Annotated in this window: 47 protein-coding genes and 13 pseudogenes (2 of these 60 cut by a window edge); 15 read left to right on the forward strand and 45 right to left on the reverse strand. The window is 63.8% G+C overall.

Going from position 1 to position 56,141, the window contains the following annotated elements:
- Positions 1-879 carry the 3' portion of an ornithine cyclodeaminase family protein gene (locus CUR85_RS06455; RefSeq protein WP_067266040.1) on the forward strand. Its footprint begins 36 nt before the window's first position, so only the last 879 of its 915 coding nucleotides appear in the window; its start codon lies beyond the left edge, outside the window; its stop codon occupies positions 877-879.
- On the opposite strand, the gene CUR85_RS06460 is transcribed toward CUR85_RS06455, so the two are convergent.
- Complete coding sequence (locus CUR85_RS06460) at positions 876-2,117, reverse strand: MFS transporter (protein ID WP_136720256.1); 1,242 nt, start codon at positions 2,115-2,117, stop codon at positions 876-878. The two genes, CUR85_RS06455 and CUR85_RS06460, sit on opposite strands and share 4 nt — an antisense overlap.
- A gap of 123 nt (positions 2,118-2,240) precedes the next feature.
- Between CUR85_RS06460 and CUR85_RS06465 the strand changes: the two genes are divergently transcribed.
- Positions 2,241-2,672, forward strand: a complete 432-nt coding sequence (locus CUR85_RS06465; RefSeq protein WP_067262523.1) for an Lrp/AsnC family transcriptional regulator — start codon at positions 2,241-2,243, stop codon at positions 2,670-2,672.
- A 1-nt stretch (position 2,673) separates the two neighbouring features.
- On the opposite strand, the gene CUR85_RS06470 is transcribed toward CUR85_RS06465, so the two are convergent.
- The 5 genes and pseudogenes from CUR85_RS06470 to CUR85_RS06490 all read right to left on the reverse strand — a co-directional run bounded on the left by CUR85_RS06470 (position 2,674) and on the right by CUR85_RS06490 (position 5,635).
- Positions 2,674-3,072 carry an OmpA family protein gene (locus CUR85_RS06470; protein WP_280322275.1) on the reverse strand — a complete coding sequence of 133 codons (399 nt, stop codon included), beginning with the start codon at positions 3,070-3,072 and terminating at the stop codon, positions 2,674-2,676.
- On the reverse strand, positions 3,030-3,626 hold the full coding sequence (locus CUR85_RS06475) for a hypothetical protein (RefSeq protein ID WP_280322277.1): 597 nt from the start codon (positions 3,624-3,626) through the stop codon (positions 3,030-3,032). The genes CUR85_RS06470 and CUR85_RS06475 overlap by 43 nt, the downstream gene beginning before the upstream one ends.
- Positions 3,623-4,192, reverse strand: coding sequence for a peroxidase-related enzyme (locus CUR85_RS06480; protein ID WP_067262510.1), 570 nt, complete (start codon positions 4,190-4,192; stop codon positions 3,623-3,625). The genes CUR85_RS06475 and CUR85_RS06480 overlap by 4 nt, the downstream gene beginning before the upstream one ends.
- A gap of 11 nt (positions 4,193-4,203) precedes the next feature.
- Positions 4,204-4,920, reverse strand: coding sequence for a GNAT family N-acetyltransferase (locus tag CUR85_RS06485; RefSeq protein WP_067262508.1), 717 nt, complete (start codon positions 4,918-4,920; stop codon positions 4,204-4,206).
- A pseudogene (locus CUR85_RS06490) lies at positions 4,917-5,635 on the reverse strand (competence/damage-inducible protein A). The gene CUR85_RS06485 and the pseudogene CUR85_RS06490 overlap by 4 nt, the downstream one beginning before the upstream one ends.
- A gap of 47 nt (positions 5,636-5,682) precedes the next feature.
- Between CUR85_RS06490 and sfsA the strand changes: the two are divergent.
- Entirely contained in the window at positions 5,683-6,390 is a 708-nt protein-coding gene (sfsA, locus tag CUR85_RS06495; protein WP_067262505.1) for a DNA/RNA nuclease SfsA, read from the forward strand.
- A 51-nt stretch (positions 6,391-6,441) separates the two neighbouring features.
- The gene (gene map / locus CUR85_RS06500) at positions 6,442-7,272 is read left to right on the forward strand and encodes a type I methionyl aminopeptidase (protein ID WP_067262503.1); all 831 of its coding nucleotides are present in this window, start codon (positions 6,442-6,444) and stop codon (positions 7,270-7,272) included.
- A 29-nt stretch (positions 7,273-7,301) separates the two neighbouring features.
- On the opposite strand, the gene CUR85_RS06505 is transcribed toward map, so the two are convergent.
- The 9 genes from CUR85_RS06505 to CUR85_RS06540 all read right to left on the reverse strand — a co-directional run bounded on the left by CUR85_RS06505 (position 7,302) and on the right by CUR85_RS06540 (position 14,901).
- The gene (locus CUR85_RS06505) at positions 7,302-8,378 is read right to left on the reverse strand and encodes a DUF1513 domain-containing protein (protein WP_067262501.1); all 1,077 of its coding nucleotides are present in this window, start codon (positions 8,376-8,378) and stop codon (positions 7,302-7,304) included.
- Entirely contained in the window at positions 8,378-8,554 is a 177-nt protein-coding gene (locus tag CUR85_RS20095) for a hypothetical protein (protein ID WP_343245413.1), read from the reverse strand. The genes CUR85_RS06505 and CUR85_RS20095 overlap by 1 nt, the downstream gene beginning before the upstream one ends.
- Positions 8,551-9,363: an imelysin family protein gene (locus CUR85_RS06510; RefSeq protein WP_343245414.1), complete on the reverse strand. Its 813-nt coding sequence runs from the start codon at positions 9,361-9,363 to the stop codon at positions 8,551-8,553. The genes CUR85_RS20095 and CUR85_RS06510 overlap by 4 nt, the downstream gene beginning before the upstream one ends.
- Positions 9,363-10,904, reverse strand: coding sequence for a di-heme oxidoreductase family protein (locus CUR85_RS06515; protein WP_082851988.1), 1,542 nt, complete (start codon positions 10,902-10,904; stop codon positions 9,363-9,365). Before CUR85_RS06515 ends, CUR85_RS06510 begins: the two co-directional genes overlap by 1 nt.
- 52 nt (positions 10,905-10,956) lie before the next feature.
- Positions 10,957-11,442: a bacterioferritin gene (gene bfr / locus CUR85_RS06520; protein ID WP_136720255.1), complete on the reverse strand. Its 486-nt coding sequence runs from the start codon at positions 11,440-11,442 to the stop codon at positions 10,957-10,959.
- Positions 11,439-11,687, reverse strand: a complete 249-nt coding sequence (locus CUR85_RS06525; protein WP_067266845.1) for a (2Fe-2S)-binding protein — start codon at positions 11,685-11,687, stop codon at positions 11,439-11,441. The genes bfr and CUR85_RS06525 overlap by 4 nt, the downstream gene beginning before the upstream one ends.
- A gap of 63 nt (positions 11,688-11,750) precedes the next feature.
- Positions 11,751-13,013 carry an imelysin family protein gene (locus CUR85_RS06530; RefSeq protein ID WP_067266843.1) on the reverse strand — a complete coding sequence of 421 codons (1,263 nt, stop codon included), beginning with the start codon at positions 13,011-13,013 and terminating at the stop codon, positions 11,751-11,753.
- A gap of 128 nt (positions 13,014-13,141) precedes the next feature.
- The gene (rsmD, locus tag CUR85_RS06535; protein ID WP_067266842.1) at positions 13,142-13,699 is read right to left on the reverse strand and encodes a 16S rRNA (guanine(966)-N(2))-methyltransferase RsmD; all 558 of its coding nucleotides are present in this window, start codon (positions 13,697-13,699) and stop codon (positions 13,142-13,144) included.
- Positions 13,696-14,901: an NAD(P)/FAD-dependent oxidoreductase gene (locus tag CUR85_RS06540; RefSeq protein WP_067266840.1), complete on the reverse strand. Its 1,206-nt coding sequence runs from the start codon at positions 14,899-14,901 to the stop codon at positions 13,696-13,698. The genes rsmD and CUR85_RS06540 overlap by 4 nt, the downstream gene beginning before the upstream one ends.
- A gap of 88 nt (positions 14,902-14,989) precedes the next feature.
- Between CUR85_RS06540 and CUR85_RS06545 the strand changes: the two genes are divergently transcribed.
- Positions 14,990-15,478, forward strand: a complete 489-nt coding sequence (locus tag CUR85_RS06545; RefSeq protein WP_067266838.1) for a peroxiredoxin — start codon at positions 14,990-14,992, stop codon at positions 15,476-15,478.
- Between the two features lie 86 nt (positions 15,479-15,564).
- Here the strand turns inward: CUR85_RS06545 and CUR85_RS06550 are convergent, their stop codons facing one another.
- The 8 genes and pseudogenes from CUR85_RS06550 to CUR85_RS06585 form a co-directional block, all read right to left on the reverse strand.
- Positions 15,565-16,410 (reverse strand): mechanosensitive ion channel family protein, encoded by an 846-nt coding sequence (locus CUR85_RS06550; RefSeq protein ID WP_067266837.1) that lies wholly within the window; start codon positions 16,408-16,410, stop codon positions 15,565-15,567.
- A gap of 12 nt (positions 16,411-16,422) precedes the next feature.
- Positions 16,423-16,731 carry a 4a-hydroxytetrahydrobiopterin dehydratase gene (locus CUR85_RS06555; protein ID WP_067266835.1) on the reverse strand — a complete coding sequence of 103 codons (309 nt, stop codon included), beginning with the start codon at positions 16,729-16,731 and terminating at the stop codon, positions 16,423-16,425.
- The gene (locus CUR85_RS06560; RefSeq protein ID WP_067266833.1) at positions 16,728-17,915 is read right to left on the reverse strand and encodes a GNAT family N-acetyltransferase; all 1,188 of its coding nucleotides are present in this window, start codon (positions 17,913-17,915) and stop codon (positions 16,728-16,730) included. The genes CUR85_RS06555 and CUR85_RS06560 overlap by 4 nt, the downstream gene beginning before the upstream one ends.
- Before the next feature lie 48 nt (positions 17,916-17,963).
- A complete protein-coding gene (locus CUR85_RS06565; RefSeq protein WP_067266832.1) occupies positions 17,964-18,725 on the reverse strand; it encodes a glycerophosphodiester phosphodiesterase family protein in 762 nt (253 codons plus the stop codon).
- On the reverse strand, positions 18,722-19,180 hold the full coding sequence (locus CUR85_RS06570) for a RidA family protein (RefSeq protein WP_067266830.1): 459 nt from the start codon (positions 19,178-19,180) through the stop codon (positions 18,722-18,724). The genes CUR85_RS06565 and CUR85_RS06570 overlap by 4 nt, the downstream gene beginning before the upstream one ends.
- 84 nt (positions 19,181-19,264) lie before the next feature.
- Positions 19,265-20,575 (reverse strand): HlyD family type I secretion periplasmic adaptor subunit, encoded by a 1,311-nt coding sequence (locus tag CUR85_RS06575; RefSeq protein ID WP_067266828.1) that lies wholly within the window; start codon positions 20,573-20,575, stop codon positions 19,265-19,267.
- Positions 20,562-22,306: pseudogene (locus CUR85_RS06580) on the reverse strand (type I secretion system permease/ATPase). Before CUR85_RS06580 ends, CUR85_RS06575 begins: the two are co-directional and overlap by 14 nt.
- Positions 22,307-22,418: 112 nt before the next feature.
- A pseudogene (locus tag CUR85_RS06585) lies at positions 22,419-24,667 on the reverse strand (transglycosylase domain-containing protein).
- 271 nt (positions 24,668-24,938) lie between these two features.
- On the opposite strand from CUR85_RS06585, the gene CUR85_RS06590 reads away from it, so the two are divergent.
- Positions 24,939-26,246, forward strand: a complete 1,308-nt coding sequence (locus CUR85_RS06590) for an ammonium transporter (RefSeq protein WP_067266825.1) — start codon at positions 24,939-24,941, stop codon at positions 26,244-26,246.
- 59 nt (positions 26,247-26,305) lie between these two features.
- Here the strand turns inward: CUR85_RS06590 and CUR85_RS06595 are convergent.
- From CUR85_RS06595 to CUR85_RS06620, 6 genes and pseudogenes are all read right to left on the reverse strand, one after another.
- A pseudogene (locus CUR85_RS06595) lies at positions 26,306-27,471 on the reverse strand (sensor histidine kinase).
- Complete coding sequence (locus CUR85_RS06600; RefSeq protein WP_280322296.1) at positions 27,387-28,004, reverse strand: histidine kinase N-terminal 7TM domain-containing protein; 618 nt, start codon at positions 28,002-28,004, stop codon at positions 27,387-27,389. Before CUR85_RS06600 ends, CUR85_RS06595 begins: the two are co-directional and overlap by 85 nt.
- A 215-nt stretch (positions 28,005-28,219) precedes the next feature.
- Positions 28,220-29,401, reverse strand: a complete 1,182-nt coding sequence (locus tag CUR85_RS06605) for an amino acid aminotransferase (RefSeq protein ID WP_067266822.1) — start codon at positions 29,399-29,401, stop codon at positions 28,220-28,222.
- Between the two features lie 33 nt (positions 29,402-29,434).
- A complete protein-coding gene (gene sseA / locus CUR85_RS06610; RefSeq protein ID WP_067266820.1) occupies positions 29,435-30,289 on the reverse strand; it encodes a 3-mercaptopyruvate sulfurtransferase in 855 nt (284 codons plus the stop codon).
- 307 nt (positions 30,290-30,596) lie between these two features.
- Positions 30,597-31,085: an SsrA-binding protein SmpB gene (gene smpB / locus CUR85_RS06615; protein WP_067266812.1), complete on the reverse strand. Its 489-nt coding sequence runs from the start codon at positions 31,083-31,085 to the stop codon at positions 30,597-30,599.
- Between the two features lie 47 nt (positions 31,086-31,132).
- Positions 31,133-31,951 (reverse strand): sulfotransferase family protein, encoded by an 819-nt coding sequence (locus CUR85_RS06620; RefSeq protein ID WP_067266810.1) that lies wholly within the window; start codon positions 31,949-31,951, stop codon positions 31,133-31,135.
- Between the two features lie 170 nt (positions 31,952-32,121).
- Between CUR85_RS06620 and CUR85_RS06625 the strand changes: the two are divergent.
- A pseudogene (locus tag CUR85_RS06625) lies at positions 32,122-33,698 on the forward strand (DUF5928 domain-containing protein).
- A 99-nt stretch (positions 33,699-33,797) separates the two neighbouring features.
- Positions 33,798-34,310, forward strand: a complete 513-nt coding sequence (locus CUR85_RS06630; protein WP_067266806.1) for a PepSY domain-containing protein — start codon at positions 33,798-33,800, stop codon at positions 34,308-34,310.
- A gap of 46 nt (positions 34,311-34,356) precedes the next feature.
- Here the strand turns inward: CUR85_RS06630 and CUR85_RS06635 are convergent.
- The 3 genes and pseudogenes from CUR85_RS06635 to CUR85_RS06645 form a co-directional block, all read right to left on the reverse strand.
- Positions 34,357-36,929 (reverse strand): annotated as a pseudogene (locus CUR85_RS06635) (cation:proton antiporter).
- A 76-nt stretch (positions 36,930-37,005) separates the two neighbouring features.
- A complete protein-coding gene (locus CUR85_RS06640) occupies positions 37,006-37,635 on the reverse strand; it encodes a DUF1523 family protein (RefSeq protein ID WP_067266803.1) in 630 nt (209 codons plus the stop codon).
- A 128-nt stretch (positions 37,636-37,763) separates the two neighbouring features.
- Positions 37,764-38,552 carry an alpha/beta hydrolase gene (locus CUR85_RS06645; protein ID WP_067266801.1) on the reverse strand — a complete coding sequence of 263 codons (789 nt, stop codon included), beginning with the start codon at positions 38,550-38,552 and terminating at the stop codon, positions 37,764-37,766.
- 91 nt (positions 38,553-38,643) lie between these two features.
- Here CUR85_RS06645 and CUR85_RS06650 point away from each other — a divergent pair, with 91 nt between their 5' ends.
- The gene (locus tag CUR85_RS06650) at positions 38,644-40,119 is read left to right on the forward strand and encodes an NAD-dependent succinate-semialdehyde dehydrogenase (protein WP_067266799.1); all 1,476 of its coding nucleotides are present in this window, start codon (positions 38,644-38,646) and stop codon (positions 40,117-40,119) included.
- Positions 40,120-40,177: 58 nt separating this feature from the next.
- On the opposite strand, the gene CUR85_RS06655 is transcribed toward CUR85_RS06650, so the two are convergent.
- The 9 genes and pseudogenes from CUR85_RS06655 to CUR85_RS06695 all read right to left on the reverse strand — a co-directional run bounded on the left by CUR85_RS06655 (position 40,178) and on the right by CUR85_RS06695 (position 47,818).
- Positions 40,178-40,435, reverse strand: coding sequence for a DUF6525 family protein (locus tag CUR85_RS06655; protein WP_067266797.1), 258 nt, complete (start codon positions 40,433-40,435; stop codon positions 40,178-40,180).
- 14 nt (positions 40,436-40,449) lie between these two features.
- Positions 40,450-41,124 carry a metal-binding protein ZinT gene (locus CUR85_RS06660; protein WP_067266795.1) on the reverse strand — a complete coding sequence of 225 codons (675 nt, stop codon included), beginning with the start codon at positions 41,122-41,124 and terminating at the stop codon, positions 40,450-40,452.
- Positions 41,125-41,305: 181 nt separating this feature from the next.
- The gene (locus CUR85_RS06665; RefSeq protein ID WP_067266794.1) at positions 41,306-41,812 is read right to left on the reverse strand and encodes a hypothetical protein; all 507 of its coding nucleotides are present in this window, start codon (positions 41,810-41,812) and stop codon (positions 41,306-41,308) included.
- Between the two features lie 245 nt (positions 41,813-42,057).
- Positions 42,058-42,527: pseudogene (locus tag CUR85_RS06670) on the reverse strand (Hsp20 family protein).
- 149 nt (positions 42,528-42,676) lie between these two features.
- A pseudogene (locus CUR85_RS06675) lies at positions 42,677-43,506 on the reverse strand (trypsin-like serine peptidase).
- Between the two features lie 48 nt (positions 43,507-43,554).
- A pseudogene (gene glcF, locus CUR85_RS06680) lies at positions 43,555-44,881 on the reverse strand (glycolate oxidase subunit GlcF).
- 13 nt (positions 44,882-44,894) lie between these two features.
- Positions 44,895-45,263, reverse strand: coding sequence for a hypothetical protein (locus tag CUR85_RS06685; protein WP_067268525.1), 369 nt, complete (start codon positions 45,261-45,263; stop codon positions 44,895-44,897).
- Positions 45,260-46,371: pseudogene (locus CUR85_RS06690) on the reverse strand (FAD-binding protein). The gene CUR85_RS06685 and the pseudogene CUR85_RS06690 overlap by 4 nt, the downstream one beginning before the upstream one ends.
- Positions 46,368-47,818 (reverse strand): annotated as a pseudogene (locus tag CUR85_RS06695) (FAD-linked oxidase C-terminal domain-containing protein). Before CUR85_RS06695 ends, CUR85_RS06690 begins: the two co-directional pseudogenes overlap by 4 nt.
- A 185-nt stretch (positions 47,819-48,003) precedes the next feature.
- Between CUR85_RS06695 and CUR85_RS06700 the strand changes: the two are divergent.
- Positions 48,004-48,360 carry a hypothetical protein gene (locus CUR85_RS06700; RefSeq protein WP_067268520.1) on the forward strand — a complete coding sequence of 119 codons (357 nt, stop codon included), beginning with the start codon at positions 48,004-48,006 and terminating at the stop codon, positions 48,358-48,360.
- 11 nt (positions 48,361-48,371) lie between these two features.
- Here the strand turns inward: CUR85_RS06700 and rlmH are convergent.
- The 3 genes and pseudogenes from rlmH to CUR85_RS06715 form a co-directional block, all read right to left on the reverse strand.
- Positions 48,372-48,840: pseudogene (gene rlmH, locus CUR85_RS06705) on the reverse strand (23S rRNA (pseudouridine(1915)-N(3))-methyltransferase RlmH).
- 22 nt (positions 48,841-48,862) lie between these two features.
- The gene (rsfS, locus tag CUR85_RS06710) at positions 48,863-49,234 is read right to left on the reverse strand and encodes a ribosome silencing factor (RefSeq protein ID WP_067268516.1); all 372 of its coding nucleotides are present in this window, start codon (positions 49,232-49,234) and stop codon (positions 48,863-48,865) included.
- Between the two features lie 186 nt (positions 49,235-49,420).
- A complete protein-coding gene (locus tag CUR85_RS06715; protein ID WP_067268515.1) occupies positions 49,421-50,776 on the reverse strand; it encodes a mechanosensitive ion channel family protein in 1,356 nt (451 codons plus the stop codon).
- 278 nt (positions 50,777-51,054) lie between these two features.
- Between CUR85_RS06715 and leuC the strand changes: the two genes are divergently transcribed.
- Entirely contained in the window at positions 51,055-52,461 is a 1,407-nt protein-coding gene (gene leuC / locus CUR85_RS06720) for a 3-isopropylmalate dehydratase large subunit (protein ID WP_067268511.1), read from the forward strand.
- Positions 52,462-52,499: 38 nt separating this feature from the next.
- On the opposite strand, the gene CUR85_RS06725 is transcribed toward leuC, so the two are convergent.
- Positions 52,500-52,715, reverse strand: coding sequence for a hypervirulence associated TUDOR domain-containing protein (locus tag CUR85_RS06725; RefSeq protein ID WP_067268510.1), 216 nt, complete (start codon positions 52,713-52,715; stop codon positions 52,500-52,502).
- An 80-nt stretch (positions 52,716-52,795) separates the two neighbouring features.
- On the opposite strand from CUR85_RS06725, the gene leuD reads away from it, so the two are divergent.
- The 4 genes and pseudogenes from leuD to leuB form a co-directional block, all read left to right on the forward strand.
- Entirely contained in the window at positions 52,796-53,401 is a 606-nt protein-coding gene (leuD, locus tag CUR85_RS06730) for a 3-isopropylmalate dehydratase small subunit (RefSeq protein WP_067268508.1), read from the forward strand.
- A 277-nt stretch (positions 53,402-53,678) separates the two neighbouring features.
- Positions 53,679-54,509, forward strand: coding sequence for a hypothetical protein (locus CUR85_RS06735; protein WP_067268506.1), 831 nt, complete (start codon positions 53,679-53,681; stop codon positions 54,507-54,509).
- Positions 54,506-55,496, forward strand: a pseudogene (locus CUR85_RS06740) (endonuclease/exonuclease/phosphatase family protein). The gene CUR85_RS06735 and the pseudogene CUR85_RS06740 overlap by 4 nt, the downstream one beginning before the upstream one ends.
- A gap of 69 nt (positions 55,497-55,565) precedes the next feature.
- A protein-coding gene (leuB, locus tag CUR85_RS06745) for a 3-isopropylmalate dehydrogenase (protein ID WP_067268505.1) crosses the window boundary here: on the forward strand, positions 55,566-56,141 show its 5' portion. The gene runs 531 nt beyond the window's last position; only the first 576 of its 1,107 coding nucleotides appear in the window; it begins with the start codon at positions 55,566-55,568; its stop codon lies beyond the right edge, outside the window.

A 56,141-nucleotide genomic window follows, 5' to 3' on the forward strand; every position in this document is an offset into this window, starting at 1 on the left:
GAGGCGCTCTTGGACTGGATCGCGCTCACCGACGCGCTGGCCGCGGGCCATGACCTGCCGAAGGCCGAGATCGGAGACACCTTCCTCTACCGTGGCAAGGACACACTCTTGAGCCGGGCGGCATGGATCGACGGGCTGGGCATCGCGGTGAAATCCGCCACGATCTTCCCCGGCAACCCGGACCGCGAGGTGCCGATGGTCAACGGCGGCGTCTCGCTTTTCGATGATGTCACAGGCACGCTCTCCGCCATCGTGGACTTCCACCTCGTCACCAAGTGGAAGACCGCGGGCGACAGCCTATTGGCCGCGCGTCGGCTGGCCCGACCGGACAGTGAGAACATCCTGATCGTCGGCGCGGGCACCCAAGGCCGGGCGCTGCACGCCGCCTATTCCGCAGCCTTCCCAAAGGCCCGTTTCACGGTCTGGAACCGGACGCCCAAGAACGCCGAGGCGATGGCCGCAGAGCTCAAGATCAACGTGGCGACCGATCTGGAGCAAGCCGTGCGCGCCGCCGATATCGTCACCTCTGCCACCATGTCGACCGACCCGCTGATCGAGGGCGATTGGTTGCAACCCGGCCAGCACGTTGATCTCATCGGGGCCTACCGCCCCGACATGCGCGAGGTGGACGACACGGCGCTGCTGCGTGCCCGCGTCTTCGTCGACAGTTTCGACACCACCATCGGCCATATCGGAGAGATCAACATCCCGCTTGAGGGGGGCACCATCACCCGCGACCATCTGGTTGCGGATTACTACGACCTTTCGGCCTTCACCCGGCAGAGCGATGACGAAATCACCCTATTCAAGAACGGCGGCGGCGCGCATCTCGACCTGATGACCGCCAACCACATCCTCGAACGCTGGCGCGCGGGTTAAGCGGTCACCAGCCCCTCGAGCCGTTTCTCGCGGATCGGCAGATGCACTACAGCGCTAAAGGCGCCCACGGCCACGCCAACCCACCAGACCGCAGTGTAGCTGCCGTAGATGTCGTACATCCGCCCGCCCAGCCAGACGCCGAGGAAACTGCCCAACTGGTGGCTGAAGAACACGATGCCGTAAAGCGTGCCCATGTAGCGCAGCCCGTAGATATGCGCGACGAGGCCGGAGGTCAGCGGCACCGTGGCGAGCCAGAGCGCGCCCATGCCCACAGAAAACAGGATCACCGTCATCGGCGTGATCGGGAACATGATGAAGGCCGCGGCGATCACCGTGCGCCCGACATAGATCCCCGCCAGCAGGTATTTCTTGGAATAGCGCTTGCCAGCCCAGCCCGCCAGCAGCGTGCCCGCGATATTGGCCAGACCAATGAGCGAGATCGCCACCGCGCCAAGCGCCGAGGTGGTGGTGATGCCGATGTTGTGCAGCACGCCGCCCGCAAGGATCGGGCCGCACATCTCGGTCACGAAGGCCGGGAAATGGGCGGTGATGAAGGCAAGCTGGTAGCCGCAGGAGAAAAAGCCGAGGAAGATCAGCGTATAGGACGGATCGCGGAAGGCCTTGCCGAGGTTCTGGCCCATCGACTCTTCCAGTTCCGCCCGGCTCGCCATCGCAGGCGCGCGCATCATCGGCAGCGTCAGCAGCATCAGCAGGATCACGCCCGCGAAGCTCACGAAGGTCATTTGCCAGGACATGAAGCCCAGCATCCATTCCGCCACCGGCGCGCCGAAGACCTGCCCCGCACTGCCCGCCGCCGTGGCGATGGCCAGCGCCATCGAGCGGTTCTCGTCCGAGGCCGCCCGCCCCACCACGGCGAGGATCACGCCAAAGCCAGTGCCCGCGATGCCGAAGCCCACGAGCCAGGCATAGGTCTGGTGCTCGATCGGCGTCGCGGAATTGGCCGACAAGAGCAGCCCCACGGCATAGACCACCGCCCCGATGATAATCGCCCGCCTATCGCCAATCTTCTCGGCCAGCGCGCCAAAGATCGGCTGCCCAATGCCCCAAGCGAGGTTTTGGATCGCGATGGCGAGGGAGAACTCGCTGCGCGCCCATGCGAATTCCTCGGCAATGGGAATCTGGAACACGCCGAAGGAGGCCCGCACGGCGAAGCTGACCATGATGATGATACATCCGACCATCAGGACCGGGGTGAACAGGGGCGCGCGGCTTTGCATGGAAGTGTTCCTTTCCGCGGCAGATTATGGGTTTCACGGGCGTCGTCAATTGCGCATCTGCGAAGACTGGCCAGCCCGCCCGCGCTGCCGTAAACATGGCCCCGTGCAAAAGACGGGAAGCTGATGGACGAGATCGACAACAAGATCATCGCGGAACTGCGCCGCGACGCGCGCATGTCCTATTCCGCGCTGGCCGCCACCACCGGCCTGTCGCGGGTGACGGTGCGGGCGCGGGTGGAACGTCTGGTCAGCTCGGGCGCGATTTTGGGCTTCACGCTGATCCTGAAAGAAGACATGCGCCACAGCCCGATCCGGGGCCATACGCTCTTGGCCATCGAAGGGGCGGGCACCGACCGGATCAAACGCATTCTTGCAGGCATGCCCGCGGTGCAGGCAATCCATGCGACCAATGGCAAATGGGATTTGATTGTCGAGACGGGGACGGAGACCGTCGAAGAACTCGACAGCGTGTTAGGCCAAATTCGCCGCATTCAGGGGGTAAGCTCAAGCGAGACGAACCTGCTGCTGGCCACCCAGATGACGGTCACGACCTAGGCTATTGCACCGAGAGGACGACCACCTCGACCCGCCGGTTCTGTTCGCGCCCCGCTTCGGTCAGGTTGCTGTCGCGCGGCGCGAGATAGCCCGCGCCCTGCGCCTCCAGCCGGTCGGGGGCCACGTCATAGCGCTCAACCAACCGATCCCGCACCGCTTCTGCCCGTCTGCGTGACAGGGCGGTATTGGCCTCCAAACTGCCCACCGCATCGGTATGACCCACCAGCGCCACCCGCAGACCCGGCTCTGCCTTAAGCAATTCGGCAAGCCGCGCGAGGGTCGCAAAGGGGCCGGGGCCAAGCGCGGAGGTACCGGTCTCGAACTCCAAACGGTTGAGCACCAGATGCCCCTCGGCCTTCAGCACCGCCGCGAAATCCTCCGTGGCGGCGGCAAGGGGCACCGCGCCGGTTGGGGCGGGCGTGACGGGGGGCTGTCGCCCTCCGGCGCATCGCCGCTGCGGGCTTGGATGATCTGCACATAGGCCGAGGTCGCCGCCGTGCTGGCAAGGATGCTGATCGCCTCGGTCGGTGTGCCATCCTCATCTCGCCGCAGGGCGGTGATGAAATGGAAGGCGCGCAGGTTCACATACATGTTCGGCCCCGGCAGCACCTCTATCGCAAAGCGGAAATCGAACCCGCCGCAGTCCCGCGCCGCGCAGTCGAGCACGATGTCCAACCCCGCCTCTTCAAGCTGCCGCCGCAGCGGGCGCATCACTTGCAAGGCGGTCAGCCCCGGCGTGTCCATCCGCCAAGCGGCGCGGCGCACGTCGCCATCGACATTGACCCGCGCCACCTGCCCTTCGGCATAGACACCCACGGGCGCGGCGTAGCGATCCGGCGCGGTGTTGCGTTCCGCCGTCAGCCGCGCGGTGCTGGGCAGCGCCAGTTCAAGCGCCGCCGCCGGGGCCGCCAGCAGCACCCCGGCCAGAGCCGCAGCGACGCGCGCCCGGATCATCGCGCCTGCGCGTGGTAATCGTCGTTGGGGCGCATGTCGGTGGCGCTGGCCACCCGGTTGGTCATGTTAAAGAAACCCGCCACGCAGGCGATGTCAAAGATGTCACGGTCGGTGAAGCCTACGTCGCGCAGCGCCTGACGGTCGGCCTCCTCAACCTTGGCGCTCGCCTCGGTCAGCTTGACCGCGAAATCCAGCATAGCGCGTTGTTTGGCGCTGATCTTGGCCACGCGGTAGTTCATCACCAGCGCCTCGCCCAATTGCGGATCGCCCGACATTTCGCGCACCGCCGCCCCATGGGCCACAAGGCAATAGTAGCATTTGTTGACCGAAGACACCGCCACCGCGATCATCTCACGCTCAAGCTTGCTGAGCGCGCTGTCGCCCAGCATCAGATCGTTATACATGCCGGTAAAGGCATTCAGCTTGTCGATGTCAAAGGCATAGGCGCGCAGCACATTGGGTACCATCCCGAGCTTTTCCTGACAGACAGCGAAATACTTCTGCGTCGCCTCGGGCAGCGGATCGACCATCGGCAGATCAAGGGCGGTGGGCATGTCGTTGGCCATGGTCTTATCCTTCACTCGGTGCTTTGACGGTAATGATAGTGCCCGACCGGGGCAAAGCCCAGCTTGGCATAGAGCGCCTGCGCGCGGGTGTTCGTATCTACGCAGAGCACCGACAGGCGCGCGGCCCCCTGCGCCTGCCCCCAATGGGCGGCGGCCCGCATCAGCCAAGTCGCCACGCCTTGGCGTTGTTGATGGGGCAGCACCTCGACCGCGTGGGCCATACAGATATCATTGTGCACCCCGGCAAAGGCCACGCCCGCGGGTTTCTCGTTCCAGCGGGCAAGGATGCCGGTCTTGGTTGCGGCACGGTCCATCACGGCAAGGCGCGCGGGGCCGACCCCGCCGGCGGCCCAGACCTCGGCCATGATCGCCAGCGGCTCCCAAATGCAAAAGGCGGTGACCGGGGGCATCGGCAAATCCGTCAGTCGGGTGATCGGCAGGCTCAGCACCGTGACCGGATCGACCACGTCGTAACCCCGCGCGGCCAGCAGCGCGTCGAGGTCATCTTCCCCCGCGCGGACCATGAACAGCGGGCGCTGGTCCATCTCGCGCATCGCCGCTTCGGCAGCCGGAATGTCGGCACCTGTTATCGCTCCGCGTGCCGTCGCCGCCGAGACGCGTTTGCCGCCACCCTGCCCTTCGCGCAGTATCCATGGGCCGTGCTCAAAGCGCCGCGCAGCGGGCCATGTCGCGTCGCCCGCGTCGAAAAACGTCTGCGCCTCGCTCATGCGAAAGCAGCCTTGAGCTTGGCCATCGCGGCTTCGACCATCCCCGGATCGCTGCCCCGGATCACCACATGCGCGCCAAAGACGCCGTCCTTTTGGAACGGGTAGCTGCCCATGGACAGATGCGGATATTCCTCGGCCAACGCGCCCAGTGGTCCGGCGATATCGCCCTCGCCCCGGTCGATGCGCAGCGTCTCACTGATCAGCGGCTGCCCCCGGTCAGCCCCGGCAGGACGCTGGCAACCATCGCCTGAAAGACCGTCGGCACCCCGGCCATGACATGCACGTTCTCAACCACAAAGCCCGGCGCGGCAGAGACCGGGTTCTCGATCAGCGCGGCGCCTTCAGGGATGCGCGCCATGCGCAGGCGCGCCGCGTTCATCTCGGTCCCGGCGCGGGCGTAATGTTCCGCCAAAATCTCGCGCGCATCGTCGCGCACGTCGATGTCGCGGTTAAAGGCGGCGGCGATGCAATCGGCGGTGATGTCGTCATGGGTCGGCCCGATCCCACCCGAGGTGAAGACATGGCTATAGGCCGACGACAGCGCCTGCACGGCGGCGATGATCGCCCCGTGATCGTCCGAGACCACGCGCACTTCGCGCAGGTCGATCCCCACTTTCGTCAACTCCCCCGCAAGGTGATGCATATTGCTGTCGCGGGTCCGGCCCGAGAGGATTTCGTCGCCGATCACGATCATCGCGGCGGTGGGGTTTGACATGGGGCGGCTCCTTGAGGATGGCGTCCCTTCGGTATAGGCCGCGCCCCATGCGCTTTCAAACCCAACTTGTCCCCGCCCGGCTGATCCGCCGCTACAAACGCTTTCTGGCCGATTGCAGGCTTGAGGAGACGGGCGAAGAGGTAGTGGCCCATTGCGCCAACCCCGGCTCGATGATGGGACTGGCGGAACCGGGCAGCCGCATCTGGCTGGAGCCGAACGACGATCCGAAGAAGAAGCTGAACTACGGCTGGCGGTTGGTGGACCATGAGAACGGCCATTTCACCGGCGTCGACACCGCCCTGCCCAACCGCGCGATGAAGGCGGCGCTGATCGCGGGTGAGGTCGCCCCGCTCGCCGCCTATACCGAGGTGCGGCCCGAGGTGAAATACGGCGAAAACTCCCGCATCGACTTCCTGCTCAACGGCGATGGCCTGCCCGCTGCCTATGTCGAGGTGAAATCCGTCACCCTGTCACGCGAAACCGGGCTGGCCGAGTTTCCCGACAGCGTGACCGCGCGCGGGGCGAAACATCTGGGCGAATTGGCGCGGATGGCGCAGGCCGGGCACCGCGCCGTGCTGCTCTATCTGGTGCAGCGCACAGATTGCACGCGGATGCGCCTCGCCACCGATATCGACCCGACCTATGCCGCCGCCTCCCATGCCGCGCGGGCGGCGGGGCTGGAAATCTACGCCATCGGCACCCATATCACGCCCCAAGCCGTCACACTGGCGCAACCGATCCCCTTCGCGGGCTGAGCCGCTCTGGCCCTCGCCCGAAAGCCACGTTAAGTAGGAGCGAACACAAGCATGGAGAGAGCGGTGAACAACGCACACCGAGGCCGCCAGACGCGCGACGGCATTCGCATTTACGAGCCTTCCGATCATGCCGGGATGCAGGCAGCGGGCCGTCTCGCCGCCACCATCCTCGACGAGATCGCAGAGCATGTCTTCCCCGGTCAAACCACCGGAGAGTTGGACCGCCTGATCGAAGAGAAGGTCAACGCCGCCGGGGCGAAATCCGCCACCATCGGCTACAAGGGCTACAAACACGCCAGCTGCATCTCGGTGAACCATGTGGTCTGCCACGGGATCCCCAGCGACAAGAAGCTGAAAGACGGCGACATCCTGAACATCGACGTGACCGTCATCGTCGATGGCTGGTTCGGCGACACCAGCCGCATGTATGTGGCGGGCAAACTGTCGCGCAAGGCCGAGCGGCTGATCAACGTGACCCACGACAGCCTGATGCGCGGGATCGACGCGGTGAAGCCGGGCAATACCTTTGGCGACATCGGCCATGCGATCCAGACATTTGTCGAAGGCCACCGCATGTCGGTCGTGACCGACTTCTGCGGTCACGGCCTGGGGCAGGTCTTTCACGCGCCGCCCAACGTGCTGCACTATGGCCGCCCCGGAACCGGTGCTGTGCTTGAGCCGGGCATGTTCTTTACCATCGAGCCGATGGTGAACCTTGGCCGGGCCGAGACCAAGACCCTCGCCGACGATTGGACCGCCGTCACCCGCGACAAATCCCTCTCGGCGCAGTTCGAACATTCGGTTGGCGTGACTGAAGACGGGGTCGAGATCTTCACCCTTTCGCCCGGCGGTCTGTTCCACCCGACCTACAAGACCGACTAAAGCGCGGTGGGGGCACGGCCCCCGCCCGCCTATGCGTCGATGGCAACCAAATGGTTGTCCCACGCCCGTTTGGCCGTGGTCAGCCGCGACAGCGTCGCCTCTTGCAGCGACAGGATACCGCCCAGCCCATCCGTTGCCACGAAACCGCCCCGGCCCGGTGCCAACCCGCAGACATCGGCGCGGCGATGGCTGGCGAGGAATGCGCCACGGTTGTCAAAGACATGCAACCGCCCGCCGCGCGGTGACGTGATCCCGACCGCCCCGCCATCCGCCGCAAATGCCACGCTGCCCGCGTAGCCCTGCATCGCGATTTGCTCGGCCAGATCGGCCTCGGCCAAGATCGGGTCTTCCCCGCGACGATGCAGCCCCAGCAGCGGCACGCCGTCGCCCGGCTCCCCCTGCCATTGCATCGCAAAGGCCACCTGCCCGTCCGGTGCCAAGGCCAGATGACGGATCGAATTCTTATGCAGGTCATCAGGCAGCGAAACCTGCTCCAGCACCTCACCCGCGAGGCTGACATAAGACAGATTGGGCCGCATGACATCGATGTTCAACTTCTCCCGCCCGCTGTCGGGATGAGTGCGGATGCCGCCATTGGCCACCACCAGCACATCCTCGGCCCAGCGGCGGATTTCATGGGGCCCGACCCCGCCCGAGGCAATCTCTCCGATCCGGGCATAGCCCTTGGCGCGGGACCACAGGCCGATGCGCCCTTCGCCGCTGTCGATGTCATTTTCGCTGGTGGCGAGGATGGCCCCGCCCTGCAAAAACGCCCCATGCCCGTAGAAATGTCGCCCCTCCGGCGCGTCGAGCCTGTGGGCCACACGGCCCTTCACACAGTCGATCACCAGCGCGAACCGGCCCGGACGGCGGGCAAAGGCGACCGCCTCGGCCGCGGTAGGATGGGCGGCGGCGGCATGGCCCCGGTCGGGCAGCGGGATGCGGAAAATGTCGTGGCCCGTCCCATCCAGTCCGAAAAGCGCATAGGCCCCCGATGGGTCACGCGCGGCGGCAAGGTAGACGGGGCTTCCGGCGGCGGCCCAGCCCATCGCCGGTAGGCTCGACGCGGCGGCGAGACCGGCAAGGAAATGGCGGCGCGAGGGCATCAATCCCCATCCGCCGAGTTGAACCCAACCGAGACGCCAAGCGCCGGGGCGATCTCTGCCCCCACCGCCTCGGAAATGGCGCGCACATCGTTTTGCAGCGCCTCGACCCGGATACGGCTGATCGGATCGGCCACCCCGGCAAAAACGGGGTCTTCCAATGCACGCGCGGCGCTCAATGCGCGGTCGAATGCGGCATCGGTCTTGGGGTGGGCGCGTCCGACAGCGTGTCGGCCAGACTGTGCAATGCTTCGAGCGACAGGACCACATTGCGCAGGCTGCGGCCCGAACGGCGCGCCTCGGCCACCTGCGGTTTGGGGGCGTCGAAACGGCCCATCGGGCGGCCCAGACGTTGGTCGGCGACGAAGTCCAGCCCTGTTGCCAAAGCCGTATAGAGCGCCTGAGACGCCTCGCGCGGGCTGAGGAAACGGTCGTTGCCCGCCTCCCCTGCGCTGCGGAGCGTGGTCGCGAAGTCCTCACGCCATGCGGTGTCGACCTCCCGCGCCAGTTCCGCCAGATCGGCCGCCATCGCGCGGGCGAGCGCGCAGCTATAGCTGTCAGCCTCGTAGCCCGCGAAATCATCGTCATAAAGCAGCCGTTCCAGCGCAAAGAGCCCGCGCGCGGCGATGGAGACTTCGGCGTAATCACCGCTTGTCGCGATCGGGTCTTCTTCGGCCACCATCCGCGCCACGCTGCGCCCCACCATGCCGCGCGTGTCGGGCCAAAAGGCGATGGCCAGCCCGCGCCCGTCTTCCTCTAGCGGTCCAAGGGTCAGATGCGCGATGCCCATCCATGCGTCGAAGGCCTGCTGATAGGCCGGGCGCAGGGCGGCATCGGTGCAATCGGCCTGCGCCGCCGTATCAAGCGCCGCCGTGGCCGAGGCGAAACGGGCGGTGCCGGGCAGCGCGTGATCTTGGATCACCTCTTCCACCCCGGCGAGGGCGGGGGCGGCGGTCAGAAGGAAGGTGGCGGTCAGCAGGCTGCGCATCAGAGGCTCTCCAGATAGCGGATCAGGGCGTCACGGTCGGCTTTGGGCATGTCGACCACGGCATCGCGGGCGGGCTGGGCTTCGCCGCCGTGCCAGAGCACCGCTTCGAGCAGCGACCGCGCCCGCCCATCGTGCAGGAATTGGGTATGGCCGTTGACCTGTTCGGTCAAGCCGATGCCCCAGAGCGGCGCGGTGCGCCATTCGCGCCCGTTCGCGCGGCCCTCAGGGCGGTTGTCGGCCAGCCCTTCGCCCATGTCATGCAGCAAAAGATCGGTCATCGGCCAGATCAGCTGAAAGCTCTGCTCGGGCTGGTCCTCCAACCGTTCGGTCACGAATTTCGGCTGGTGGCAGGAGGTGCAGCCGACCTCATGGAACACCGCCTTGCCGCGCAGCACCTCAGGCGCGCCGACATCACGTCGGGCGGGCACGGCAAGGTTGCGGCTGTAGAAAGTCACCAGATCCAGCCCTTCGGCGTCGATCTCGGTGCCACGGTCGTCACCATCCCCATGGGGTGCCGCGCGGCAGGCGGTCTGCTCTGCCGTGCAATCGCCCCATGCCGCGTCGAAAATGGGGGAGGAAATGCCAATGTCGCCTGCAAAGGCGCTGGCGGATTGCTCGCGGATCGTCGGTGCGCCGGCTTTCCAGCCGAAACGGCCCAGCATCGGACGCGCGTGTTCAAAGGACCAGACAATCTGCGCCCGGCCCGAAATGCCATCGCCATCGGCGTCCTCCGGGTCGGCCAGCGCCAGGATATCTGCCGCTGGGATCGCCTCCAACAGGCCCAAGCCGATCATCGGCGGTGCGACGCGGGGGCTGAGCATCGCACCCTCGGCCAAGGGGCCATAGCCGAGGTCTTCGGCGCTGTAGGTCGGGCGGCGCAGGCTGGCGGTCTCCCCATCCGACAGGGCGACCTCCACCTCTTCATAACGCACGCCGAGACGGTACTCCGCCGGATGTCCCGCCACCCCGAAATCCTGCAATTGCCCACCATAGACCGGATCGGGCCGCGTGCGCGGGGTCTCATCCCCCACCGAGAGCAGGAAGGCCTCGATCTCGCTCATCGCCTCTTCGGGGGGCGTGGGGACCGAGATGCGCAGGAACATCGACACCGCATCATCCTGAGGCCCCTCGGGCGGATGGCCGCGCCCGTCTTTCAGATGGCAGCGCTGGCAGGAACGCGCGTTGAAGAGCGGCCCCAGCCCGTCAGAGGCCAGCGTCGACGAGGGCGAAGAGACCCACAGTTTTTTGAACAGCCCGTTGCCGACCTTGAAGTCCAACTCACGCTCAAAGGGGATATTGCCCGAGGGCAGCGAAAACGCATCGGCATTGCCGCGCGGGCTGACCGTGGCGGCCCCTGCCGGGTTCGTTTCAAAGGGTTCGGGCTTGTCGAATTCGGTCGCGGGGGCGGTGACCTTGGCGATCCGGGCGGCCTCTTCCGCAGTGCGGGGGATCACCTTCAGATGCGGTTCCTCCAAGGCTTGCGGAGCGGCGGCGGCCATGCTCGCGGCGGCCACCGTGAGCATCGGAATGAGGAAACGCATGGGGAATGCCTTGGATAAGCGGCAGGCCCGAAACCGGGCCTGCCTGTCGTGGTTACTTGCTGTCGTCCGTCGGCTTGGCCTGAAGCTGGCCATAGACGGCCTCGCCCAGTTCCGCCTGAAGCGCCAGTTGGGTTTCGAGGAAGTCGATATGCCCTTCCTCATCGGCGATCAATTCTTCGAACAGGTTCTTCGAGACGTAATCGCCCACCTGATCGCAGTGATTGCGCGCCTCGATATAGAGGGTGCGGGCCTCATGTTCGGCGGCGAGATCGGCCTCCAGACATTCCTTGACCGTCTCACCGATGCGCAGCGCGTCCAGCTTTTGCAGGTTGGGGTGCCCTTCGAGGAAGATGATCCGTTCGATCAGCTTGTCGGCGTGGTTCATCTCTTCGATGCTTTCCTCGCGCGATTTATCGGCAAGCCGACCATAGCCCCAGTCTTCTTGCAGGCGGTAATGCAGCCAATACTGGCTGACCGCCGTCAATTCGCTGCGCAATGCCGCATTGAGATATTCGATGACCTTGTCGTCGCCCTTCATGAACCTGTCTCCTTGTTTGGTTTTGCCTGACATAGAGTGGTTGTCAGCACCGGCACGGAAAAGTTGCCATTTCCGCGCATGGTAGACAAGAACAGAGGCATGCAGCCCCCACAATCGGCCGCTTTGCCCAAGGCGCGGTAGACTTTACCGGCCGTGATGACCGTGCGTGCGTCAGAGGCGCGCATCCAGTCGATGGCATTGTTGATGTCGCGATCGGTGATGTTCTGACAGTGACAAACAATCATGGTGTTGCGTATTCCTTGGCTGGCCCCGGGCCGCGACAGCGCGGCCCGGGGGAAAGTTTAGGATTACTGGAAGACGGCCTCCGGCGCGTCGAGGCTGTCGGAGCCTTCAAAGGCGATCTCGTCACCGCCCAGAGCCGTCACTGCGCGTTCGATGGCGCGCGTCTGGTTCACCAGCGCGTCGACCGCGCCCATGATCAGCGCCTCGCCCTCGGCATTGCCACGCTCAAGCATCATGTCATAGCTGAAACCCGCTTCGGCGGCGGTCTTGATCTGGCCCAGCTCCACCATGGAAGCGTTCAGCTTGGCGCGCAGGTCTTCGTCGACACCCGCGTCGGCACTGGCCACCAGATCGGACAGCGACGCGCCCGAGACCACACGCCCATCGACGCGCAGGTATTCGCCCAGATAGACGTTCCGCACGCCCAGACCGTCGTAGTAGTGGCTGTTGTGGGTGTTGTCCGAGAAGCAATCATGCTCTTCCTCGGGATCGTTCAGCATGACGCCCAGCTTCATCCGCTCCCCGGCCTGTTCGCCGTAGGAGAGCGAGCCCATGCCGGTCAGGATCGCGTCGATCCCGGCGTCTTCGTCGGCCAGCACGGCGGCGCGTGCCTCGCCGCCTTCGGCCCATTGACCGGCCATCCATTCCAGATCGCTGACCAAGAGATCGGTGGCGGCCTTGAGGTATTGCCCACGGCGGTCGCAATTGCCGCCGGTGCAGTCGTCGCCCGCTGCGTAATCGGTCCAAGGACGGTCGCCCGCGCCGTGGTCGGTGCCGTTCAGGTCTTGGCCCCAGAGCAGAAATTCGATGGCATGGTAGCCGGTGGCGACATTGGCCTCGACCGCGCCCGCCTCATGCAACTGCCCTTCGAGCAGTGCGGGGGTGATCTCGGTGGCGTCCACCTCTTCCCCGCCGAGCGTGAAGGTCGGGTTGGCGATGACGTTCAGAACCGCCAGTTGGTTCTCATCCGTCTCACCGCCATAGGAGGCGTCGACATAGTCAATCAGACCTTCGTCCAGCGGCCATGCGTTTACCTTGCCTTCCCAGTCATCGACGATGGCATTGCCAAAGCGGAACACCTCGGTCTGCTGGTAGGGCACGCGGGCGGCCAGCCATGCGGTTTTCGCCGCCTGAAGCGCCTCGGCAGAGGGGGAGGCGATCAGCGTCTCGACGGCGGCTTGCAGGGTCTGCGCGGTGGTCAGACTGTCTTCGTATCCAGCCTGCGCGATGTCGGCATAGGTGTCCAGCACCTCGGCCTTGCCTTGGGCGAATGCCGGGGCGGCGGCGAATGTGATCAGCGCAATGGCCGTGGACGCTTTGAGGCGCATCGGATGTCCTTCCTTGAAAATCACCACGGTCCCGACACAGGGCGTATCGGGCCTTCGGGCAATAGGTGACTTATTTTGTCGGAAAAGACAAGGTACAACCTCAGGCGGGCTGAACCTGCGAAATCCCGTTAATTGGTGGCCCTTTCCAACAGGGTCACATGGGTATCGCCATATTTGCGCGTGTCGATCCGGGCGAATCCCTCGGGCGCCTGCATGGGGGCGCTTTCCTCCCAGACAACCATCGCCCCGGGGGCGAGCCAGCCGCCTTCGGCCGCCGCGGCAAGCGCCTTTTGCCCCATGGACTTGCCATAGGGCGGGTCGAGAAAGACCAGATCGAAAGCCGCCTGCGTCCACGGCCCCAGCCGCGTGGCATCATGGCGCAGCAGTTGGGTGTCCGCCGCCGTGTCCAGCTTGCGGATATTCTCCCCGATCAGCCGCTGCCCGCTGCGGCCATTTTCGACGAAACAAACCGATGCGGCCCCGCGCGACAGTGCCTCGAACCCAAGCGCGCCGGTGCCTGCAAAGAGGTCCAGCACCCGCGCGCCTTTGATCACGTCGTGATGGGTCAGCATCGAGAAAAGGCTTTCGCGCACCCGGTCCGAGGTCGGGCGCAGATGCGCCCCGGCGTCGCCCTTGCCAAGTGCCGCCAGCGGGCGGCCCCGGTATTTCCCAGCGATGATCCTCATGCCCGCAGCAGCGCCTTGAGGTCCGTCTGAGGGTCCGCAACCAAGGCAGGATCGGGCGATTTGCCGGCCTCAATCAACCGTTTGCCGACCATATAGCCCCGTGGATCATTTGCGGCATCGACGGCCAGCAAAGTCTCACCGCGGTAATACCAGAAGGACGCGCTGCCCGCGCCCCGGCGGGTGAGGACGCGGTCATAGCCTGCGTTCAGCCCGGCGATTTGCAGCTTCACATCGTATTGGTCAGACCAGAACCACGGTTTGGCGACATATTCCTTGCCCGCGCCGAGGATGTTTTCGGCCACGACCTCGGCCTGTTCGATGGCGTTCGGCACGCTTTCCAGACGGATGCGCCCGCCGCGATAGGGGAATGAGGTGCAGTCTCCTGCCGCCCAGATGCTAGGCAGGTTCGTGCGCCCCTGCGCGTCGACCTTGATGCCGTTGTCGATCTCGACCCCCGCGCTGGCGGCCAGCGCGATGTCGGGCTCAATGCCGACGCCAGTGATGACGAAATCGGCGGCGATCTCTGTGCCGTCGCTCAGCCGTGCGCCGGTGACATGGCCCTCGCCCAAGAGCCGCTCCAGCCCAACGCCTTCGCGCAGGCGCACGCCGTGGCTTTCGTGCAGGGCGCGGAAATAATCGCTGGTCTCCGGCGCCGCGACCCGTTGCAGGATCCGGTCGGCCATTTCCACCAGCGTGACCTCAAGCCCCAGCTTGGCCGCGACCGCTGCCGCCTCCAGCCCGATATAACCGCCGCCGACGATCAGCACTTTCGCACCTCTCACGAAACGCGGGGCCATGGCATCGACATCCGCCAGATCGCGCACGGTAAAGACACCCTCCAGCGCCCCGCCAATCGCGGCGGGCAAGCGGCGCGGGGTCGAGCCGGTGGCGAGCACCAGTTCGTCATAGGCGACAGCCCCGTCGGAGGTGCTCAGCACCCGCGCCTCTGGGTCAATCGCCGTGACGCGGCAGTCGGTCTTCAGCGTGATCCCCTGATCGGCGTAGAATGCCTCGGGCCGGAGCAAGAGACGCTCTTGGCTCATCTCCCCCAGCAGGTAGCCTTTGGACAGGGGCGGGCGTTGGTAAGGGGGGCACGGCTCGGCGCCGATGAGGGTGATTTTCCCCTCGAACCCGCCGCTCCGCAGTTTTGCCACGCATGACGCCCCCGCCTGCCCGGCTCCGATCACCACCACATGCTGCATCTGCCACCCCCCGATTGATCTGGTCTCAGTCGCGGTCAAAGCCTATATCTGGCCCCAAGACAACCGCAATGACAGGAGAGGCTATCCCATGACGATTTCTCAAGGTTCGACATTGCCAGACGCGAAACTGGTTCAGATGGGCGCCGATGGGCCCGAACCGGTGCAGATGGCCGACAAGGTCAAAGGCCGCAAAGTGGTGATCTTTGCCGTGCCGGGCGCCTTCACGCCGACCTGCCACTCTGCCCATGTGCCCAGCTTCGTGCGCACCAAGGATCGGTTCGACGCCAAGGGCGTGGATGAGGTGATCTGCATCTCCTGCAACGATCCTTTCGTGATGAAGGCTTGGGGCGAGGCGACCGGCGCAACCGAGGCCGGGATCACCATGCTCGCCGACGCAAGCAGCGCATTCACCCGCGCCATCGGCATGGAGTTCGACGCCGAGGGCGCCGGGCTGGTGGGCCGGTCAAAACGCTATGCGATGCTGGTCGAAGACGGGAAGGTGACGCTCTGGCAGCCCGAAGAAAGCGCAGGCACCTGCGAGATTTCCGGCGGCGAAGCGCTGTTGGACAATATGTAGAGTGACGGGCAGCGGCTAAGCGGATCAGGCGCTGCCCTTGCTACGATCCGCCCGGTGGCACACCGGGCATCGCCCCTTCAGAAGCCTTACTCCGCCGCCTGAACGATCGTGCGCGTGGGGAAGGGGATATCCACCCCGCCCTCATCCAACGCCTCTTTGACCTTGCGGGTCATATCGGCCTTGAAGGCAAAGTAATCGTCCGCGCTGCACCAGACCCGCACGAGGAAATCCACCGAACTGTCGTTGAGATTGTTCACCTGAATGAAGGGCTCGGGATCCGTATGCGCGCGCTCATCCGACATGATCGTGCTGCGGATGATATCCTCGGCGGTCTTGAGGTTCGCGCCATAGCCCACGCCAAAGGTCCACTCCGCCCGGCGCGTCGGGTTGACCGAATAGTTGGTAATCACATTGCCCCAAACCTCGGAGTTCGGCACGATGACCTGCACATTGCTGAGATCGGCGAGAACCGTGTAGTTCAGGTTGATCTGTTTGATCGTCCCCATCTCGCCCGCGATCACGACGAAATCGCCGATCTTGATCGGGCGGAACAGGATCAGCATGACGCCCGCGGCCACGTTCGACAGGGTGCCTTGCAGGGCCAGACCAATCGCCAGACCCGCCGCACCGATGACTGCCACGACCGAGGTCGTTTTGACCCCGAAGGTATTGAGGACAAAGAGAACGGTGAAACCCAGCACCACATAGCGCACGATGGAGGCGAGGAATTCGAACAGCATCTCATCGAGATGCTTATGCCGTTTGCCCAGATTCTCGACCCGGTGTTGCAGCCAGCTTGAGATGACCCAGCCCAGCAGCAGAATGGCAATCGCGGCGATCACCGATCCCGCCGCGCTGGCCAAGAACTCCAGCGTCAGCAGATCGGCAACTGTCTTGCCCTGCCACAACTCGGTTTCAAACAAATCTTGCATCCGGTCTCTCCGTCAGTCTTTGCCGGCCCCAAAGAGACCATCCATCTTACGCGCCAGCTTCGCGTCGAGCGAGCTGAGCCCATCCACGTCATGGGTGATCAACGTTACCTCCACCCGGTTGTAAACGTTGCTCCATTCCGGATGGTGATTCCATTTTTCCGCCCAGATTGCTACCCTTGTCATCCAGCCAATGGCTTCGACGAAGTCACTGAACTTGAACGTCTTGTGGATCGCATCCCGGCCTTCGACCATTTCCCAGCCCGTGTTGAACAGCGGTTGCAGCAGCGTCTTGCGGGTCTCGATGCTCAATCTCTCGGTCATTCTTGTTCCTCGATCGTCGTCTTTTTGAAAGGTCCGTAGTCGGTCAGCACGCTGATCTCTTCGTCCACGGCGTCGCGTTCGGCCTGCAGATACTCCCCCACGGCGGCGGCAAAGCCCGGGTCGCGCATCCAATGCAGCGACCATGTGGGCGAAGGCAGATAGCCCCGCGCGAGCTTGTGTTCGCCCTGCGCGCCCGCCTCGACACGGGCAAGCCCATGGGCGATGGCGAAATCCATGGCGCGATAGTAGCATAGTTCGAAATGCAAAAAGGGGTGATGTTCGGTACAGCCCCAGTAGCGGCCAAAGAGTGTCTCGCGCCCGATAAAGTTCAGCGCCCCGGCCACCCAACGCCCGTCACGTTCGGCCAGCACCAATGCGATATCGTCGCGCAGGCTTTCCTGCGCATGGTCAAAGAATTCCCGCGTGAGATAGGGTGAGCCCCATTTCCGCGCGCCGGTGTCTTGGTAGAACTGCCAAAAGGCATCCCAATGTTCCGGCTCGATCTGGTCACCGGTGAAGGTATGGATCGTGCCGCCGAAATCCTGCGCATGCGCGCGTTCCTTGCGGATGTTCTTGCGCTTGCGCGAGGACAGGCTGGCGAGGAACCCATCGAAATCCGCATAATCGCGGTTGTGCCAATGGAATTGCTGGCTCTTGCGGCTCATCAGGCCAAGCTCTTCGGCCCGCGCGACTTCGCCCTCGGTGCAAAAGGTCACATGCAGCGACGACAGCGCGTTGTTGTCGGTCAGCTGCACCGCGCCTTGAACCAGCGCGGCGGTGCCCGCCTCTTCGAACCCGGGCCGCACCAGAAAACGCCGCCCGGTGGCGGGGGTATGCGGCACCGCGATCTGGAGTTTCGGGTAATAGCGCCCGCCCGCGCGCTCATAGGCGTGGGCCCAGTTGTGATCGAAGATATATTCGCCTTGGCTGTGGGATTTGGCATACATCGGCGCGACGGCGATCACTTGGCCTGCGATCCGCGCCACCAGATACTGCGGCTGCCAGCCGGTGCCGGGGCCGACCGAGCCGCTGCGCTCAAGCGCCGAGAGGAAGCGATAGGTGGTGAAAGGGTCGCGCGGACGGCCCCCATCCGCGGCCTCGGGACAGGCGCAGGCGCCCCAATCCTCTTGGCCGATCTGCGCCAATTCCGGCACCACGGTAATCTCGATTTCCTGCGCGTTCATCTGAGCCTTGCCTGCCTTGGGTCCTATGTGTGGCCTCGGCCTCGCAGATCAAGGGCGCGGGCGCGGCAGATAATCCTCAAAGGTCACGTTCTGCGCCACCTGACGCGCGATCTCTTCCTCCGCTTGGCTGCGGATCGTCCAGCAGAGCACCGCCGCCCCTTCGGCCTTGAGTTCCGCCACGCGGGGGCGGCTCAGATCGTCGGCCTCATGGCTGATGAAACAAGACCCGCTGTCGGCGTAATCGGGAATCTCGCGCAGCCGGTCACAGGTCGCGGCGGGCAGCGGCCATTCATCGGGGCGATAGGCGCTGGTGGTCAGGCCGCGCGGCACCTCGGGCAAAAGCCGGGCCAGCGCGCGCACCGAATGCGGGTTGAAGGACATGACCGCCAGATCACCGCGGTAGCGGCCAAGCAGTTCCGCCGCGGCGGCCTCAAGCGCACCGACATCCGGCCCCATGGCACCATCCTGATCCTTGAACTCCACCAAGAGCGGCACGCGCCCGGCAACGAGGTCGAGGATGTCCTCAAGCGTCGGAATCCCCTCATCACCGCCCTTTAGCGGGATCGCGGCAAGGGCACTTGCGTCGCGCAGCCGAACCGCGCCCTGCTCTGCCGTCAGCCGTTCCAACCCGTAATCGTGGAACACCATCGGCTTGCCATCGGCGCTGAGTTGCAGGTCGATCTCGATGCCTAGCCCCGCATCGACAGCCGCGCGCACGGCGGCGCGGCTGTTTTCGGGCCGTCCAGCGGCGAGGTCATGCAGCGCGCGATGCGCCAGCGGAATGTTCAAAAAGGCGGCAGGAAGGGTCATTCGATCTCAAAGATGCCTTCGATTTCGACGGCGACACCCAGCGGCAGCGATGCGGCAGAAACCGCCGAGCGGGCGTGACGACCCGCATCGCCCAACGCCTCTACCATGAAGTCAGAGGCGCCGTTGATCACCTTGGGCTGGTCGGTGAAATCGGCGGTGGAGTTCACGAAGCCAGTCAGTTTCACCACCCGTTTAAGCCGGTCCAGATCGCCATCACAGGCGGCGCGGACCTGCGCCAGAAGGCTCAGCGCACAGCTGCGCGCGGCGGCGGCACCGGCGTCGACGTCCATATCAGCGCCCAAACGCCCGGTGATCAACCCATCCGGCCCGTTGGAGATCTGGCCCGAGACATAGACGGTATCGCCGGTGACCACGAAGGGCACATAGTTCGCAGCGGGTGCGGGCGCGTCGGGCAGGGTGATGCCGAGTTCGGCAAGGCGGGCGGTCAGGGACATGACGGGCTTCCTTTGGTTGCGGTTCTGGGCGGACGCTAACCGCCCGCCGCGCCAAGGGAAAGCCCCTTTGCCACCTGCCCGGCCTCAGCTTTCGCGGAAGGCACGGGCGAAATAGTCGGCCATCGGTTTCAGCAAATAGGCCATGGGAGAGCGCTCCCCGGTGCGGATGAAAGCCTCAACCGGCATGCCGGGGAGGAGGATGGTGCCCGCCTCAAGCTTATCCGTCTCACCGGGGTTCAGCGCGATCTCGGCCCGGTAATAGCTCTGACCGGTGGCGTCATCCTCGATGGAATCGGCAGAGACCTGCAAGACCTTGCCCACCAGTTCCGGCGTGGTGCGCTGGTTCAGCGCCGAAAGACGCAGGTTCACCTCTTGGCCCACGGCGACCTGATCGATGTGAATGGTCTGCACTTGCGAGGCGATGATCAGCGGACGGTCCTGCGGAACGAGATACATCAGCGGCTCCGCCGCGCGCACGACGGAACGCGGGGTTTGCACCTGCATGCCATAGATCACCCCCGACACCGGCGCGCGGATATCAAGGCGGTCGATCTCAGCCCTAAGCGCGCGGCGCTGCTCGGCCATCTCCAACTCACGGTAGCGCAGATCGCGCAACTGGGTGATCGCCTCTTCCCGCCCGGCGGAGCGCAGTTTCAGCCGTTCGATGTCGATCTCGGTCACACGCTCTTGCGACTGCGCCTTTTGCGCCGACAGCTCTCCGATTTGGCCGCGCAGGCGGGCCTGTTCGCGCATCAGCGTCAGGACGGCAGAGGCCTGCGTCAGGCCCCGGTCCAGCAGCGATTGCTGATTGGCCAATTCCTCTTCAATCAGCTCCAACTGCCGCGAAAGCGCGGCCTCCTGCGCGTCGACCCCGCGGATTTGCGCGTTGATCTGCGCCCGGCGCTTGCCCAATTGCTCAAGCTCTTGCGCCACGCTGACGCGGCGCGCGTCAAAGAGGTTGCGCTGCCCGTCCACCAATTCCTGCACGTCAGGGTTCGTCGCCCCGGCGGTCAGCAACTCTTCGTCGAAAGTGACCGTCTCAACCTCATCGCGCTGCGCTTCTAGCCGCCCACGCCGGGCCATAAGCTCGTAAAGCTGCCCTTCGACAATGGCCAATTGCGAGGTGAGTTGTTCCGCATCCAGCCGCAGCAGCACATCCCCGGCGGCGATGCTGTCGCCCTCATCCACAAGGATGTCGGCCACCACGCCGCCGGTCTCATGCTGGACGATCTGCCGGTTTCGGTCGACTTCGATCCGGCCCGAGGCCACGACCGCCCCGGCGATTTGGCTGGTCACCGCCCATGTGCCAAAACCGCCGAAGAGCAGGAGCAGCCCGATGAACCCAAGGATCAGGGGCCGCGCCGCCGACCAGCGCTTGTCCTCACGGGCGTTCATACCACGCCCCCGAGCGCGCGGGCGCTTTCTGGATCTCGCGGTGGTTTTGCACCATCCCGGCCAGCACCTCATCCTTGGGGCCAAAGGCTTTGCGCATGCCGTTATCCAGCACCAGCAGCGTGTCGCATTCCTGAATGGCCGCCGGGCGATGCGCCATGATCAGCACGGACCGCCCGCTGGCCTTCATCTGTCGGATCGCGTGGTTCAGCGCCTGAGAGCCGGTATTGTCGAGGTTCGAGTTCGGCTCATCCAGCACGACGATCACCGGGTCATCATACAGCGCCCGCGCGAGCCCGATCCGCTGCATCTGCCCGCCCGAAAGCCGCACCTGCCCCGCGCGGATGGGCGTGTCATAGCCTTGCGGGAATTCGAGGATCATCTCATGGGCCGCCGCCATCTTGGCCGCCTTGACCACTTTGGCGTCGTCGGGATCGGGCGAGAGCCGGGCGATATTCTCGGCAATGGTGCCGTCGAACAGCTGAACGCGCTGCGGCAGATATCCGATATGCCGCCCCAAGGTCTCGCTCCCGTAATGCTCCAGCGCGGCCCCGTCGAGGCGGATAGAGCCGCCCGCAGGCGGCCAGACCCCGGTGAGCGTGCGGGCCAAGGTCGATTTCCCCGCCCCGAGGGGCCGATCACGCCAACCGCTTGCCCCGGCTCCACGGTGAAGTTGATTGACTTGAGTGCCGCCTGTTTCTCACCCGGTGCCACGACGGTCAGTGCCTTTGCGGCGAGTTTTGCCTTTGGCTGTGGCAGGGCGGTGCGCGCGGGCTCCTCCCCCACCGCACCCAGAAGCTGCGCCAGATTAGCCCAACCGGCCCGGCCCCGCTGCACCACCGGCCATTGGTTCAACGCCAGTTCCACCGGCGCCAGCGCCCGGCCCAAAAGGATTGAGCCTGCGATCATCGCGCCCGGCGTCATCTGGTTTTTCAAGACCAGCCAAGCACCGAGGCCCAGCATGGCGGATTGCAGAAACAACCGCAGCGTCTTGGTCATCGCGGTAAAGGTGCCGCCCACGTCGGTCGATTTCACCTGCTGCGCCAGCGCCTGCCCCCGGGCCTGCTGCCAGCGGGTAAAGGCGGCATCGCGCATGCCCATGGCCTGCACCATCTCGGCCTCGACCCTGATCTGGCCCGACATGGCATCCGCCACCTGCCCCGAGATGCCAGCCCGGGCTTGGCTTTCGCGCGACAGCATCTGATTGGCCACCGCGATTGCCACCAGCACGGCGGCACCGCCCAAGGCCAGCCAGCCCAGCATCGGGTGGAACAGGAAGATCGCGGCAAAGAAGATCGGCGCCCATGGCGCGTCAAAGGCGGCCATCAGCACCGGGGAGGTCATGAGGCGCTGCACGGCTTCGAGATCGGCAAGGCCCGCGTTGGTTTTCACATCCGGCGCCACGGCGGATTTGCGCACCACCGCGTCGAAGACCCGCCGGTCGAGATCGGATTGAAACCGCGCCCCCACCCGCGCCATGATCCGACCGCGCGTGTAGTCCAAAAGCCCCATCACCGCATAGAGAAAGACGACGAGAACCGAGAGGGCGATCAGCGTTTCCTCTGACCCAGAGCCGAGCACGCGGTCGTAGACCTGCAACATATAGAGCGGGCCAGTGAGCATGAGCATATTGGCAAAAAGGCTGAACAGGGCCACCGCCCAATAAAGCCCGCGGCTGCGCCTGCGCACGCGACGCAGCTCGGACAGCCCCCTGTTCACCACATCGCTTTGCATCAAACCCCTTCAACGCTGCCCGCCACGCGCGCAGCACCTTCCCGCCTTTGGGGAATTGATACTGAGTTTAACAACCCAATGCTATTGATTTTTCGGCCCGTCCCCGACCGCCTCAGCGGTCAAGGAAGTTCGGCGCGGGCGCGCTGGCCCCGCTGCCGCTGCTGCCGCCGCCAAAGATATCGCGCAGAACCCTGTCGATCACATTGTCCGCGCCGCCGCCTTGGTTGCCACCGCCTTGGGGTTGCGGCTGTGGCTGCGGTTCGGGCTGTGCCTCGCTCAGGTTGCTGGGCGGGGCGGGCGCCTGCATCGGCAACTCCTTGAGGGGCATCCCCTCATGCACGCGGCTCATGGTTTCGCGCCAGATCTCTGCGGGCAGGCCGCCGCCCGTGACCCCGGTAAGCGGCGTATTGTCGTCATAGCCCATCCAGACCCCGGCCACATAATCCGCCGAGAAGCCCACAAACCAAGCATCCTTATTGGCCGAGGTGGTGCCGGTCTTGCCCGCCAGTTGCCGCCCGCCAAACTTGGCGCGCTGGCCGGTCCCTTCGGAGATCACCTTTTCCATCATATAGACCAACTGGCGCGCGGCATCTTCTTGGATCACACGTTCGTTGATGCCACCGCCGGTGCCCATCAGCGGCTCCGTCTCGCCCAGAAGGCGCAGGTCGACCAACCCGTAGGGCGTCACCGATGAGCCGCCGTTGAGGATACCGGCATAGGCGCCGGTCATTTCAAGCAGGGTGCTCTCCGATGCGCCAAGCGCCAGCGCCGGACCGGCGGCCAGATCGCTTTTGATGCCGAACTGGGTGGCGACCGAACTCACCGTTTCGCGGCCCACGCTTTCCGAGACTTTTACCGCCGGAATGTTCAGCGAGCTTTTCAGCGCCTCGGTCAGGGTCACCGGCCCCTTGAAACTCTTGGTGTAGTTTTTGGGGCACCATTGCCCCGAGCCGGGAATGTTCAGGCAATAGGGCTCATCCACGATGATGTCATCGGGTGAATAGCCCAGATCAAGCGCCGCGGCATAGATGAAGGGTTTGAAGGCCGAGCCGGTCTGACGCATCGCCTGCGTGGCGCGGTTGAAGGCGCCCGCGACCTTGGTCTTGCGTCCGCCCACAAGCGCACGCACCGCGCCATCGGAGGACATCACCACGATCGCCGCCTGCGCCTTGGAGCCTTCGCGGACCTTATTCTCAAACACCCATTTCAAACCCTCCTCAGCCGCGCGTTGGATGCGCTGATCAAGGGTGGTCTTGATGATCACGTCTTCGGTGGTGTTGCGGGTAAAGAACTCCGGCCCCGAAGACATGACCCAGTCGGCAAAGTAACCGCCCGCCTCGGCCTCTGCCGCCTCGGACAGTTGCGCGGGGTTGGCGATGGCCTCATCAGCCTCGGCGGCAGAGAGATAGCCCTGCTCTTCCATCAGGCGGATCACCGTGGCGGCGCGGCTTTGCGACCGGTCCAGATTGTTGGTGGGCGAAAGCGTCGTGGGCGCGGTCAGAAGACCGGCCAGCATCGCGCCTTCGGCGGGCGAGAGGGCCGCTGCGGGCTTGCCAAAGAACCGCTGCGCCGCGGCCTCTGCCCCGAAGGCACCGCCGCCCATATAGGCGCGGTTAAGGTAGATCGAGAGGATGTCGTTCTTAGTGTATTTCAGCTCCATCGCGATGGCAAAGAGCGCTTCCTTGGCTTTGCGGCCCAAGGACGAACGACGGCATTCCGCCTCATATTCCTTTTCCGTCATGCCACTGCTGGGGTCATAGGGCTCGCCCAGACAGAGCAGTTTGGCTGTCTGCTGGGTGATGGTCGAACCGCCGTGGCCGGAAAGCGGCCCGCGCCCCTCGCTCAGGTTGATGCGCACAGCCGAGGCGATGCCCCGCGGGCTGACGCCCAGATGGCGATAGAATCGCTTGTCCTCGGTGGCGATGACCGCGTTTCGCAGATGTTTGGAGACCGATTCCGCCGAGACCACGCCGCCAAACTGGTCGCCGCGCCAAGCAAAGACCTCTCCCTCACGGTCGAGCATGGTGACAGAGCCACGCGCGCGGCCATCCAGCAGCGCTTCGAGCGGCGGGATCGTGGTGTAGATATAGCCAACGGCCAAGGCGAGCACGAGGAAGATCACAAGGCTCACCCGCCATGTGATGGTCCAGATCAGCCGCCAAATCCAACGGGCCACCCCGCAAAAAAGCCGAGGATACCGCCGCGCCGGGGGCGTTTGGGACGGGCGGCTTTGCGGCGGGCGGGCGCGGCCTTGCGCGTGGCCGGCTTGCTTCGCGCCGCGGTCTTGGCCTTGGGTTTGGCCTTACCGGGATACCGCTTGTCGGCCACCAAAGGGCGTTTGCGCTTGTTCTTGTCGGTCATAATATCGCCTGCTCGGCCCTATTTTTCGCCACTTTAGCCTGACTGCAGCGGTTTGTTTAGCGCTGCAAGGTCCAATCGGCGTCAAATGTCTGATTAATTTATAGGCAGATTCCAGCCTGCGCCCGCTTTTTAGGCGGCACTGCCACGCAATGGCGCAAATATGGCAGGCAAACCTGTCCAAGAGTGTCCGATATCCGGTTTTCTCATGCTGCACGGGCAGCCGCCCGCTTCGGTAAGCACGCATTCGGACCCGCAGACAGGAAACGACCATATGAAACCCATCTTAATACTTCCCCTCGCAGCGGCGGTCAGCGCCCTGCCCGGGCTGGCGCTGGCACAGGACGCGGAATACGCGACGCTGGCGGATACGACCTTCATCTTCAACACCCTGCTTTTCCTGATCGGCGGCTTCCTCGTCTTCTGGATGGCGGCGGGTTTCGCCATGCTGGAGGCGGGGCTGGTGCGTTCCAAGAACGTCACCACGCAGCTGACCAAGAACATGGGCCTCTTTGCGCTTGCCGCGGTCATGTATTGGCTGGTGGGCTATAACATCATGTATCCCGGTGACGGCAATTGGATCATGGAAGGCGTCTTTGGCACCTTCGCGACCAAGGACATCAAGACCGAGATCGACGCAGGCGGCTATTCCAACGCCTCCGACTTCTTCTTTCAGCTGATGTTCTGCGCCACCACCGCCTCCATCGTGTCGGGTGCGCTGGCCGAGCGGATCAAGCTGTGGCCCTTCCTGATCTTCGTGGTCGTGCTGACCGGCTTCATCTACCCGATCGAAGCGTCGTGGCAGTGGGGCGGCGGTTTCCTTTCCGCCATGGGCTTCAGCGACTTCGCCGGCTCGACCCTCGTGCACGCCGCTGGTGGTTTCGCCGCCCTCGCCGGGGCCATCGTTCTGGGGCCGCGTTTGGGTAAATACGGCAAGGATGGCCGCGTTGTGCCGATGCCGGGTTCCAACCTTGCGCTCGCCACTTTGGGCACGTTCATCCTGTGGATGGGCTGGTTCGGCTTTAACGGTGCGTCGCAGCTTGCCATGGGCACCATCGAAGACGTGGACGCCGTGGCGCAGATCTTTGCCAACACCAACATGGCCGCTGCCGCCGGTGCCGTCGCCGCGCTGATCCTGACGCAGGTGATGTACAAGAAAGTCGACCTGACCATGGTGCTGAACGGCGCGCTGGCCGGTCTCGTCTCGATCACCGCAGGGCCGCTTGACCCGACGCTGTTTGGTGCGCTTTGGATCGGTGCCGTGGGTGGTGTCATCGTGGTGCTGACCGTGCCGATGCTCGACAAGTTCAAGATCGACGACGTGGTCGGCGCGATCCCGGTTCACCTGATCGCCGGTTTCTGGGGCACGCTGGTCGTGCCGGTCTATACCGAAGGTACATCCTTCGTCACACAGATCATCGGCTTCGCCGCGGTTGGCCTCTTTGTCTTCATCGTCAGCTTCGTTGTCTGGCTGATCCTGAAAGCCGCCGGTGGCATCCGCGTCAGCGAAGAGGCCGAGATCACCGGTCTGGACATGTCCGAACTGGGGATGGAAGCCTACCCCGAGTTCGCCAAGGGCTAAGCCCCAGCGACATCGTCAAACAATTGACCGCCCGGCCCGCAATGGCCGGGCGGTTTGCGTTAGGCCACTAGGGGTAAAGAAATGGTAAAGGTCGTGCCGACACCCGGGGCGCTGACATAGCGGATGCTGCCGCCGTGCCGGTCCAAAATCTGCCGGGTGATATGCATCCCCAGACCGCTGCCATAGGCGACCTTGGTGTCGGAGCCGTCGACCTGCGAAAAGGGCGCAAAGACCTGCTCTTCCGCGCCCGGGGGATGCCACAGCCGCTGTCGCTGACCTGCACATGCGCCATGCCTTCGGACTGCTGTAGGCTGACCTCCACCTGCCCGCCCGGGGCAGAGAATTTCACCGCATTCGACAGCACGTTGCCAAAGACCTGCCCCAACCGCTCTGCATCGGCTTGGACCGTCAGCACCGCCTTGGGCATCTCGCAGCGGAAGCGGATATCCTTCTCCGGTTGCAGGCTCTCCGCCCGGGCCACGGCCTTTTGCACCAGCGGGGCGAGAGCGGCAGGCTGCAGGTCGATGCTGAACTCGGCACTGCTGAGGCTTTGGGTGTCGATCAGATCATTGACCAAAGTCGTCAGCGTCTCGGAGCTGCCCGCGGCCTTTGCCAGCAGACGCGCCTTTTGCGCATCACTCACCTTGGCCCCGCCCTGCAACAACAGGCCAAGCGCGCCGTTGATGACCGTCAGCGGGGTGCGCAGCTCATGGCTGACCGTAGCGAGGAACTGCGCCTGCATCTGTTCGGCGGCGATGGCCTTTTCGGCGGCGATCTTCTGCACGGTCACATCCAAAAGCGCCACGGCCCAGCCCACCTGTTTCTGCCCCGCACCCAGAGAAATCGCATGGGCGCGCACGGCGAAATGGCGGTGGCCCAATTGGATATCGGTCACATCGGGCAGGCTGCCATGGGCCGCGAGATAGCGGATGATCGGCCCCAACTCCCCAAAGGCGCTCAGCGGGGCCTCGGGGTCGGCCTCCCGACGCAAGAGGTCGGCGGCGGCTGGATTGGTCTCAATCGCAGCGCCGCTCGGGTCGACCACAAAAACCGGATCGGTGCTGTTGTAGAACAACAGCTCGCGCGCGATTGCGTTCACGTCGATCCAGCGGTTATCGGCCACCAGCCAGACCACCAGCGTCAGCGAAAGCGCGAATGAGAAAGGCGTCGGGTCGGTGTTGAACAGGGTGATGCCGCCCAAGATATAGGCCAGATTGGCCACCATGGGATCAGCGTCGCGGCAAAAAGCTTGAGGAAAAAGCTGCGCACCGCCGGGTTTGCCGAACGCACCGCCCGCCCCGCCACGACCGCCGCCGCCATGATGACCATGTAAAGATAGGTGATCGCGATGAAGAACAGCGGGCCGTGGTCGGATTGGACATAGGCCCCCTCTGCGCTCAGCAACCACTTGGTTTCGGGGCCATAGAACTTCTCATGCCAACCGCTCGTCACCGCGGCGAGGGTGATCAGCGCAGGCGCAAGCCCCGCGCAAAGCGGCACGAGCCATCGCGGCACCTTGGCCCCGAGCGCATACTCATAGAGGAAGAAAGCCCAGAAGGTCGGCAGCAGCACGAAGCCGATCCACGCCCAACGGCTGACCCCAAATGCGCAGGCGGCAGAGGTGGCGGAAAGCTCGACCCCGACCGACAAAAGCCAGAAATCCATGGCCAGAATGGCCAGCAAAAACCAATGTTTACCGGGCAGACTGCTATGCCCGCGCACCCAATAGCCCAACACGGTGACAAGCGTGGCTGTCACGATTACCAGCTCTACCGCTGGCAAGCTCACATCCAAGCGGATGCAATGTAAGAATGATTCTAAAATTGGCCCGACCCTGAGTTTTCACTCAAGCTATCCAAACATGCCATTTCGACCAAGTTTTGATTAAAAGAGGCCAGAATAGAGGCATAGGGCGATTGTTCCGCAACAATCGAAGGCTGATCGGGCCGCGACATGCGCGGCCCGGAGCGCGATTAGATGCCGACGTCGATGATCGCACGGGCAAGGATGGGCACGCTGTTCTGGTTCAGTCCGGCAATGTTCATACGGCTGTCGCCAACCATATAGATGCCATGTTTTTCGCGCAGCGCGTCGACCTTATCCGGCGTGGTGCCAAGCCGCGAGAACATGCCCCGGTGCTGGGCAAGGAAGCCAAAGCGGTCCGATCCGGAAAGTTTCTGCAACTCACCCGCCAGTTGCTCACGCAGACCCAGCATGGCGTTGCGAACATCCTCAAGCTCGGCCATCCAATCGGCCTTGAGCTCGTCATCGGTCAGGATGGTCGACACGATCCGCGCGCCGTGATCGGGCGGGAAGCTGTAGTTCTGGCGGTTGAGAAAGGCCAAAGTGGCTTGGTTCAGCCCCTGCGCCGCCTCGGCAGCCACCAGCATCAGAATGCCGGTCCGTTCGCGGTAGATGCCGAAGTTCTTAGAGCAGCTTGCCGCGATCAGGCACTCAGGCACCGAGGCGGCCACTTTGCGCGTCGCAGCGGCATCCGCCTCCAACCCGTCGCCAAATCCCTGATAGGCGATGTCGATCATCGGCACGGCACCGGTGCTTTGCAGCACTTCGATCACCGCGTCCCACTCCGCGCTGTTGAGGTTCGCGCCCGTGGGGTTGTGGCAGCAGCCGTGCAGCAGGACCACATCGCCTTTCTTGGCGGTCTTGAGGTCTTCGATCATGCCGTCGAAGTTCACGCCGCCGGTCGCGCTGTCGAAATAGCGGTAGTTCACCACTTCCATGCCCAGATAGGACAGGATCGACAGGTGGTTCGGCCATGTCGGATCAGAGACGAAAACCCGCGCTTCGGGGTTGGCCATGCGCACCAGTTCAAAGGCCTGACGCACAGCACCGGTGCCACCGGGGGTGGCGGCAGCGGCAATCGCGCCGCGCGGCACGGCATCGCCTAGAACGAGCGCAGCCATCGCATTGGTATAGGTCGGATCACCCGCCAGACCGGTGTAGACCTTGGTGTCTTGGTTTTCCCAGATGCGCTGTTCGGCGGCTTTGACGGCGCGCATCACCGGGGTGTTGCCGCTGGCGTCTTTGTAGACACCGACGCCGAGGTCGATCTTCGTGTCGCGCGGGTCTTCGCGGTAGGCCTGTACAAGGGCGAGGATCTTATCGGCGGGTTGCGCCTTGAGCGTCTCGAACATTGGGTTCTCCGGTTGGAAGGTAACGGTAAAAGGTTAAGCCGCGCCGGTGGCCACGGGCACGGTGGGGAACATGCCCCATTCCGCCCATGAGCCATCGTAGAGCGACCATTTGCGGTGGCCCAGCCGCTCCAGCGCCAGCGCCAGCACGGCGGCGGTGATGCCCGAGCCGCAGGAGGTGATGACGGGTTTCGACAGGTCCACGCCCGCCGCCTCGAAAATGGCGCGGGTCTCTTCGGGGGTCTTCATCGTCTTGTCGTCGTTGAGCAATTCGGTGAAGGGCACGTTACGCGCGCCGGGAATATGGCCTGCGCGCAGCCCCTCGCGCGGTTCAGGCGCATCGCCGCGGAAACGTGCTGCGGCACGGGCGTCGACGATCTGCGGATCGCCGAGTTTGGAGGCATGGGCCACCTGTGTCACGTCGCGCACCAATTGGTTCTGGAAACGCACGGTCATATGGCGGTCGCGCGGGACAGGCGGCATATCTTCAGTCTCGCGCCCCTCGGCCTGCCATTTGGGCAACCCGCCATCCAGCACGGCGACATTCTCTTGCCCCATCAGGCGGAACAGCCACCAGACCCGGGCCGCCGACATCAGGCCTGCGCCATCGTAGACCACCACCTGATGCCCGTCACCCACACCCATGGCGCGCAGCCGCGACATGAATTTCTCGATCGGCGGAGCCATATGCGGCAGGTCTGAGCGCGCGTCAGAGATATCGTCGATGTCGAAAAAGCGCGCGCCGGGGATGTGCGCGGCGTCATACTCCGCCTTCGGATCGCGCCCGGCGTCGGGCAGATACCACGAGGCATCAAGGATGCGCAGGTCCGGGTCTTTCAGATGCTGAGCCAACCAATCGGTTGACACCAATGTCTTGGGATCGTCGGCCATGGGGGCCTCCTTCGTCGCGGGCGTTGCCCATGCCTATAACCGGCAGGGGATGCTGGCAAGTGGAAGGGGGGCGGTGAGAGGTGTAAGGAGGGCCATCCCCTGCCCGTGGGGTGGCGATGCTACGGGCTGTTGGCACCACTTTATGGTTCAACTTTGATGTGTGCCGTCAAGGAGGCGCCCGCTTCACCAAATCGCCAGCCCGGTCGCACCAAAGGTGCGCCTAGTGTATTCTGGCACGCCTCTGGCGTGATGGGCGGGCAGGCGATGGCCCGGCGCCTACGGCTTGATTCCGGGCCTGCCGCGCGTCTTACCCGTGATCTTTCAACAACCGCTGCTTCTGCCGCGACCAATCGCGCTTGGCCGCCGTCTCGCGCTTATCGTGCAGCTTCTTACCCTTGGCCACGCCGATCTTGATCTTCGCCATGCCGCGATGGTTGAAATACATCACCAAGGGCACCAGCGTCATGCCCTTGCGTTGCGTCGCGTTCCACAGGTCAGCGAGCTGCTTGCGGCTCACCAGAAGCTTCCGACGTCGGCGCTCCTCATGTTGAAAGGTCTTGGCCTGCTTGTAGGGCGCCACATAGGAGTTCACCAACCACAGTTCGCCATCCTCCACGGCGGCGTAGCTCTCGGCGATATTCGCCCCGCCTTCGCGTAGGGATTTCACCTCGGATCCCTCAAGGATGATACCGCATTCGATATCTTCTTCGATCGCGTAATCAAACCGCGCGCGGCGGTTTTCGGCGATCACCTTGTAATTCGGATCGGATTTGGAACTGGATTTGACCTGTGACATGCCAAAGCATGTAGAGCGCCCCCCGCCCCGGTGCAAGATGCTGCCGCTCAGTCACCGAGCTTGGCGTACACCTCATCCAAATCGATCTCCCCTAGGGGTTGCTTATTGCCGGGGTTGTCGAAGTCATATTTGAACAGATCGAAGTCGCGTTTGTAGATCTCGCGCATCAGATGCATCGACAGATCGTCAAAGTAATCCTCGACCGGATGCGCCCGCTTGGGCCCATGGCCCTCGCTCTCGTTAAAGCGCGGGATCGCGGCCAGATCGACGGGGTGCGGCGTGTCCACGGCATCGAGCACCTGCTGCATCCCATCGTTGAACCGCTCGGTCCAGAAGATCTGGTCGTAGGTGCCGCCGTTGACGATAAAGGTGCTGACATGGCCCGAGACCGCCGACCAGTGAATGTCCGGGTCCATTGGCCGCCGCCAACGAATGGTATCGCGGGCGAACAGCAGGAACCGCCGGAAACTCGCGATCTGGTCGAACTCCTCCCTGCCGTCCTCACCGCCTACGTCTATCCCGTATTTCTGCACCAGCAGCGGCACCAGATTGCCGCGATAGCGCCGCCCGTTGCGCTGAATGCCGCAAATCTTGTCAAAGAAAGACGACAGAATTCGCGTGTAAGGGTTGCGCACACAGGTAAAGGCATAGGATTTGCGCGCCGTCACATTCTCGGTGATCGGCCCCTGCGACCCATCCAAGGCCCATTTATGAATGCCCGACTTGGCATCATGGATGTCGCCGTCAAAGAATTCGCCATGGTCGGAATAATACATGATCTGGCCAATGGTCGAACAGGCGCATTTTGGCACCACGCGGTACACCATGCTCTCACTTTCCGTCATCCATGTTCCGGGAAAACCCATGCGCGTCCTGCCTCCTGCTGGCGTTGGCTGTTTTGAGCAACAGTCAGACCTCGGTGCAAAAAAGCAAAGAAATGCTGTTTATTCAATCGGTCTTCAGGATTAACTAGGAAGGTGATCCACGACAAAAGGCCGATGCAAGCGGGCCGCGACAAGGACATTCGGTATCCTGCATGGCGAAAATTGCCTATATCCTGCTGTGCCACAAGGATCCGGAGGCCATTATCCGGCAAGCCGAGCGGCTGACCGCGGTGGGCGATTACATGGCGATCCATTTCGACGCCTCCGCCAGCGCCGAAGACTACGCCCAGATCACCGCGGCCCTGCGCGACAACCCCAACGTCGCCTTCCCGCGCAAACGCATCCGCTGCGGCTGGGGCGAGTGGTCACTGGTGCAAGCCACGCTCGACACGCTCACCGCCGCGATGGAAGCCTTTCCGCGCGCCACGCATTTCTACCTGCTCTCGGGCGATTGCATGGCGATCAAATCCGCCGAATACGCGCATCGGTTCCTTGATGAAAATAACGCGGATTTCATCGAAAGCGTGGATTACTTCGAAAGCGATTGGATCAAGACCGGCTGGAAAGAAGAGCGGCTGATCTATCGCCATTGGTTCAACGAACGCACGCAGCGCAAACGCTTTTATGCGATGTTCGAGGCGCAAAAGCGTCTCGGCCTGACCCGCAAGATCCCTGCCGACCTTCAGGTGCAGATCGGCAGCCAATGGTGGTGCCTGCGCCGCCGCACCGTCGAGGCGCTGATGGCATTCAGCCGCGAACGCCCCGATGTCATCCGCTTTTTTCGCAGCACGTGGATCCCGGATGAGACCTTCTTTCAAACCCTCGTGCGCCACCTCGTCCCCGAAGGCGAAATCGCCAACCGGAGCCTGACCTTCCTGCTGTTTTCCGACTACGGCATGCCGGTCACCTTCTACAATGACCACTATGACCTGCTGCTCGGCCAGAACCACCTCTTCGCCCGCAAAATCAGCCCCGAGGCACTGGACCTCAAACGCCGCCTCGGCCTGCTCTACGCCGCGCAAGGCGTGCCTTTCCAGATCAGCGACGAAGGCCGCAACCTATTCGAATTTCTCACCGCGCGCGGCCGCATTGGCCGCCGTTTCGCCCCCCGCTTTTGGGAGAGGGAATCCAGCCTTGGCCGCGAACGTGAACTGCTGATCATCATCGCCAAGAAATGGCATGTGGCAAAACGGCTCGTCGGACGGATACGCCAGCAAACCGGCCTCCCGGCGGTGGATTTCCTCTTCAACGAAGAAGACACCCCCTGCCCGATCTCGGCGGCATTCAAACCACGCTGGAAAAACGCACCCGCCACCGCCGCGCCCTGATGAGGATGCTCTACGACTACTACGACAGCACGCGGCTGATCGTCTGCATCGACACGTCGAACCTCGACCTGCTCCGCGATTTCGCCTCGGATCGCGCGCAGGTGCGCATGCTCGAAGTCGAATGCAAACTGACCGACGCCTATCTCAGCGGCCACGCGCGGCGCATCGGCCTGAGCGGCGCGCAAACATCGCAAGAAAACCTGTCCCGCCTGCTCCCCACGATCCGCGGGAACATGCTGCATGAGGTCGACCAAATCCGCGACGCCCAATTCGCAAACTACAGCCGCCTCTCCGAATACGCCGCCCCCGAAACCAACGCCGCAGCCCTCGCCTACTTCCTCAAGGTGACCGAAGGCGAGGCCCGCGCGATCGTCCAGCCCGCAGGCCTCTTCGCAGATTAGCGCCGCCCGCCCCTACCGTCTGGAACAGCCCTCCGCGCCAAGCGTTGAACCAAGAACGCCGCCCCGCGGCCCGACGCACCACAACGCAAGAGGTTTTCCATGACACGTAAGTTCACCGCCCTCGCCACATCGCTCCTGCTCGCCCCCGCAGCCCTCTTCGCGCAAGAGACCGCCCCCGAGGCCGAGCGCATCAGCATGTCCCAAGCCATCAAATCCGCACAAAGCAGCATCGATGGCGGCGTGCTGGAAGCCGAAATCGAAACCGAAGGCGACGCGCTGGTCTATGAGATCGACCTGGTCCGCGGCGAATCCGTGTACGAAGTCACCGTCAATGCCGCCACCGGCGATGTAATGAAGCAGTCCGAAGAGCAACTCACCAGCTTCCTCAGCGGCCTCTTCCAAGAGGACGAATTGCGCGCCGCTGGCACGGCCCGCGATGTGCTGATGACCGCACTGACCGAGCTGGAAGGCCAAGACGGCACATGGATCGAGGAAGTCTCGCTCGACGATGAAGATGACCGCATGGTTTATGAAGTCGAACTGACCGACGCCACCGGCGAACGCGAGCTGCTGATCGACGCCACCACCGGCGAAATCACCCCCGACGACTGACCCCAGCCAAAGGTGCGGCCGCCTCTACCGGCCGCACCCCCTATCTTCATCCTTTCTCAAATACCCTGCACCACACCGGCCCCAAACGCTCCACCAGCGTTTGACGCGCCGAGCTACCCCGCCCGCCCGAGACCAGATCCACCGGATCGATCCCGCGCTTCTCCGCACTGGCACGCACCGCCTCGCGCAGGGCCGCGCTTCGTTCTAGCAGGCGGCGGAACCGGTCTTCGTCCAGAACCAAAAGCGTGGTCGGCGCGATGGCGCGCACATCTACCCGACGGACGCGGTTCGTCAGGATGGCCATCTGGCCGAACATCTCCCCCGCCCCAATCGCCAAGTCTGGCCCGCGCTTTCCAATTCGACCGCACCCGAGGCGATGAAAAACACGCTGCGCGCCGGGCTTTCCTTGCGCAAAACCACGTCGCCGATATCGACATAGCGGGTCTTGAGCGCCCGGCTCAGCCGTTTGAGCGCGCCCTCCTCTAGATCCGCAAACAGCGGAAACTGTTCGATGAAAGCGCCGCGCCGCACGGCAAGGTCAAGCCCCGGGCGCCCCTCTGCCGCGGTGCGCCGGGTCGCCAGTTCCTGCATCAAGGCGGTATAGACTTCGGCCCCAAAAAGACCGTCTTCGCGCATCAATGTATATTCGCGTTCTTCCAAACGCAGTGCCGTGCGGCGGATGAAACGCCGTTCCAACTCCTCAGCATAGCCGGGATACTGCAAGCGCAGCCCCTCCAGCGCGGTCTCAATCCCTTCGATACGGCGCGCCAACAGGTCGTGCAGCAATTCCGCCACCCGCCGCCCGTGGATCCGGCGAATGCGGCCATCGATGAAAGTGCCCAGATCCCGCAGGATCAACCGTTGCGACAGCAGCATTTCAAAGCGGTCCGCCGTCATCCGCGCCAGCGGCCCCGACACGCCGTAGCGCCCGTGCAGCACTGCCGCTGCGCGAAATGTGCGGCCATAGGCCACGCTGCGCCGGGCCGCGCGTTGATAGCCGCTGCGCCCTTGGGTCCGCGCCCCTTCGATCAGCCGGTCCGCATCCGAAAGCACCAGATCGGCCATCCGGGCCGAGATCGTCCGCTCGCGCACCCGTGCAAGGATCGTGTCACGCTCATGCCCCGCCAGCGCGATCAGCCCAAGGGCGATCCGGTCGCGGTCGAGGATATCGGTCGCCTCCTCCGCGGTTTTGACCGCTGTCTCAAGCCGTTCGCCAAACCGTTTCGCCTCGGAGCGCACGATGTCGCGGTTCAGGTCGTAATTCTCGGTCGTTTGGGCCACGTCTTCGCGCACGGTCTGCAAGGCCACGGCGATGACCTGACGCGACAGCGCGTGATCGATGGGCGAGAGTTGATCGAGCCCCAACCGCCCGATGATCCAACGCAGCGTCGTACCCTGGGCCAGCAGGGTGAAGAGCGTGAAGCCGGTGGCCAAGATACCCACGATCCGCTGAATGTCATCCGGCACCCGCACGCTTTCCGTCACCGCCAGCGCCAGCGCCAGCGTGACCGCTCCGCGCAAACCGCCCCAGAGGATCGCCACCCGGTAGGGCCGCTCGACCGCAGGCGAAAGCTTCGCCGCCGTCAATAGGGGCAGCAGGCCGAAAAGGATCACCGCGCGGGCGAAAATGGCGGCCACCACGACCACGGCGATAAGAAAGAAATCCTCCAGCCGGACTTCCTCAAGCAGCCGCGGGATCAGCAGGGCGGCGAGGATAAAGATGAGCGCCCCGGCCCAATGGGCCAGCACGTCCCAAAGCTCGCGCAGGTTGGTCAACGCCTGTGGCGGCAGCCGCCCCGGCGCGGTGAGGTTCAGCGTCAACCCCGCCGCCACCACAGCGATCACCCCCGAAGCGCCGACGCTTTGCTCGGCCACGATATAGGCCAGATAAGGCAGCGCGACCGAGATCGACTGTTGCGCCAATTCATGCCGCGCAAACAGCGCCATGACCCAAACCGCGATCCGCGCGCCCAGCCAGCCCACCAGCGCCCCACCTGCGATCAGCATTGGGAATTGCGCAAGCGCACTGCCCAGTTCCGGGTCGGGAATGCCCAGCATGACATAGCCCATGAACAGGCCGAAAAGCGCGATGGCGGCGGCATCGTTCAGCAGGCTTTCGCCTTCGATGATCCGCGCAAGCCGCCGCGGGGCCGAGATCGACCGAAAGATCGAGACCACCGCCGATGGGTCCGTGGTCGAGACGATGGCCCCGATCAGCAGACAGGCCGCCAGCGGGATCGCACTGACCCAGAAAAGCGCGTAGCCGATGCTGACCGTCGCCACCACCACGGCCACGACCGCCAGCACCAGAATGGGCACCCAATCGTCGACCATGCGGCGCAGGTTCATTCCCAATGTCGCCTGAAACAACAGCGTCGGCAGGAAGACGTATAGAAAGACGTTCGACCGGATCGGCAGCCCCAGAATGGCCGCCGCCACCGGGTTTAGCGCATCCGTCAGATCGGTCCGCAGGAAAAAGGTCGCCGAGACCCCGATCAGGATGCCCAGCACCGCAAGGATCACGCTGTAGGGCAGTTGCAACCGCGCCGCCAAAGGCTCGGCCAAGCCGATAACGACAAAGAGCGACGCAATGACCGTGGTGACGAGGATGATGTCCATATAGGATGGAATACCAGAATTTAGCTGAATGCGGGGCGCTTCTTGCCCCGCTCAGCGCCTGCAGTTCGTGGTGAGGTTATTTCCGCGCGCGCCGTTCGGCCCGCCAGCGGGCAAAGCGGCCCCGCCGCGCGGCGATGTCATCCTCGATCGCCTCGATCTTGGGGTCCAGCCGCGCCCGGCGGAACCGCCGCCAGCGCACCCAGATCGCATAGAAGAGTGCCGCGGCGAGGGTCAGCACGATGATGGTCACGAGGGGGATGCCCTTGCTCGCCTCCGGCCCCTCGACCGGGCGGAGCGAGATGGCATTGGGGTAGATCGACAACAGTTCACTGCGCCAGCCATAGTGTTTCAGCGCGTAATACTGCGGCGCGCCGGTGGTGCTGCGGGCATCGGCTGCCTCGGCCTGAAGGTTGGCGGTGTCGAACTTGAAATAGGGCGGCCAGCCCCAGCCGGTGTCTTCGTTGCGGTAGACCATGACATCGCCCTTGGCCCGGCGGGTCTGGATGAAAAAGACATCGCGGTTGACCGCCTGCCCCGCGCTATCAGTCGATGAGCCGGACCAGAAGATCGAGTTGTTGCCGAAGTCGATCCGCTTTTCATAGGTGTCCGTGACGCGGACGATATCGGTCTGCGGCAGGGTATAGTGGAAGAACGCCCCCACCAGCACCCAGACGGTCACCCAGAACACCCATTTAACGATTCTCATCTTCGGCCCTTTCCATTAGGTCGCGCGGCCGGACAGGGGCCTTTGCCCTTCTGACATAGTGTTTCCGCGGCACTGCGGCAAATGCCTTACGCGCATTAACACGCGACATTTGCCGCAAAATGCGGGCCTTAGCTGCCCAGCAGCGCTTTGGTCAGGTCGCTGTCCGGCTCTGACAGCGGATCGATCACGTCGAAATGGTGCTTGCCCTCGGCCACCACATGTTTCGCGCCCCAACTGCGGGCGAAATTCTCGGCCTGTTCGAGGAAGACGGGCCGCTCCGCCGCGCCGACCCAAACGGTCACATCCACACCATGGGGCGGGGTCATCTTGATCGGGCTTTCAGCGGCGGCTTCGGCCTCATCCAGCCGCAAAATGTCGTTCATTTCGGTTTGCAACAAGGGCGCCAGATCAGCCACGGGGGAGATCGGCACGATCCGCGTGATCCGGTCGCGCACCTCGGCCCCCAGCAGCAGCGGGTCGGTCATGCGGGCCACCAAATGCCCACCCGCCGAATGGCCCGACAGCACGATGGTGCCCTGCGTGCGGTTCGCCACTTCGGTCAGCGCCGCGGCGATTTGGGTGGAAATCTCGGAAATGCGCACATCGGGGCAGAGGTCATAGGACGGCACCGCCACGGCATAGCCCCGCGCCAGCGGACCGGCGGCCAGATGCGACCAATAGCTCTTGTCGAAAGCCTTCCAATAGCCGCCATGCACGAAGACCGCCGTGCCGCGCGAGACACCCTCGGGCTGGAAAAAGTCGAACTTTTGACGGTCCGAAGGGCCATAGCGCACGTTAAGCTGCGCCCGCGCCCCCAATGACGCGCGGAATGCCTCTGCCTCCTTTTCCCAGCGGGGCGGAAAGCCGTCGGCCCCGTCGATATAGGCAGCGTTTGCATAGGCGTCATCTAGCATCATTTGGGTCTCCCACCCCGGATTTGATCAAACTTAACTGGACAATCATACTCGTTGTTGCTTTGGAGGCTATAGAGAATAGCGGAGAGATGACATGACTGATGCTAAGACGGATCTGAAATCACTGCTGAAAGACCCCAGCCTGCTTGAAACCCGCGCCTATATCGGCGGCCAATGGGTCGAAGGCGACGACGGTACATTTGACGTGACCAATCCCGCGCGGGGCGATGTCATCGCACAGGTCGCCGACCTTAGCCGCGCGCAGGTCGCGGGCGCGATTGCCCAAGCCGAGAAGGCGCAGAAGGACTGGGCCGCTTGGACTGGCAAGGAACGCGCCGCCGTGTTGCGCAAATGGTTCGACCTGATGATGGAGAACCAAGACGATCTGGGCACCATCCTCACTGCCGAACAGGGCAAGCCGCTGGCCGAAGCCAAGGGCGAGATCGCCTATGGCGCGTCCTTCATCGAATTCTTTGGCGAAGAGGCCAAGCGCGTCTACGGCGAGATGATCCCCGGCCACCAGCGCGACAAACGCATCATGGTGATGAAGCAACCCATCGGCGTCGCGGCCTCGATCACGCCGTGGAACTTCCCCAACGCGATGATCACCCGCAAGGCGGCCCCCGCGCTGGCGGCGGGCTGTTCGTTTGTGGCGCGTCCGGCGGCGGAGACGCCGCTGTCGGCCATCGTCATGGGCGTGCTCGCGGAACGCGCAGGGATCCCGGCGGGCGTGTTCAACGTGGTGCCGTCCTCCTCCTCCTCCGCCGTGGGCAAGGAGTTCTGCGAGAACCCGGCGGTGCGCAAGCTGACCTTCACCGGCTCAACCGAGGTCGGGCGCATCTTGCTGAAACAGGCCGCCGATCAGGTGATGAAATGCTCAATGGAACTGGGCGGCAACGCGCCCTTCATCGTCTTCGACGACGCCGATCTCGACGCGGCGGTCGAGGGCGCGATCATGTGCAAGTTCCGCAACAACGGCCAGACCTGCGTCTGCGCGAACCGGATCTACGTGCAGGCGGGCGTCTATGACGCCTTCGCGGCCAAGCTGAAGGACCGCGTGAGCCAGATGAAGGTCGGCGACGGCCTCGAAGAGGGCACCGATCTGGGCCCGCTCATCAACCCCGAAGCCTCGGACAAAGTGCAAGAGCATATCAAGGATGCGGTCGACAACGGCGCGGAAATCATTCTGGGCAACGCCAAGGACGACATGGGCGGCAACTTCTTCGGGCCCACCATCGTGACCGGCGTGACGCAGGATATGAAAGTCGCCAAGGAAGAGACATTCGGCCCCCTCGCGCCGCTCTTCAAGTTCGAGGATGTGGATGACGTGATCGCCATGGCCAACGACACGATCTTCGGCCTTGCCTCCTATTTCTACGCCAAGGACCTCAGCCGCGTCTACAAGGTGGCCGAGGCGCTGGAATATGGCATCGTCGGCGTCAACACCGGCATCATCTCGACCGAGCTTGCGCCCTTTGGCGGGGTCAAGCAATCCGGCCTTGGGCGCGAAGGATCGCACCACGGAATCGAAGACTATCTTGAGATGAAATACGTCTGCCTGTCGGTCTAAGCACCGGCGGAAGTTAAAGAAACGGGGCGTGCCATGGCGCGCCCCGTTTTGCATCGGGCTATTGCGTCAGCCGGTCCTGTGCCAGCATCCGGCGCTCCGCCCGCGAAAGATGCGAGATCGCTTGCGCGACATCACCTTCGCAACGCTGCAACGCCCGACACCACAGCCGATGTGCCGAACGGGGCGACCACGGCAGCGCCGCCTGCGCCAGCCATGCCCGCAGGGGCGGCGGCAGTTGGTCAAAGGCCGCCATCGGGTTCCCCTGACGCCGCCGCTGTTTCAGCCCGCTGCGCAGGTTTCGCTTTTTGCCAGTCATGCCGCGGGCCGCCCTTAATGCGCCTGCATATCCGCCGCGATCTCAGACGCGCTCAGCTCGGCGGGGAAATAGGTCGGCCAGTTGGTCAGTTCCTTCAACACCTCGGCGCGGTCATCGCCCCAGTAGAGGTGATAGTGATCGGCCTTTTGCGGCGCGATGATATGGTCGCTGAATTGGATATATTCCGGCGCTTCGGCATCGCCGCCCTCTTTGGCAAAGACATAGCGCACGCCGCGGTTGCCCTTCTTGTAGGTGAGCACCTCATAGCCATCGCTGACATAGCGCCCCTGCACCGGATCACCGTCCCGGAAGAAGGTCACGGCATTGCCGTCGATGGTGATGCGGTCCACATCGGTGGCATAGCCGACCTCGTAATAGGCCTTGTACTCCGCCGCCGTCTTGTCGCCGTGCTCGGCCTTGTGTTGCATCACCGCGTCCAGCGCGCCCTGCTGCAACAGCGGGTAGACCGATTGCCAGTCGCCCGCCCAATCCGACAAGGGCCGATCCTTGATCTGCGCGTCGTCAAAGTAGCCTTTGTAGATGTCGTTCTGGTCGTGGGCGTGGTCATGCGCATGGGAATGATCGTGGTCATGCGATGCCTCTTTCGTCTCGGCCACGACCGGGGCCGAAAGGGCAAGGCCCGCGCTGAGCGTCAGGAAGAATAGCGGGGATGCGGATGTTTGGGGCATGTCGTTCTCCGTGGTTTGGCCTGCGTCATGATTCGATATGTTATATCATAACTAGCGCGGAGTAGCCTTGTCCCGGAGAGTTTGCAACCCGATGGCCGCCAGCCCGAACACGAAAAAGCCGACAGCACTTTCATGCTGCCGGCCTTCGGGCGGGGAGAGATACGCCCTAGGGTGACCCGTCTTAGTTGGTCCGGGTCTGCGCCGCGCCGTCCGCATTCACTTGCTGGGACAGGGCCGCGGCGAATTCTTCGCCCGTCATGCCGATGAGCAGCTGGCCATCGGCGTCAACATCTTGGTCGATCTGCACGACCGCACGGTCGCTATCGGCGGCGAATTCCTCGGCCAGATCGATGGAATAGCGCATGGAACCGTCCGCTTGCGGCTCTGCGTTCGAGATGGTGCCGATGACCGTATCATCTGAGGCGACCGCCACGGTGCTGCCATCCAGCGCGATATCGGCATCCGTATCGATGTCCGAGGCCGCGGTTTGGTCGATGGCCTGTTCGGTGGTCAGGGTGCCATTCGCCTCGGCCCCGGCTGTGGTGTCCAATTCCGTGCCCGCCAGATCGGCGGTCGCATCGGTGCCGACACCCGCGTCCAGCGTCTGTGCGGCGACTGGGGCCGCCATAAGAGCGGCGACAGCCGTGGTCAGGGAAAGCTTGCGTAGGGAATTTGCATAGGTCGTCATGGTTCTTCCTTTCATTGCGCGTGCGGTACTCTGCACGCTGTTGTCCGGGCACGCCTGCCCGGTCCCCCACTCAACCCGACAGCTTTTGCTTGGTTTCACCCCGCCCCCGCGCAGCAGAAAGCCGCCGTTTTCGCCCCCAAGCTTTGGCAGATATTCACCCACGAACGGGTCGAGCTTGGGAGGCGACCGCCCAGAAAAAAGGCCCGCCAAAAGCGGGCCTTCGCAAAGCGCCGGAACGGTTGCGCTTAGTTCACGGATTTGGCGTCAACCACGTCCTTGTCGATCGCCTTCACCTCGGAAGAGATGGTGATCTGACGCGGTTTCAGGGCCTCGGGCACCTGACGCTCAAGCTCGATATGCAGCATGCCGTTGGCATGGGCCGCGCCGATCACCTGAACGTGGTCGGCCAGATGGAAGCGACGCTCAAAGGCGCGGGTGGCGATGCCGCGGTGCAGATAGGTCTTGGCCTCATCCTCATCCGCCTTGCGGGCCGAAACGATAAGCGCCTTCTCACGCACTTCGACGCTCAGATCGCTATCCGAGAAACCGGCGACGGCGATCGAGATGCGATAGGCATCGTTGTCGAGCTTTTCGATGTTGTAGGGGGATAGCTGGGGGTGGCCCCATCATTTGTCAGAACCCGGTCCATCATGTTGGCGATCTGGTCGAAACCAACGCTGGAGCGGTAAAGGGGTGCGAAATCAAAGCTACGCATGTGTTCATCCTCATCAGTGAGCGATTGACATATCGGGCCTTCCACCATTGGACAGACCCGGTTTTTCAAGCGCCGAAGCCCTATTGAGGCACCTCGGCAAAGCTCATGTGGGAAAGGGTTTGCGCGCTTTCAAGTCCTGCCGCGCAGAATTACGGGCGGATGAATTTCGCCCCGGTGCCGCGCTCTTCTCCGACGCGGATGCGCTTGCCTGCGGGGTTGGAATCCAGAAACACGCCCTTGCCTGCCACCAGTTCCGCTTGCAGCAGTGCCAAAGGCGCGCCGAGCGCCGTGCCGAGCGAGACCTGCGCGCCCTCAACCTCGGCCTTGGCCGAAACGACGGAGACGATATGCGCCTCGCCTGCGACGAAACTAAAGATCGGCGCGCCGCTTGAGCCGAAATCGACCGCGCAGGAGGTCACCAAGACCCCTCTTGCTGGGCCAGCACCTTGCAGACCTCTTGCAAAGACGGTGCCTCGGCCCGATCGCGGGCATAGCTGACCACGCCCACACGGTCGCCGGGGCGCGGACGCGCGGCAGTGCCGAAGGGCCGGATGGTGGTGTTGCGGATCGGGCGGGAGAGTTCCAAAAGCGCCAGATCATTGCGCACCCGGCCCGAGGAGACCTCACCGTCATAGACGTAATCGGGATGCACCACGGCGCGGCGAATGTCGCGGTAGGCCCCGGCGCGGCCATTGCGCCAACCGGCGAGGAACTGCACCTCACCATGGTCGATCCGGGCCTTGGTTTCGCGGTCAAACAGGCAATGCGCAGCGGTCAGCACCAGACGCGGGGCGATTAGCGTGCCGGTGCAAAAGCCGGTCCCACCGATGTCGAGACGGCCCACCGCCTCCCACGCGGCGGCATCCACACCGTTGTCGAGCGCTTTGAGTGCGCTGTCTTGAGCCTGCGCCGCCGTGGCAAGGGTAAAGACGCCGAAGATAGCCGCCAACAATTGTCGCAAAATGCACCTCAAAACCATGTTTACTTGGCGGATATAGGGGAGTTGCGGCGAAAATACGGCGCGGGCTTAACGCAAACGCGGCACCTGCGCAGGCGCGTCAGGATCACGGCTGAGCGCGGGCGGTTTCGGCCCGCCACAGGCCCAATCGAGCAGTTCGACGCTATGCACCACCGGCACCCCGGTGCCCGATCCGATCTGCATCATGCAGCCAATATTGCCCGCCGCGATCACATCCGGTGATTTGGCCTCCAGGGTCTTGATCTTGCGCTCTTTCAGCTTGGCCGAAATCTCGGGCTGCATCAGATTATAGGTCCCCGCTGAGCCGCAGCAGAGGTGACTGTCCGCCGGTTCCACCACCGTGTATCCCGCCTGCTTCAGCAGGGTCTTCGGCGTGGCCTTGATCTGTTGCCCATGTTGCAGCGAACAGGCCGCATGATAGGCGACGACCATGCCCGACGCGGCCGGTTTGGCAAAGGGCAAGTCGAGCTCTGCCAGCAGTTCCGTCACATCCTTCGCAAGGGCCGAAACCCGCGCCGCATCCTCTGCCAGCGGGTCATTGCGGAACATATGGCCGTAATCCTTGACCGTGGTGCCGCAGCCCGAGGTGTTGATCACAATGGCATCCAGCCCCTCGCCGTCCATCTCGGCCCGCCATGCGCGGATGTTGCGGGCGGCGTGGGTGTGGCTCTCATCGGTCTTGCCCATGTGATGGGTCAGCGCGCCGCAACAGCCCGCCCCTTGGGCCACCACCACCTCGCAGCCCGCGCGGGTTAGCAGCCGGACCGTGGCGTCGTTGATATCGGTGTTCAGCGCCTTTTGGGCGCAGCCGGTCATCAGGGCCACCCGGCGCAGCGGCTTGCCCTTAGCCGGAAAGCTCTGCGGATCGTCGTTGCGGCTGACCGGGGGACCGTCTTGGGCGCCATTTCCAGCATGGCGCGCAGCCGCGCGTCGGGCATCCGCCGGGCAAAGGGCCGGCCGATCTTGGCCCCAAGCAGCGCCAGCCGAAAGCGTGTGGGATAGGGCAGAATCCGCGCCAGCATCCAGCGCAGGGCGCGTTCGCCCATGGGGCGCTTGTAGCGTTCTTCGATATAGGCGCGGGCGTGATCGACCAGATGCATGTAATGCACCCCGAGGGGCAGGTCGTCATACAGGCGAGGCAGGACAGGCAGCGGTCGATATGCTGAACCGTCTTTGGATCCGGGTCGCGGTCGTTCTCCAGCATGTCCTTGATCAGGTAGATGCGTCCGCGCGGGCTGTCCAACTCATCGCCCAAGACCTGATAGGTCGGGCAGGTCGCCGTGCAGAAGCCGCAGTGCACACAGGCGCGCAGAATCTCATTGCTGCGCTGCGTGTCAGGATCCTGCAACTGCGCGGGGGTGAAGGTGGTTTGCATGACGGCTCCGTTCCTATGTGCTGCGCATCAGATTGGCGAGGACGAGGCCGAACCACGGCACCGTCGTGCCCACGGCTCCCAGCACCCCGCTCCACCGGCGCATTGCCGGGCGCGGATCGGCCCGGCGCAGCGCTTGGACCACCAGCGCGATCACCCCGATCCATGCGGCCCAGAGCGCCAAGGCGATGGCCCCCAACAGCCAAGCGCTGTCGCCCCAATAGCGCAGCAGACCATAGCGCAGGGCAAGCGCGATCAGAAAGGTCGCCAGCACCATCGCCGCCAAGGCGCGGATGGCCCTAAGCGAAGGCGGCACGGCGATCAGCGCCTTGAACAGAAACGGGCCGATCAGAAAGACGATGAGGAAGACCAGCACCAAAGTCATGCGCTGCGGGCCAAGGCTTCGGCGTTAAACAGGCCACGGGGGTCGAACTTGGCCCTGAGCCCCGCCGTCAACCGCGCCACCCCCGACGCTTCGGGTTCCTGTCGGGGCAGCGTCCCCGCCGCCTCGGCCCGCAACAAGGTCGCGTGGCCGTCATACCGTCCCAAGCGGGCGCGCAGGTCCGTGCCGGGGCCATGCGCAGCCATAGCAGCCCCCCGGCCCAATCATAAAGCCGCGCCTCCGCCCCGGCCTTAGCCGCAAGCGCCGGAGCCTCGGTCGGGCGGCAATGCAGGCGCCAGACATCGCCCGCCGCCCCATGGAAGGGCGCCACATCTCGCAGATCACGCCAGAGGGTCTCTGAGCTACCTTCTGCAAGCACCTCGATCTCGCCCCCCGTGGCGGCAAGCAAATCCTTCAGCCGCCCGATCCGGTAGGTGACCGAGGTCTCGAACCCCTCCAACCGCAGGACCGTTCGGCCCTGCGCCGGGTCATGGGCCGCGCCGGTCACCTCGAAAGGGCTGCGCATGGCCAGCGCCATCGCGGCGATGGCGGCGGCGTCGTCCAGCCCGGACAGCACGAGCGTCGCGCTGGTTTCGGGTTTCGGGAGTACCTTCAGCGAGACTTCGGTCAGCGCGCCCAAGGTGCCCTGCGACCCGGCCATGAGCTTGACCAGATCATAGCCGGTGACATTCTTCATCACCCGGCCCCCGTTCTTGATGATGGCCCCCTGCCCATCGACGAACCGCACCCCCAAGAGGAAATCCCGCGCCGCCCCAACAGCAAGCCGCCGCGGGCCGCTGACATTGGCGGCAAAGACCCCGCCGATGGTCGGCGTGCCGCTGCGGTCCATGAGCGCGCGGTGGTCCATCGGCTCAAAGGCCAGCCGCTGTCCCTCGGCGGCCAAAGCGGCCTCGATCTCGGAGACCGGCGTGCCCGCCTGCGCGACCAGCGTCAGCGCGCCCGGCTCGTAAAGGGTGATCCCCCGCAGACCGGCAAGCGACAGTGCCGCGCCGGGCCCTGCCATGCCGCGTGTATCGCCGCCCCGCAGGGACAGGGGCGCCTCTGCGCCACGGATCGCCTCGGCCAGCTCCGCCTCGGAAGTCACCGTCACGCCGCCACCGATGCGCCGCTGCCGCGTCGCCCTTTCGTCACGTCGAGAGGGAAGACCTTGGCCGGGTTCAACAGCCATGCCGGGTCGAAGACATCCTTCACCATCAATTGCGCCTCTAGATCCGCGGGGGCGTATTGCTCATGCATCAGATCGCGCTTTTCGATCCCAACCCCATGCTCCCCGGTCAGGCAACCGCCCGCTTCGACGCAGAGCCGCAGGATATCGGCGCCAAAGGCCTCGCATTTCTCCAGATCGCCGGGTTTGTTGGCGTCAAACAGGATCAGCGGGTGCATATTGCCGTCGCCCGCGTGAAAAACATTGCCGACCTTGAGGCCATAGTCATCGGACATCTCACCGATCCGGCGCAGCACCATGGGCAGCTCATTCACCGGGATGGTGCCATCAAGGCACATGTAGTCGTTGATCTGCCCCATGGCGCCAAAGGCGGACTTGCGGCCCAGCCAGATCGCGGCGCTTTCCTCGGCGCTGGTGCTTTCGCGCAGTTCCACCGGGTTGTGACGGCGGGCAATCTCGGTGATCAGGGCAAGCTGGTGGTCGATCTCGGCATCGGAGCCTTCGACCTCCACGATCAGCAGCGCCTCGCACATCGGGTAGCCCGCATGGGCGAAAGCCTCCGTCGCCTCGATGCAGGGGCGGTCCATAAATTCGATCGCCACGGGCAAGACGCCCGCCTTGATGATGTCGCTGACACAGGCCCCAGCCACGGCGTTGTCGTCGAACCCCATGAGCACGGGCCGCGCGCCTTCGGGTTTGGGCAGGATGCGCAGGGTGGCTTCGGTCACCACGCCCAACTGCCCTTCGGAGCCGCAGATCACGCCCAAAAGGTCCAGCCCGCCCGCGTCCATATAACCGCCGCCGATCTCGACCACTTCGCCGTCCATCATGATCATGGTGACGCCCAAAAGGTTGTTGGTGGTGACACCGTATTTCAGACAATGCGCCCCGCCCGAGTTCATCGCGATATTTCCCGCGATGGCACAGGCCAACTGGCTGGAGGGGTCGGGCGCGTAGAAAAAGCCGTCTTCCTCCACCGCGCCGGTGACGCTCAGGTTGGTGCGCCCGGTCTGCACGCGCATCAGACGGTTGTCGTAGTCGACCTCAAGCACCTCGGCCATGCGCGCCACCCCCAGCACCACGCTATCGGCAGTGGGCAAGGCCCCACCGGCAAGCGAGGTGCCCGAGCCGCGCGGCACCACCGGCACGCCCTCCTCATGGCAGATCGCCAGAATGGACGAGACTTCTTCGGTGCTGGCAGGCAGGGTTACGGCCAAGGGGGGCATTTATAGGCCGTCAACGCGTCGCATTCATAGGCGCGGGTCTCATGCGCATCGTCAATCACGGCATCGCGGGGCAGCGCCGCGCGCAGCCGCGCCACGACCCGCGCCTTGCGCGCAATGATCCCGGCATCGGGTGTTGGCATCTGCATTCCGGTCCCTCCTCTGGCCCGCAGCATAGAGCCTATGGCGCGGGTTTGACCAGTTTGCCGCGCGCTTGGTGCAATTGCACCACTAAATTGCCGCTTCAGGGTGAATTGCACCGGGCCCAACTTCCGCCTACCTTGGAACCTTTCCGAAATGCGCTATATTCAGTTCGTTGTTTTATTGGTGTCCCATGTTCAAACGTAGCCTCATTCTCGCCTTCATGGCCTTTGCCGCACCGGGTTTCGCCGATCCGCCCGCCATTTTGAATGTCACGGTCGATCGACAGGGCGATTTGTGGAAGTTTGACGTCACCATCCGGCACAACGACAGTGGCTGGGACCACTATGCCGACGCTTGGCGCATTCTGGACCCCGATGGCAAACCCTTGGGCACCCGAAATCTGGCACATCCGCATGTGAAAGAGCAGCCCTTCACCCGCTCGCTTTCTGGCGTGCGCATCCCCGAAGGGATGACGGAGGTCAGCATTCAAGCGCGCGACAGTGTCAGCGGCTGGTCTTCTGAATTGGTGACGATCCCGCTGCCCTGACCTGCGCCCTTTCAGACCCGGTGGTAAGGCCCGCCAGAGAGGATCGCGGCGGCGCGGTAAAGCTGTTCGGCCAGCATGACCCGCACCAGCATATGCGGCCAGACCATCTTGCCAAAAGAGAGAGCATGATCCGCCTCTGCCCGCAGGCTGGGGTCGATGCCATCGGCGCCGCCGATGACAAAGGCCAAATCCCCCGCCCGGCGTCCCGCCAATTGCCAAGCCGTTCGGCGAATGCGGGGGAGGTTTCGACCTTGCCGCGTTCATCCAGTACGCAGATCACCGCCCCTTGGGGATCGCCCGCCGTAACAGCACGGCTTCGGCGGCCATGCCGCCGTTCTTCTTGTCTTCCATCTCGACCACGCGCGCGGGACCAAGGCCCAGACCGCGCCCGGTCCGGTCGAACCGGGTCAGATAATCATCGACAAGGGATTTCTCCGGACCGGCGCGAAGCCGGCCCATGGCACAGATGTGAACCCGCATGACCTAGGCCCGCAAAGCGGGATCAGTGCGGTGCCGCTGTGGCCGCGTCGTCGCCGCCCAGCCACATCTTTTCAAGCTGGTAGAATTCACGCACTTCGGGCCGGAAGACATGCACGACAACGTCGCCTGTGTCGATCAAGACCCAGTCGCCGGTTTCGCGGCCTTCCATCTTGGACGTGCGTCCGGTGGCGTCTTTGACGGCCTGCGCCAGCTTTTCCGAGATCGCCGAAACCTGCCGCGTGGAGCGGCCCGAGCAGATCACCATATAGTCGCCGATGGCCGTCTTGCCGCGCAGATCGATCTGCACGATATCTTCGGCCTTGTCGTCATTCAGCGAGGAAAGGATAAGCGCCAGCAGGTCGTCGCTGGTTGCGATTTGCGAGGCGGCAGTCATTGCAGCCCCATGGTCAGCAGCCTGCGCTGCGTCAACGTTAAGAGACAGGACATTGTCCTCCTTCGTAAATAGCACCATCAATGCTGAACGCTTGCCCCGGTGCCGAGCAGCCCCAATTTAGCGACCCGGGGTTTATTTTTCAATGGATCGCGTTGCCATAGCGTTAACCACGGCGCAAATCCCCGCTCACTCAGGCATATCCCGCGATGCCGCGGCGCGCGACAGGGCCAGTTGACTGTCTTCGATGACTTTTACCTCGCGCTGCGGGAAGGGGATGGAGATGCCGTGTTCCTTGAAGGCATCCCAAAGCGCCAGATAGACATTGCCGCGAATATTGGTCAGCCCGCCGGTTGGATCCTTGATCCAAAAGCGCAGGATGTAATCCACCGACGAATCGCCAAAGCCCACGATATGGCAAACCGGGGCCTTGTAGCTCAGCACCCGGTCGACGCCCTTGGCCGCCTCCACCGCCAGTTTGCGCACCAGATGCGGATCGTCGGAATAGGCCGTGCCGAAATAGATATCGAGCCGCACAAAGTCATTGGAGTGGGACCAGTTCACCACCTGCCCGGTGATCAGGTCTTCGTTCGGGATCAGGTATTCCTTACCGTCCCGCGTCACCACAGACGCATAGCGCGCGCCGAGCGTTTGGATCCAGCCAAAGGTCTCGCCCAGACTGATCACATCGCCGGGCTTGATCGACTTGTCAAGCAGGATGATCACGCCAGAGACGAGGTTCGACACCACCTTTTGCAGACCGAAACCAAGGCCCACACCGATTGCGCCCGACAGTACCGCAAGCCCGGTCAGGTCAATCCCCACCGCCCGCACACCGATGAAGAACGCGAGCCCGTAGAGCAGGATTTGCACCCCCTTCACGGCCAGCACCTGCATGGAGGGGCTGATGTCTTCGTTCTTGCGGATCGTCGCGGCGGTGGTTGTGCTGACCAGCCGCGCCATGGTCAAAAGCGCACCGACCACCACCAGCGCGGTCAGAATGGTCAACACCGAAAGGCGGAATTCGCCCACAGTCAGCGCGACCCCGTCGAGAAACAAGGCCACATCATCGGCGACGTTCAGCATGTAGAGCGTGGCATAGATCCACAGCCCCCATGTCACCATGCGGCGCAAGGGTCGGTTGCGCACCAGACGCGCGGCGAAAGCGATACCCACATAGATCGCCGCCAGCGTCGCTGCCAAACCGATGAGATAGGACCGTGACGGCCAAGTCACGTTCTGCATCACCTGATAGAGCAGCCCCGCCAGCAAAGCGAACCAGATCAGCCCCAAACGCCGCTTGACCTGCACCACAACACGCAATTGCCACTTGGACCAGCCTTCGCGGGAGCGGACCCAGTTTTGCAACATCACGCCGGTGACCCGGTGCAACACCCACGCCAGCGCCACCAAGGCCAGCAGGATCAGGATTTGGTTTTGCCGCCAACCGGGGCTCAGAATGCTTTCCCCAAAGCCGAGCACCCCGTCGAACAAAGCCTGAAGCGACAGCAGAAAGTTCGAAAACGGGTGGCTTTCAGGGATCATGGGCGGCCTTTGCAGCTAGGGAGGATCACGGTCGCACAGGCTTTGCGCCGGGGCAAGATGACCCGCAGCCCACCCCCTGCCTCCAAGACGATCACGACACCTTGCGAGACTCGCTCAGGCGCTATATCCCTTGCCCCATGATACTGGTGTTTGATCTTTGCGACCGTGCGCGTCTGCGCGAACGCTTTTTCGGCGCGACGCATAGCGTTCTGGCGCGACTATAAGCCGCCCCTCTCAGCCACACCCATAGCCATTCCAAACCACGGGAGAGGACCATCATGTCCCCCAAGACGCTTTACGATAAAATCTGGGACGCCCATGTCGTCCACGAAGCCGATGACGGTACCTGCTTGCTTTATATCGACCGTCACCTCGTCCACGAAGTGACCAGCCCGCAGGCCTTTGAAGGGCTGCGCATGTCGGGCCGCACGGTGCGCGCACCGGACAAGACCATCGCCGTGCCGGACCACAACGTGCCGACCACAGAGGGCCGCGAAGACCCCGAAGCGATGACCGAGGACAGCCGCATTCAGGTCTCCGCCCTCGACAAGAACGCGCGCGAGTTCGGCGTGCATTACTACCCCGTCTCGGACGTGCGCCAAGGCATCGTGCATATCGTCGGCCCCGAGCAGGGCTGGACCCTGCCCGGCATGACCGTGGTCTGCGGCGACAGCCACACCGCGACCCACGGCGCTTTCGGCGCGCTGGCCCACGGCATCGGCACCTCGGAGGTCGAACATGTCCTTGCCACCCAAACGCTGATCCAGCGCAAGGGCAAGAACATGAAGGTCGAGATTACCGGCAAGCTGCGCCCCGGCGTCACGGCCAAGGACATCACCCTTTCCGTCATCGGCGCCACCGGCACCGCGGGCGGCACTGGCTATGTCATCGAATACTGTGGCGAGGCGATCCGCGACCTGTCGATGGAAGGCCGCATGACCGTCTGTAACATGGCGATCGAAGGCGGCGCACGCGCGGGCCTCATCGCGCCGGATGAGAAGACCTTCGAGTATTGCAAAGGCCGCCCCCACGCTCCGAAAGGCGCACAGTGGGAAGCGGCGATGGACTGGTGGAAAACCCTCTTCTCTGACGAGGACGCCCATTGGGACAAGGTCGTGACGCTCAAGGGCGAAGACATCGCACCGGTTGTCACATGGGGCACCTCCCCCGAAGACGTGCTGCCGATCGACGCGACGGTCCCCTCGCCCGAAGACTTCAAGGGCGGTAAGGTCGATGCCGTGAAACGTGCGTTGGAGTATATGGACCTGAAACCGGGTCAAAAGCTCACCGATATCGAGATCGACACCGTCTTCATCGGCTCCTGCACCAACGGCCGCATCGAAGACCTGCGCGCCGCTGCCGAAGTGCTGAAGGGCAAGAAGATCAAGGACGGTCTGCGCGCCATGGTCGTGCCCGGCTCCGGCCTCGTCCGGGCGCAGGCCGAGGAGGAAGGGCTGGCGGACATTTTCCGCGAGGCCGGTTTCGAATGGCGTCTGGCGGGCTGCTCCATGTGTCTGGCGATGAACCCCGACCAGCTTGCCCCCGGCGAACGCTGCGCGGCCACGTCGAACCGCAACTTCGAGGGGCGTCAGGGCTATAAGGGCCGCACGCATCTCGTGTCGCCCGGCATGGCCGCCGCCGCCGCACTCACCGGTCACCTGACCGACCTGCGCGAACTGGCGTGAGCGACCGGGGGATGGATACCGGGCGCGTTGCGCAGGGCTCAGTCGGCCTTGCGCAGCTCGCTGCCGGACTTCAGCACTTCGCTGCCGTCGTCCTGTTCGATCTTATAGGCCGGTTCGTCATCGCTCGCCTTGCGGGTCACCTCGCTGCCCTGCAGCTTCAGCGTGATCTTCTGCGTGTATTTCTTGACGATCTTGCCGGTCCCGGTGCCATTGCCCCAGTCCCATTCCACCTTCGTGCCGGTTTGGTACGACATGCCATGCCCTCCTGATACACCATTTGCCTAGAACGCGCCGTCAGCCGGCGCGGTTCCCGCACTCTCCGAAGGATACCCCGATGGAAAAGTTTACAGAAATCACCGGCACCGCGGCTCCCATGCCGTTGGTGAACATCGACACCGACATGATCATCCCCAAGGTCTTTCTCAAGACAATCAAACGCTCCGGCCTTGGCGTGAACCTGTTCGACGAAATGCGCTATGACCGCGAAGGCAACGAAATCCCCGATTTCGTGCTGAACCAACCGCAATATCGCGACGCGCAGATCCTCGTGGCGGGCGACAACTTTGGCTGCGGCTCGTCGCGCGAACACGCGCCTTGGGCGATCCTCGATTTCGGCATCCGCTGCGTCATCGCACCCAGCTTTGCCGACATTTTTTACAACAACTGCTTCAAGAACGGCATCCTGCCCATTGCCCTGCCGCAAGAGCAGGTCGACGTGCTGATGAAAGACGCCGAAAAAGGATCGAACGCGCGGATGACCATCGATCTGGAAGGCCAGACCGTAACCACGTCAGATGGTGAGACATTCCCCTTCGAAGTGGACGCCTTCAAAAAGCACTGCCTTCTCAACGGGCTGGACGACATCGGCCTCACGCTCGAAAAAGGTGCCGCGATTGACAGCTACGAGGATTCGCTGGGCCAAAGCCGCCCTTGGGTCTAACGCCTGGCCTGCATGATCAAACTTGTGGGCGCGAACCGCGCGCCCACAAGATGTTGCCGCCTGCCATCAAACCGCCACGGAATTGATGCAAGAAGGCACCACCCCCACCCTCAAAATACCCCAGTATCCTGCTCTTCTCTCTGCGGAGCCTTGAGGCATGTGCGGAAAGAAGGCAAAAATTGGACCAGAATGAGGCACACCCCATCAACCGGGGGCATCAAGTTGGAACAAGCACGCGGCATCGTATCGCGGCTGGCCAGTTTGAAAGGGCAGAGCAGTGATCGGACGAATGACAGGCGCGGCGACGCGTGGCCTATTGGTGGCGCTATTGATTGCCATCCCGGCGCTTCTCTTGCCGGGGTCCGATGCGGAATCCAGCCAGATCACCGTGCTGCTCGCCTGTATCGCGGCGATCCTGACCTTCATGGAATACAACGCCCGCCAGCCCGGCATCGTCGAATTTCGCGACGCGCCGCCTTTCAATCGGCTGCGCTTCATCAGTCTGCTCTTCACGATCCTCGTCCTGTCGCTTATCGCGCGGGGCCAAACGGCCCCCACCCTGCTGACCGGCGCGCTCACGGCGCTTGGCACGATACTGGGCAATGCGCTTGATTTCCCCTATTCCCCGGTGCGTCTTGTGGTGCTGATGATGCCCGCCGACGCCCCTCTCGAGGCGGTCAACCTGATCCGCACGGCGGCGGGTCTGGCCTATCTGGTCTCGCTCATCGCGTTGGCAACCTTCGTGGTGCTGGTGCGCGTTATGGGCTGGCCCGCACGCCAAGGCGCTTTCAACGTCTGGGTGAACCTGCCACTTTTCGACCCCACCGCTGGGGGCGATGTGCTCTACCGGCTGCAACGGGACGCGCGGATCAACATCGCGCTTGGCTTCCTTCTGCCCTTCTTCATCCCCGCAGTGGTCAAGGCCACCGCCGATCTGCTAGATCCAATCTCACTGAGCAATCATCAAACCATGATCTGGACAATAAGCGCATGGGCATTCCTTCCGGCCAGTATGATCATGCGCGGCATCGCCATGGGGCGGGTAGCCGAGATGATCCACGACAAACGCCGCCGCGCCTACGCCGAAGCGCATATGCAGGCCGCCTGATCCGCTTCCTGCTGGCGCTGCTCCTGCTGACCGACACCGCGCAGGCCGAACCGCTGCGCATCGCTACCTTCAATACAGAATTGTCGCGCAAAGGGCCGGGCCTGCTCCTGCGTGATATCCTACGCGGGGACGACCCGCGGTTGCCTCCGTGATCGAAACCATCACCAGCGCCGATCCCGATATCATCGCGCTACAAGGCATCGACTACGATCTCGAACAGGCCGCCCTCAACGCCCTCGCCGACGCCCTCTCCGCCGCGGGCGCGCCCTACCCCCACCGCTTCGCCGCGCCGCCCAATGCAGGCCGCCAAAGCGGCGTCGACCTCGACGGTGACGGCAGGCTCGGCACCCCCGTGACGCCCAAGGCTATGGCCGTTTCTTCGGCCAAGGCGCCATGGCGATCCTCTCACGCCACCCGATCCAAGAGGGCGGGCTCCAAGATTTCAGCACCCTCCTCTGGCGCGACCTCCCCGATACACTCTACCCGATGATCGACGGCGCCCCCTTTGCGGGGGCCGAGGCCCACACCACGCAGCGCCTCTCTTCCAACGGCCACTGGTCCCTGCCGATCCAAACCCCGGAGGGCCCCGTCACGCTGCTGACATACCACGCCACCCCGCCGGTCTTCGACGGCCCCGAAGACCGCAATGGCCGCCGCAACCATGACGAAACCATCTTCTGGCTCCACCACCTTGATGGAACGATCGGAACGCCCCCGACACCCCCCTTCGTTCTGCTGGGAGACGCCAATCTCGACCCGCAACGCGGCGACGGGCGCGGCGAAGCCATTGCCGCCCTCCTCTCCAATCCTCCGCTGCAAGACCCCCTGCCGCACCGCCCCACGGTCAACTGGGCCCAAACCGGCCCGATGCGCGTCGACTACATCCTGCCCTCGCGCGACTGGGAAGTCAGTGACGCTGGCCTCATCTGGCCCAAGGGCGAAAGCGCCAGCCGCCATGCCCTCGTCTGGGTCGACCTCACCCGCTGACGCCCCCTATCTTGACCCTCCGGAACCCGCAGGCTACCCAATCTCCAACCGTATTTTCAGGAGTTTCCCATGGCCAACCCATCCTTGCTCATCCTCCCCGGCGACGGCATCGGCCCCGAGGTCATGGCGCAGGTCACGCGCATCATCGACTGGTTCGGCGAAAAGCGCGATCTGGCCTTCGACGTAGAGCATGAACTGGTCGGCGGCGCGGCCTATGACAAACACGGCACCCCGCTGCATGACGACACGATGGCCCGCGCCCTCGAAGTCGACGCGGTGCTGCTGGGCGCCGTGGGCGGCCCGAAATACGACGACCTCGACTTCTCCGTGAAACCAGAACGCGGCCTGCTCCGCCTGCGCAAGGAAATGGACCTCTTCTCCAACCTGCGCCCGGCACAATGCTTCGACGCGCTGGCCGATTTCTCCTCGCTGAAAAAAGACGTGGTCGCGGGCCTCGACATCATGATCGTGCGCGAACTCACCTCCGGCGTCTATTTCGGTGAGCCGCGCGGCATCTTCGAGGAAGGCAACGAACGCGTCGGCATCAACACGCAGCGCTACACCGAAAGCGAGATCGAGCGCGTTGCCCGCTCCGCTTTTGAACTCGCCCGCCGCCGCGGCAACAAAGTCTGCTCCATGGAGAAA

It is taken from the genome of Sulfitobacter faviae, assembly GCF_029870955.1.
In the GTDB taxonomy this organism is placed as follows: Bacteria; Pseudomonadota; Alphaproteobacteria; order Rhodobacterales; family Rhodobacteraceae; genus Sulfitobacter; species Sulfitobacter faviae.

What these genes read in the sequence shown, in the direction of transcription:
- CUR85_RS06590 (WP_067266825.1), top strand. Translation starts at nt 24,939, where the DNA reads ATGAAACCCATCTTAATACTTCCCCTCGCAGCGGCGGTCAGCGCCCTG.
- CUR85_RS06560 (WP_067266833.1), bottom strand. Translation starts at nt 17,915, where the DNA reads ATGAACGCGCAGGAAATCGAGATTACCGTGGTGCCGGAATTGGCGCAG.
- CUR85_RS06725 (WP_067268510.1), bottom strand. Translation starts at nt 52,715, where the DNA reads ATGTCGTACCAAACCGGCACGAAGGTGGAATGGGACTGGGGCAATGGC.
- CUR85_RS06505 (WP_067262501.1), bottom strand. Translation starts at nt 8,378, where the DNA reads ATGCCCTCGCGCCGCCATTTCCTTGCCGGTCTCGCCGCCGCGTCGAGC.
- CUR85_RS06630 (WP_067266806.1), top strand. Translation starts at nt 33,798, where the DNA reads ATGACACGTAAGTTCACCGCCCTCGCCACATCGCTCCTGCTCGCCCCC.
- map (WP_067262503.1), top strand. Translation starts at nt 6,442, where the DNA reads ATGGAGAGAGCGGTGAACAACGCACACCGAGGCCGCCAGACGCGCGAC.
- CUR85_RS06485 (WP_067262508.1), bottom strand. Translation starts at nt 4,920, where the DNA reads ATGAGCGAGGCGCAGACGTTTTTCGACGCGGGCGACGCGACATGGCCC.
- CUR85_RS06515 (WP_082851988.1), bottom strand. Translation starts at nt 10,904, where the DNA reads ATGCGTTTCCTCATTCCGATGCTCACGGTGGCCGCCGCGAGCATGGCC.
- CUR85_RS06555 (WP_067266835.1), bottom strand. Translation starts at nt 16,731, where the DNA reads ATGACCGAGAGATTGAGCATCGAGACCCGCAAGACGCTGCTGCAACCG.
- CUR85_RS06570 (WP_067266830.1), bottom strand. Translation starts at nt 19,180, where the DNA reads ATGTCCCTGACCGCCCGCCTTGCCGAACTCGGCATCACCCTGCCCGAC.
- CUR85_RS06655 (WP_067266797.1), bottom strand. Translation starts at nt 40,435, where the DNA reads ATGACTGGCAAAAAGCGAAACCTGCGCAGCGGGCTGAAACAGCGGCGG.
- CUR85_RS06685 (WP_067268525.1), bottom strand. Translation starts at nt 45,263, where the DNA reads ATGACTTTGGTGCTGGTCTTCCTCATCGTCTTTCTGATCGGCCCGTTT.
- sfsA (WP_067262505.1), top strand. Translation starts at nt 5,683, where the DNA reads ATGCGCTTTCAAACCCAACTTGTCCCCGCCCGGCTGATCCGCCGCTAC.
- CUR85_RS06645 (WP_067266801.1), bottom strand. Translation starts at nt 38,552, where the DNA reads ATGATGCTAGATGACGCCTATGCAAACGCTGCCTATATCGACGGGGCC.
- CUR85_RS06480 (WP_067262510.1), bottom strand. Translation starts at nt 4,192, where the DNA reads ATGGCCAACGACATGCCCACCGCCCTTGATCTGCCGATGGTCGATCCG.
- CUR85_RS06700 (WP_067268520.1), top strand. Translation starts at nt 48,004, where the DNA reads ATGTTCAAACGTAGCCTCATTCTCGCCTTCATGGCCTTTGCCGCACCG.
- CUR85_RS06510 (WP_343245414.1), bottom strand. Translation starts at nt 9,363, where the DNA reads ATGCGCAGCCTGCTGACCGCCACCTTCCTTCTGACCGCCGCCCCCGCC.
- CUR85_RS06650 (WP_067266799.1), top strand. Translation starts at nt 38,644, where the DNA reads ATGACTGATGCTAAGACGGATCTGAAATCACTGCTGAAAGACCCCAGC.
- CUR85_RS06665 (WP_067266794.1), bottom strand. Translation starts at nt 41,812, where the DNA reads ATGACGACCTATGCAAATTCCCTACGCAAGCTTTCCCTGACCACGGCT.
- CUR85_RS06715 (WP_067268515.1), bottom strand. Translation starts at nt 50,776, where the DNA reads ATGATCCCTGAAAGCCACCCGTTTTCGAACTTTCTGCTGTCGCTTCAG.
- CUR85_RS06605 (WP_067266822.1), bottom strand. Translation starts at nt 29,401, where the DNA reads ATGTTCGAGACGCTCAAGGCGCAACCCGCCGATAAGATCCTCGCCCTT.
- CUR85_RS06465 (WP_067262523.1), top strand. Translation starts at nt 2,241, where the DNA reads ATGGACGAGATCGACAACAAGATCATCGCGGAACTGCGCCGCGACGCG.
- leuC (WP_067268511.1), top strand. Translation starts at nt 51,055, where the DNA reads ATGTCCCCCAAGACGCTTTACGATAAAATCTGGGACGCCCATGTCGTC.
- CUR85_RS06530 (WP_067266843.1), bottom strand. Translation starts at nt 13,013, where the DNA reads ATGCGCCTCAAAGCGTCCACGGCCATTGCGCTGATCACATTCGCCGCC.
- rsfS (WP_067268516.1), bottom strand. Translation starts at nt 49,234, where the DNA reads ATGACTGCCGCCTCGCAAATCGCAACCAGCGACGACCTGCTGGCGCTT.
- CUR85_RS06475 (WP_280322277.1), bottom strand. Translation starts at nt 3,626, where the DNA reads ATGATCCGGGCGCGCGTCGCTGCGGCTCTGGCCGGGGTGCTGCTGGCG.
- CUR85_RS06640 (WP_067266803.1), bottom strand. Translation starts at nt 37,635, where the DNA reads ATGAGAATCGTTAAATGGGTGTTCTGGGTGACCGTCTGGGTGCTGGTG.
- CUR85_RS06575 (WP_067266828.1), bottom strand. Translation starts at nt 20,575, where the DNA reads ATGAACGCCCGTGAGGACAAGCGCTGGTCGGCGGCGCGGCCCCTGATC.
- CUR85_RS06460 (WP_136720256.1), bottom strand. Translation starts at nt 2,117, where the DNA reads ATGCAAAGCCGCGCGCCCCTGTTCACCCCGGTCCTGATGGTCGGATGT.
- sseA (WP_067266820.1), bottom strand. Translation starts at nt 30,289, where the DNA reads ATGGCCGACGATCCCAAGACATTGGTGTCAACCGATTGGTTGGCTCAG.
- bfr (WP_136720255.1), bottom strand. Translation starts at nt 11,442, where the DNA reads ATGAAGGGCGACGACAAGGTCATCGAATATCTCAATGCGGCATTGCGC.
- leuD (WP_067268508.1), top strand. Translation starts at nt 52,796, where the DNA reads ATGGAAAAGTTTACAGAAATCACCGGCACCGCGGCTCCCATGCCGTTG.
- CUR85_RS06525 (WP_067266845.1), bottom strand. Translation starts at nt 11,687, where the DNA reads ATGATTGTTTGTCACTGTCAGAACATCACCGATCGCGACATCAACAAT.
- CUR85_RS06620 (WP_067266810.1), bottom strand. Translation starts at nt 31,951, where the DNA reads ATGGGTTTTCCCGGAACATGGATGACGGAAAGTGAGAGCATGGTGTAC.
- CUR85_RS06550 (WP_067266837.1), bottom strand. Translation starts at nt 16,410, where the DNA reads ATGCAAGATTTGTTTGAAACCGAGTTGTGGCAGGGCAAGACAGTTGCC.
- rsmD (WP_067266842.1), bottom strand. Translation starts at nt 13,699, where the DNA reads ATGAGGATCATCGCTGGGAAATACCGGGGCCGCCCGCTGGCGGCACTT.
- CUR85_RS06660 (WP_067266795.1), bottom strand. Translation starts at nt 41,124, where the DNA reads ATGCCCCAAACATCCGCATCCCCGCTATTCTTCCTGACGCTCAGCGCG.
- CUR85_RS06565 (WP_067266832.1), bottom strand. Translation starts at nt 18,725, where the DNA reads ATGACCCTTCCTGCCGCCTTTTTGAACATTCCGCTGGCGCATCGCGCG.
- CUR85_RS06545 (WP_067266838.1), top strand. Translation starts at nt 14,990, where the DNA reads ATGACGATTTCTCAAGGTTCGACATTGCCAGACGCGAAACTGGTTCAG.
- CUR85_RS06540 (WP_067266840.1), bottom strand. Translation starts at nt 14,901, where the DNA reads ATGCAGCATGTGGTGGTGATCGGAGCCGGGCAGGCGGGGGCGTCATGC.
- smpB (WP_067266812.1), bottom strand. Translation starts at nt 31,085, where the DNA reads ATGTCACAGGTCAAATCCAGTTCCAAATCCGATCCGAATTACAAGGTG.